The organism is Stenotrophomonas sp. GL_101, assembly GCF_057835675.1.
Window position 1 is genome coordinate 2,553,087 of the sequence record NZ_CM174432.1, and the last position, 57,671, is coordinate 2,610,757.

The 57,671-nt window shown below is 64.4% G+C and carries 45 protein-coding genes and 1 pseudogene (2 of these 46 cut by a window edge); 15 read left to right on the forward strand and 31 right to left on the reverse strand.

The window, feature by feature from the left end; all coding sequences use genetic code 11:
* The 12 genes from AC3IR9_RS11235 to AC3IR9_RS11290 form a co-directional block, all read right to left on the reverse strand.
* Nucleotides 1-590 carry the 5' portion of a hypothetical protein gene (locus tag AC3IR9_RS11235; RefSeq protein WP_489290818.1) on the reverse strand. The gene continues 304 nt to the left of window position 1, outside the view, so only the first 590 of its 894 coding nucleotides appear in the window; it begins with the start codon at nt 588-590; the stop codon falls past the left edge of the window.
* A 70-nt stretch (nt 591-660) separates the two neighbouring features.
* Entirely contained in the window at nt 661-1,449 is a 789-nt protein-coding gene (locus tag AC3IR9_RS11240; RefSeq protein WP_489290820.1) for a CDP-diacylglycerol diphosphatase, read from the reverse strand.
* A gap of 109 nt (nt 1,450-1,558) precedes the next feature.
* Nucleotides 1,559-3,256: a phospholipase effector Tle1 domain-containing protein gene (locus tag AC3IR9_RS11245; RefSeq protein ID WP_489290822.1), complete on the reverse strand. Its 1,698-nt coding sequence runs from the start codon at nt 3,254-3,256 to the stop codon at nt 1,559-1,561.
* 70 nt (nt 3,257-3,326) lie between these two features.
* Nucleotides 3,327-3,836: a DUF3304 domain-containing protein gene (locus AC3IR9_RS11250; RefSeq protein WP_489290824.1), complete on the reverse strand. Its 510-nt coding sequence runs from the start codon at nt 3,834-3,836 to the stop codon at nt 3,327-3,329.
* 46 nt (nt 3,837-3,882) lie between these two features.
* Nucleotides 3,883-4,740, reverse strand: coding sequence for a DUF4123 domain-containing protein (locus AC3IR9_RS11255; protein WP_489290826.1), 858 nt, complete (start codon nt 4,738-4,740; stop codon nt 3,883-3,885).
* 3 nt (nt 4,741-4,743) lie between these two features.
* Nucleotides 4,744-7,551: a type VI secretion system Vgr family protein gene (locus tag AC3IR9_RS11260; protein WP_489290828.1), complete on the reverse strand. Its 2,808-nt coding sequence runs from the start codon at nt 7,549-7,551 to the stop codon at nt 4,744-4,746.
* A 139-nt stretch (nt 7,552-7,690) separates the two neighbouring features.
* Complete coding sequence (locus tag AC3IR9_RS11265; protein WP_489290830.1) at nt 7,691-8,323, reverse strand: decarboxylase; 633 nt, start codon at nt 8,321-8,323, stop codon at nt 7,691-7,693.
* A gap of 104 nt (nt 8,324-8,427) precedes the next feature.
* Entirely contained in the window at nt 8,428-8,922 is a 495-nt protein-coding gene (locus tag AC3IR9_RS11270) for a DUF3304 domain-containing protein (RefSeq protein ID WP_489295800.1), read from the reverse strand.
* A 144-nt stretch (nt 8,923-9,066) separates the two neighbouring features.
* Nucleotides 9,067-10,899, reverse strand: a complete 1,833-nt coding sequence (locus tag AC3IR9_RS11275; protein ID WP_489290831.1) for a T6SS phospholipase effector Tle1-like catalytic domain-containing protein — start codon at nt 10,897-10,899, stop codon at nt 9,067-9,069.
* A gap of 90 nt (nt 10,900-10,989) precedes the next feature.
* On the reverse strand, nt 10,990-11,427 hold the full coding sequence (locus AC3IR9_RS11280; protein WP_489290833.1) for a DUF3304 domain-containing protein: 438 nt from the start codon (nt 11,425-11,427) through the stop codon (nt 10,990-10,992).
* A gap of 80 nt (nt 11,428-11,507) precedes the next feature.
* The gene (locus tag AC3IR9_RS11285; RefSeq protein ID WP_489290835.1) at nt 11,508-12,404 is read right to left on the reverse strand and encodes a DUF4123 domain-containing protein; all 897 of its coding nucleotides are present in this window, start codon (nt 12,402-12,404) and stop codon (nt 11,508-11,510) included.
* The gene (locus AC3IR9_RS11290) at nt 12,401-15,196 is read right to left on the reverse strand and encodes a type VI secretion system Vgr family protein (RefSeq protein WP_489290837.1); all 2,796 of its coding nucleotides are present in this window, start codon (nt 15,194-15,196) and stop codon (nt 12,401-12,403) included. The genes AC3IR9_RS11285 and AC3IR9_RS11290 overlap by 4 nt, the downstream gene beginning before the upstream one ends.
* Before the next feature lie 237 nt (nt 15,197-15,433).
* On the opposite strand from AC3IR9_RS11290, the gene tssA reads away from it, so the two are divergent.
* Nucleotides 15,434-16,495: a type VI secretion system protein TssA gene (gene tssA / locus AC3IR9_RS11295; RefSeq protein WP_489290838.1), complete on the forward strand. Its 1,062-nt coding sequence runs from the start codon at nt 15,434-15,436 to the stop codon at nt 16,493-16,495.
* A gap of 20 nt (nt 16,496-16,515) precedes the next feature.
* Here the strand turns inward: tssA and AC3IR9_RS11300 are convergent, their stop codons facing one another.
* From AC3IR9_RS11300 to AC3IR9_RS11325, 6 genes are all read right to left on the reverse strand, one after another.
* Nucleotides 16,516-17,301 carry an OmpA family protein gene (locus AC3IR9_RS11300; protein ID WP_489290840.1) on the reverse strand — a complete coding sequence of 262 codons (786 nt, stop codon included), beginning with the start codon at nt 17,299-17,301 and terminating at the stop codon, nt 16,516-16,518.
* On the reverse strand, nt 17,298-18,281 hold the full coding sequence (gene tagF / locus AC3IR9_RS11305; RefSeq protein ID WP_489290842.1) for a type VI secretion system-associated protein TagF: 984 nt from the start codon (nt 18,279-18,281) through the stop codon (nt 17,298-17,300). Before tagF ends, AC3IR9_RS11300 begins: the two co-directional genes overlap by 4 nt.
* Nucleotides 18,278-22,024 (reverse strand): type VI secretion system membrane subunit TssM, encoded by a 3,747-nt coding sequence (gene tssM, locus AC3IR9_RS11310; protein WP_489290844.1) that lies wholly within the window; start codon nt 22,022-22,024, stop codon nt 18,278-18,280. Before tssM ends, tagF begins: the two co-directional genes overlap by 4 nt.
* Before the next feature lie 14 nt (nt 22,025-22,038).
* Nucleotides 22,039-23,466 (reverse strand): hypothetical protein, encoded by a 1,428-nt coding sequence (locus AC3IR9_RS11315; protein WP_489290846.1) that lies wholly within the window; start codon nt 23,464-23,466, stop codon nt 22,039-22,041.
* 59 nt (nt 23,467-23,525) lie between these two features.
* On the reverse strand, nt 23,526-23,786 hold the full coding sequence (locus AC3IR9_RS11320; protein WP_489290848.1) for a PAAR domain-containing protein: 261 nt from the start codon (nt 23,784-23,786) through the stop codon (nt 23,526-23,528).
* Nucleotides 23,787-23,890: 104 nt separating this feature from the next.
* On the reverse strand, nt 23,891-24,745 hold the full coding sequence (locus tag AC3IR9_RS11325) for a M15 family metallopeptidase (RefSeq protein ID WP_489290850.1): 855 nt from the start codon (nt 24,743-24,745) through the stop codon (nt 23,891-23,893).
* 119 nt (nt 24,746-24,864) lie between these two features.
* Here AC3IR9_RS11325 and AC3IR9_RS11330 point away from each other — a divergent pair, with 119 nt between their 5' ends.
* The 4 genes and pseudogenes from AC3IR9_RS11330 to AC3IR9_RS11345 all read left to right on the forward strand — a co-directional run bounded on the left by AC3IR9_RS11330 (nt 24,865) and on the right by AC3IR9_RS11345 (nt 27,327).
* Nucleotides 24,865-25,716: a hypothetical protein gene (locus tag AC3IR9_RS11330; protein WP_489290852.1), complete on the forward strand. Its 852-nt coding sequence runs from the start codon at nt 24,865-24,867 to the stop codon at nt 25,714-25,716.
* Nucleotides 25,717-25,721: 5 nt separating this feature from the next.
* Entirely contained in the window at nt 25,722-26,690 is a 969-nt protein-coding gene (locus tag AC3IR9_RS11335) for a formylglycine-generating enzyme family protein (protein WP_489290853.1), read from the forward strand.
* A 232-nt stretch (nt 26,691-26,922) separates the two neighbouring features.
* Nucleotides 26,923-27,078: pseudogene (locus AC3IR9_RS11340) on the forward strand (IS630 family transposase); the annotation flags it as partial.
* Between the two features lie 51 nt (nt 27,079-27,129).
* Nucleotides 27,130-27,327 (forward strand): hypothetical protein, encoded by a 198-nt coding sequence (locus AC3IR9_RS11345; protein ID WP_489290855.1) that lies wholly within the window; start codon nt 27,130-27,132, stop codon nt 27,325-27,327.
* Nucleotides 27,328-27,459: 132 nt separating this feature from the next.
* On the opposite strand, the gene AC3IR9_RS11350 is transcribed toward AC3IR9_RS11345, so the two are convergent.
* Together AC3IR9_RS11350 and AC3IR9_RS11355 are read right to left on the reverse strand one after the other, a co-directional pair.
* Nucleotides 27,460-28,515 carry a DUF6708 domain-containing protein gene (locus AC3IR9_RS11350; RefSeq protein WP_489290856.1) on the reverse strand — a complete coding sequence of 352 codons (1,056 nt, stop codon included), beginning with the start codon at nt 28,513-28,515 and terminating at the stop codon, nt 27,460-27,462.
* A 133-nt stretch (nt 28,516-28,648) separates the two neighbouring features.
* The gene (locus AC3IR9_RS11355; RefSeq protein WP_489290858.1) at nt 28,649-29,680 is read right to left on the reverse strand and encodes a DUF6708 domain-containing protein; all 1,032 of its coding nucleotides are present in this window, start codon (nt 29,678-29,680) and stop codon (nt 28,649-28,651) included.
* Nucleotides 29,681-29,921: 241 nt separating this feature from the next.
* Here AC3IR9_RS11355 and AC3IR9_RS11360 point away from each other — a divergent pair, with 241 nt between their 5' ends.
* Nucleotides 29,922-30,887, forward strand: a complete 966-nt coding sequence (locus AC3IR9_RS11360) for a formylglycine-generating enzyme family protein (protein ID WP_489290859.1) — start codon at nt 29,922-29,924, stop codon at nt 30,885-30,887.
* A 21-nt stretch (nt 30,888-30,908) separates the two neighbouring features.
* Here AC3IR9_RS11360 and AC3IR9_RS11365 read toward each other — a convergent pair whose 3' ends face one another.
* The 11 genes from AC3IR9_RS11365 to AC3IR9_RS11415 all read right to left on the reverse strand — a co-directional run bounded on the left by AC3IR9_RS11365 (nt 30,909) and on the right by AC3IR9_RS11415 (nt 47,004).
* A complete protein-coding gene (locus AC3IR9_RS11365; protein ID WP_489290861.1) occupies nt 30,909-33,830 on the reverse strand; it encodes a DNA repair protein in 2,922 nt (973 codons plus the stop codon).
* 43 nt (nt 33,831-33,873) lie between these two features.
* Nucleotides 33,874-36,765, reverse strand: a complete 2,892-nt coding sequence (locus AC3IR9_RS11370) for a type VI secretion system Vgr family protein (RefSeq protein WP_489290862.1) — start codon at nt 36,763-36,765, stop codon at nt 33,874-33,876.
* 225 nt (nt 36,766-36,990) lie between these two features.
* Nucleotides 36,991-37,344, reverse strand: a complete 354-nt coding sequence (locus AC3IR9_RS11375) for a hypothetical protein (protein WP_489290864.1) — start codon at nt 37,342-37,344, stop codon at nt 36,991-36,993.
* 26 nt (nt 37,345-37,370) lie between these two features.
* The gene (gene tssH / locus AC3IR9_RS11380) at nt 37,371-40,121 is read right to left on the reverse strand and encodes a type VI secretion system ATPase TssH (RefSeq protein WP_489290865.1); all 2,751 of its coding nucleotides are present in this window, start codon (nt 40,119-40,121) and stop codon (nt 37,371-37,373) included.
* A gap of 71 nt (nt 40,122-40,192) precedes the next feature.
* On the reverse strand, nt 40,193-41,284 hold the full coding sequence (tssG, locus tag AC3IR9_RS11385) for a type VI secretion system baseplate subunit TssG (protein ID WP_489290867.1): 1,092 nt from the start codon (nt 41,282-41,284) through the stop codon (nt 40,193-40,195).
* Nucleotides 41,248-43,083 carry a type VI secretion system baseplate subunit TssF gene (gene tssF / locus AC3IR9_RS11390; protein ID WP_489290869.1) on the reverse strand — a complete coding sequence of 612 codons (1,836 nt, stop codon included), beginning with the start codon at nt 43,081-43,083 and terminating at the stop codon, nt 41,248-41,250. The genes tssG and tssF overlap by 37 nt, the downstream gene beginning before the upstream one ends.
* A 1-nt stretch (nt 43,084) precedes the next feature.
* Nucleotides 43,085-43,576, reverse strand: a complete 492-nt coding sequence (gene tssE / locus AC3IR9_RS11395) for a type VI secretion system baseplate subunit TssE (protein WP_489290870.1) — start codon at nt 43,574-43,576, stop codon at nt 43,085-43,087.
* A 140-nt stretch (nt 43,577-43,716) separates the two neighbouring features.
* Complete coding sequence (locus AC3IR9_RS11400) at nt 43,717-44,214, reverse strand: Hcp family type VI secretion system effector (RefSeq protein ID WP_489290871.1); 498 nt, start codon at nt 44,212-44,214, stop codon at nt 43,717-43,719.
* 141 nt (nt 44,215-44,355) lie between these two features.
* The gene (gene tssC, locus AC3IR9_RS11405; RefSeq protein WP_489290872.1) at nt 44,356-45,849 is read right to left on the reverse strand and encodes a type VI secretion system contractile sheath large subunit; all 1,494 of its coding nucleotides are present in this window, start codon (nt 45,847-45,849) and stop codon (nt 44,356-44,358) included.
* 3 nt (nt 45,850-45,852) lie between these two features.
* Nucleotides 45,853-46,353, reverse strand: coding sequence for a type VI secretion system contractile sheath small subunit (tssB, locus tag AC3IR9_RS11410; protein ID WP_489290873.1), 501 nt, complete (start codon nt 46,351-46,353; stop codon nt 45,853-45,855).
* A gap of 36 nt (nt 46,354-46,389) precedes the next feature.
* Entirely contained in the window at nt 46,390-47,004 is a 615-nt protein-coding gene (locus AC3IR9_RS11415) for a tetratricopeptide repeat protein (protein ID WP_489290874.1), read from the reverse strand.
* 246 nt (nt 47,005-47,250) lie between these two features.
* Between AC3IR9_RS11415 and tssJ the strand changes: the two genes are divergently transcribed.
* The 9 genes from tssJ to tssI all read left to right on the forward strand — a co-directional run.
* Nucleotides 47,251-47,865: a type VI secretion system lipoprotein TssJ gene (tssJ, locus tag AC3IR9_RS11420; protein WP_489290875.1), complete on the forward strand. Its 615-nt coding sequence runs from the start codon at nt 47,251-47,253 to the stop codon at nt 47,863-47,865.
* A gap of 186 nt (nt 47,866-48,051) precedes the next feature.
* Nucleotides 48,052-49,386, forward strand: coding sequence for a type VI secretion system baseplate subunit TssK (gene tssK, locus AC3IR9_RS11425; protein WP_489290876.1), 1,335 nt, complete (start codon nt 48,052-48,054; stop codon nt 49,384-49,386).
* On the forward strand, nt 49,386-50,177 hold the full coding sequence (icmH, locus tag AC3IR9_RS11430) for a type IVB secretion system protein IcmH/DotU (RefSeq protein ID WP_489290877.1): 792 nt from the start codon (nt 49,386-49,388) through the stop codon (nt 50,175-50,177). Before tssK ends, icmH begins: the two co-directional genes overlap by 1 nt.
* 156 nt (nt 50,178-50,333) lie before the next feature.
* Nucleotides 50,334-53,066, forward strand: a complete 2,733-nt coding sequence (locus tag AC3IR9_RS11435; RefSeq protein WP_489290878.1) for a type VI secretion system Vgr family protein — start codon at nt 50,334-50,336, stop codon at nt 53,064-53,066.
* Nucleotides 53,067-53,108: 42 nt separating this feature from the next.
* Nucleotides 53,109-53,468 (forward strand): hypothetical protein, encoded by a 360-nt coding sequence (locus tag AC3IR9_RS11440; RefSeq protein WP_489290879.1) that lies wholly within the window; start codon nt 53,109-53,111, stop codon nt 53,466-53,468.
* 21 nt (nt 53,469-53,489) lie between these two features.
* Nucleotides 53,490-54,812, forward strand: coding sequence for a hypothetical protein (locus tag AC3IR9_RS11445; protein WP_489290880.1), 1,323 nt, complete (start codon nt 53,490-53,492; stop codon nt 54,810-54,812).
* Nucleotides 54,809-55,636, forward strand: coding sequence for a hypothetical protein (locus AC3IR9_RS11450; protein ID WP_489290881.1), 828 nt, complete (start codon nt 54,809-54,811; stop codon nt 55,634-55,636). Before AC3IR9_RS11445 ends, AC3IR9_RS11450 begins: the two co-directional genes overlap by 4 nt.
* A 204-nt stretch (nt 55,637-55,840) precedes the next feature.
* Complete coding sequence (locus AC3IR9_RS11455; protein WP_489290882.1) at nt 55,841-56,962, forward strand: hypothetical protein; 1,122 nt, start codon at nt 55,841-55,843, stop codon at nt 56,960-56,962.
* Nucleotides 56,963-57,369: 407 nt separating this feature from the next.
* Nucleotides 57,370-57,671, forward strand: partial view of a type VI secretion system tip protein TssI/VgrG gene (gene tssI, locus AC3IR9_RS11460; protein WP_489290883.1) — the 5' end (the start) only. The gene runs 2,614 nt beyond the window's last position; only the first 302 of its 2,916 coding nucleotides appear in the window; it begins with the start codon at nt 57,370-57,372; its stop codon lies off the right edge, out of view.

Consider the following 57,671-nt stretch of genomic DNA (forward strand, 5'->3'; position numbering starts at 1 on the left):
AAGCAGGCGCGGATCATCGCACTGCCTGCGGCAGGCAGCACCAGCACCTCCGGGTCGATCTGGATGCCGTCGTCCTGGTGGTAGACGCGGCTCAGCGTGAGGGTCGACGCGCTCGCGCCACCGCCGGAATAGTCCGTGGTCCAGCCCCGTGTCACGCCCACCAGCACATTCTCCAGGGCGGCCTGCCGCGGATCCGCCGGGGCCTGCGGTGCCCCCGTGCTGCGCGCCATGCGCACGATGAATGGCCACGGCGTCACCGCGGCATCCTCCGCCACCGGGGGCAACGGAATGAAGCGATGCCGCGCGCCGCTCTCGCCGGGAACGCGTTGCGCTACCTCCAGCACCGCGGCCTGGTCTTCAGCGCTGTGCGTCGTCCGCACGCACCAGTGCTGGTCGGCGGTGCAGTAAAACGACGAGTCGCGCTCGCCTGCAGGCTGTGCCGTGGCCTGCGCCGGCTGCTCGATCAGCGCCTCCATGCGGTTGCCGGCCCGGTCCTGCACCGGTCCAGCGGCGTGTGCGCTGCCGACCATGGCCAGCAGTGCAAGACCGATACGGGTGGCGAACGGCGTCCATCGAGGGTGTGCTGGCATTGTCTGCGTCCTGCTCGCCATGCGGCGTTGCCTTGTCGAACCTCGCATCTTAGACCAGCGACGGCAGCGTTCAGCGCACGCCCTCCAATGGCCCGCCTGCACCGGTCACTGCCACGCAGGCATGGTCCTGCAGTTCCTCACCGCTGGCCTCGTTGCCGGTGGCTGCATCCAGGCGGGTGGCCAGCAGCACGAATCCCGGCGCGCCATCGTGCGCCCGGGTACCGGCGACCACCAGCGACCAATGGCCGATGTCCTCAGCGCCGGCCAGCTCGTTGGCCAGCAGCTTGATCGGGTTGTCCTGCAGGGTATCGCCCGCCAGGCGACGGGCCTGGTAGCGGTGCCCACGCAACAGCTCGGGCAACGGCTGCCAGCGCGTGTCGATGCCGGGCGCCATCCGCTGCAGCTGCGCCAGCACGTCCGCACGCAGGCAATCCACATGGATGTGCAGTTGGTGTTGTGAGCGCCCGTGCGGCGAATTCAACGCCAGGCTGGCCACCTCGCGCGGCAGGCGCTGGCCCAACGCGCGTTCGGTCCGCGCGCGCGCCTCCCAGGCAGCGGCAAAGTAATTGGGCGCATCGGCGCGCAGCAGCGCCGGGCTTTCAATCCCGCTTACCCGGTCCAGCGGCAACAGCAGGAACTGGTAGTGGCCATGCGAATCCTTCAGTACCACGTCGCGATGGGCGGCCTGCGGGCGCACCGCCAGGCAGCTGCCCTGCAGTGCGCGATCGGGGCGGCAGTCGCGCTGGATGATGCCCCACAGTGCATCCGGGTTGGGCGGCGGTTTGGCCGTGGGCAGCGGTGCGGTGGTACAGGCGGCCAACAACAGCAGCACGCCGGGCAGGAGCAATCGGTGGATCACGGCAGGACTCGGCAACGGGCACAGGAACGGCCCGGGCAGCGGGCCGGCGCCAGTTTACCCGTTGCAGCTTTACCGCCGGGCGACAGCAGCGTGCCCAGGCGATCCGGGCTCAGGCCGGCACGGTCTGCTGCTGCGACGCGGTGGCAGCGGCCTCCACCTCGCTGGGGGTGTACTTGGTGTCACCGAAGTACAGCACACGCCACTGCGCGAGGTTGCCGATGAACCAGTGCGAGATCGAATCGTGGCCATAGCCGTCGAAGAACGTCTCCACGGCCGCGGGCAGCAGTTGCTTGTTGTCCCAGGCCTCCAGCATGGTGCGCTCGGCCAGGGTCAGGCGCTTGCCACGCTCGCGCTTCCTGCGCAGGCTGACCATCTTGCCCAGCAGCGTATCGGTCTCGCTGGCCAGTCCCTTGCGCTGCTTCTTGACCTCGGCCAGTTCATCGCCGCGGGCGGTCAGCGCATCGGACACCCGGTTCCACTCGGCCATCTGTTCGCTGCTCATGTCGCCCGCCCCCCCCTGGGTGCCATACGGGTCGCCCAGTTGTCCGCGGCGCCGCCGCAGGGTTTTCACCTCCGCCTCCAGTGCGTCCTGGCGCTGCTGCAGCCGCTGCATCGAGGGCAGATTGTCGCCACGCGCCACCCGCACCTTGAGCCAGCGGTGCAACAGTTCCATGTGGGCCGCCTGCACGTCCTCCATGCGCCCGCGTTTGATCCGGATCGCCTGCAGGTAGGCGTTGTAGACCGCCTGCAGTTCAGGGTCGGACTTGTCGAAATCGGCGCGTACCGATGGATCCAGCCGCGTCATCGGGTGCAGCAGCACGCCGCCGGCCAGGGCGATGTCGTACATCTCGTTCAGGGCGAACCGGGCGATGCTGTTCTGGCGCCCCTGGTGCTGCGGATCGTAGCCGCCGCCCACGTCCGAGTGCCCCCCCGGATACCAGATTTCCTGGGTATTGTCGGGATAGCGCGCATCATCGCGGGTGGAATCCAGCGGGAACTGGCTGCGCAGTTCGTGCGCGGCGGTCATGTGCACCGACTGCACCACCATCGGCGGGATGCGCATGCCCTCGCCCCAGCCGTTATGACCATTGCCGGCGTTGACCGCCGCATGCGCCAGGGTGGGCCAGACCGACACCACCGTGTCGTACAGGCCGACGAAGCCGATACGCATCGGCACCTTTTCCCTGTACATCCAGCTGCCGTCGCTCTGGCGCTTGCACAGCGCTACAAGGTCGCGGATGAAGCCACGCGCCTGCGCGGCGCCCCGCGAGAAGCCGAACACCGAAACATTCACCACCACGATGCGCATCTGCGCGGCCTGCTGGGAGAGGTGGGTATCCAGTTCCTCCAGCGCATGGTCGATGCGCTCGCGCCCGCCCTTGCCGATCGCCAGGCCCAGCATGCCGCCGCTGTCGCCCACCTCCGGGCACGCGGTGCCTACCCCGGCCAGATAGGTGGACAGCACATTGCGGTGGCCATCGACACGGGCGTTGTACAGCCGGGCGATGTTGGACAGCGCGCGCTGATCTTCCTGCTTGCCCATTTCGGCATCGCGGTTGTTGCCGGTGCCGTCGAAATACACCGTGACCTGCAGCGACTGGCTGCAGCCGGTGGTGGCCTCTTCCTTTTCGGGCAGGGTGCAGCTCTGCGCGGCTTGCCGCTGCTGGCGCTCGGCATCGGTCATCGGCCGCGTGCCCCTGGCCAGCCGCGCGGTACGCGCGGTGGCATCGGCGTCGGCCACCGGCTCGGGCGAGCCGGGTTCCAGGTCAACCTGGCCGGGGATGGCGGTGGGGTCAGTGGCGGTCATGGGCAATGCACTCCTTCATCTACCGGTGCCAGGCACCGGGCGGTTTCCTTGGAGAACGGGCGACGCATGCTTACCGCCCTTCGTTGGCGATGTGGCCCTTGGGGATTTTTTCCCGGCGCAGATCCCAGTAATCCTTGCCTCGCTCCACCAGCTCCGCTTCCACCCGCCCGTCCTGGTAGAAATGCAGCAGCAACGTGCGCGGATCAGCCGGATAGGGCTGCCTGACCGTCACCTGCGCGGACTTCGGCTCGCGCGGGCCGACCTCTTGGTAGGTGTTGGTCTTCAGGTCATAGCGACCGGACAGTTCCCAGTCCACCTTGAGTGTGATCGGCCCGGCATTCGCGCGCGGCGCCAGCGGCCCCATCACCGAGCCCCCGTTGGTGTAGGCAGACACGCCCCCCATCCATTTGCCGTCCACGCGCACGTCACGCAGGTAGCGGTCGCTGTAGTTGAACGCAAACAATGTCAGGTAGGGCGAGGTCGGCTTGCTCTTGGCCATCGCGCGCGAACACCCGGCGCCGATCAGCACGATGGCCAATGCCGCCAGTACTATCCAGAGAATCGATTTGAGGCTCAGCATGCAGGCTCCAGGGCAGGATCATCGATAGCGCAGGGCGCGGTGTACATCACCAGGTTTCCTCCATCGGCCAGACCTCGTCCCCGATCTGTCTGGCGCTGCGGCGCCCGGCGGCGAAGTCCTGCAATCGACGCTGCCAGGCGGGGGTGTCGATGACCTCGGCGCCGGCCAGAAGCGACCAGGTGCAGACCATCAGCACGCGAGCGCTGTCATGGATACCCAAGCGTGCCGCCACGTCCACGGCATCGCGCAGGAAGGCGTACCAGTTCGATGCTGGCAGCCGGTCCAGCAGCTCCGGATCGGTCAACTGGTAGTGTTCGATCAAGGTGTACGGATACGCCGAATCGATCAATACGCGGCGCTGTTCACTCTCCAGCGTCCACGCCAGCGAATGGGGATCGTGCTGCGGGCAGGTCAACTCCAGGCTGTCCCAGCGGTGATCATGGGTCACGAAATGCCAGCGTTCGCCGATCGCAAGGAATGCCTCGCGCTGGATCGGCTCCAGCGCGTCCACCCACCACGGCAGCACGCGCCCGTCATAGAACCGCGCAATGAACGCCTTGCCGTTCGGATAACGCGCGTCCAGCCGCCGCATCAGGCGCTGCAGCAGGACCTCCTGGGCCAACGACGACTCCACCACCGTGGCCGCGCCAAGTGCCTTGGCATGCGCGTCCAACCGCAGCAGCAGCGCCTGCGCCGGCAGCTCGGCCGGCAACCGCGCCAGGTACACCGAGGCATCGGCGCTGCCATCGGCGAGCAGGCCATCGAACAACCGCGATGCCGCGCCGGGCAGGAACTGCAACACGGCCTGCGGCGCATCGCATTGCGCGCCATCGAGCACGAGGTAGCGATGCTGTTCCGGCGCCAACGGCTGCCACTGGGTGTCCGGGAATCGAATCCTCGTCATCGGTCAGCCTTTGGGTGTCAGCGGTGCTGCACGTTGCGCCGCCAGCAGCAGGCACTCCTTGCACACCGATTGCGGAAACACCGGCAAGGGGTAGTTGCCACTGCCACCGGGCTGGAACGATTTGCGCGCCGCGTGCACGGTGATGTTGCCCGGCGCGGTGAAGGTGATGTTGCCCGCTTCGATGGTCATGCTGGCACCACCGGCGGTGGCCACATGCACGGTGCGCCCGGCTGCCATTTCCAGCGCGGCCTGGGCACTGGCACCGCGCAATGGTGCCTGCGACTGCACGAAAATCTGGTCGCTCTGTGCCAGCAGCTCTAGGGTGCCGGTACCACTGACCACACTCAGCGTGTTGGCCTGCGCGCCCTGCCCGGTCCGCGCGGCGGCAAGCACGCCGATGGCCTGGCGGCTGTGCCAGCGCGCCTGCCCCATCACCACCGATTCACTGGCATTCCCACTGCCCAGGGTCAGTGTTTCGCCCAGTGCCCAGTGCAGGGCCTGCCCGGACACCTGCACCACCCCGGCCGGTGCCGCCATGCCCAGCAGCGGATCGCCGGTATGTGGCACGCGTGCCGGGCCGGCCCCGGCATTGCGGTCGGTCGCATCGCCACGCGCATTGTCATAGCCATCGCCACTCACCGCCGTGCGCGCACTGCGCAGCATCGCGGCCAACGGCGCGGCATCCTCGACCAGCCGTGAGCGGCCCGGACGTGCGACGCCTTCGCTATCGGCCAGGCGCACCGTCTTGTGCGTCGTGGCGGCCTCGGCAAAGGTGCTGCCCAGCGTCTGCAGTTGGCTCAGCAGTGCCACCGGCCCGGCCGTGCTGCCAGCCGGAGCGGCCCCCTGGCCGGCATAGGCACTGAGCCACAGCCCGGCATGCCCGCGCACGCTGCCCCATGCATCACTGCGCAGTTCAAAGCCCTCGCCGCGCAGGCTGCCGCGGAAATTGTCGGCCTGGTGGATCAGATGGCCCAGGCTCAAGCCGGTCGCCGCCTGGGTAGTGGCCAACTGCAGTCGCAACTGGGCGTCGCTGTCGTCGAACAACAAACGGCTATGGCCCTGCCCGCCCCACTCGCGCGACTGCATGCCCCAGATCGCGCCAGCGTGCCGATGCGCCTGCTCGCCGCTGCCGGCGGCGTGCCAGGCCGGGGAGTGCCCCCCGCTGAGATTGCCCTGCGCGCTGGCCATGGCATCGCCGGCCTGCGCGTACCCGCGGGTATCGGCATCGGCACGGCGCCCGCCCGGTGTCGGCACACTGCCGGCTTCGCCCTGGCCGTTGTAAAGGCTGCCCAGCACCACCGGGCGGTCGATGTCGCCCTCCAGGAAACCCACCAGCACTTCCTGGCCGAGCCGCGGCAGGAACTGGCTGCCAACACCCGGGCCCGCATAGCGCTGGGTGACCCGCAGCCAGGTGCTGTCGCTGCGGGTCCCTGCGCCGGTCGCTGCGCCCTGGAAATGAAAGCGCACGCGGATCCGGCCCAGGCTGTCGGCATGCACCTCGCGGCCCCCATCCGACGCTGCGCCCGGCGCCGCCACGACCACGGCGGTCTGGTAACCCGGTGCGAGCGGTCGCGGATTGAGCCGCATGCCGCTGTCGTCCTGCAATACCGGGCGCCATGCCTGCGCGCGCGGCAGCGCGGTAAACCGGTTGGCATAGCCATGGGCCTGCGCCCGCGCCAGCAGGCGGGGATCGACGACGTGCGGGTTTTCGCTGCGGGCGTCCCAGGCCGCCAGGGCCTCGCGCAGGTCCACTGGAAGATTGTTGATGCCCAGGTGCTGCACCCCGGTCAGCAGCAGCTCGGCCGGTACACCGGCCGGCAGCGCGGTGAGCTGCAGCCATTGGCCCGCCGTGCTGCTGCGCAGGGAGCTGTTGCCCTGCCAATGCTGTGACTGCGCTTCGGCGGCCTGCGCCATCAGCCCGGCGTATCGATCCGCGTCGACGCTGTCGGCATAACTGTAGGCCCCGGACGGGTCGTACACCTCGCGGGTTTCGCCGCTGCCACCGCCCGCCAGCGGCACACCGACGGCCACCGAACGGCTGGCCTTGTACTCATCGCTGTGCAGCGTCAGCCGCTGCGCACCCAGCCGGCGGTGGCGCCCCAGCGCCTGCACGGCGTCCTCGGCTTCGGTGGCCTCGGCACGATGGAAGCGGACCCCGCCGCGTGCCTGCGACACCACGTCCTGCGCCTGCACGGCCGCGTCGGCAAACAGCACCAGCAGGTGGCCGGCAGTCTCCTCGGCGCTGTCCTGCACACGCCAGCCGAGGCCTTCTTCGGCCAGCAGGCGCTGGATGAAATCCAGATCGGTTTCGCGATACTGCACGCAGTAGCTGCGCGCTCGCGCGGCGTCGAGAAAGTCGGCGGTTTCCTCGCTCCAGCGCCAGTGCAGTTGCCCGGCATGGGCGGTGAACACCGCATCGACGATCTGTTGCACGCCCATATCCTGGAACACACGACTGTGCCGGCCCTGTTCAAGCAGGCAACTGGCATCGCGCAGCACCACCCGGTAGCGCGCCAAACCACCGTCATCGCCCAGCAGGTGGGCTTCGGTGATCAGGCCATGGCGTGGCAGCCATTGGCCATCGGCCAAACGGGTCTGCAGGCAGGCACCCTGCCCCAGCCAGTGTTCCAACGGCAGGTCCGGATCAAGCGCCAGCAGCTGCACGTCGTACTGGAATCCGCGCGAGAGGCTTTCCTCCCCCATCCAGCGTTCCACCACCACCGGCGGCGCATCCGGCAGGTCCAGCCGGTACAGACGATCCCCGTCCAACAACCGGGCCGCCTGTGTCATCAGGTTCCGCATTGCTTCCATGGCTCACCTTGGCTTGCACGTCCCGGCCCCCGCCGGTGACGCTTCCATCCCCTGTACGGGCGAAGGTAGCAGATGCAAAACCAACACGCACCCCGCACGGGGCGGCACGGGTCAGCGCCATGTCAAGCGGGTAACGGTGTCAGTACGTGGCGTACGGTACTTCCACGATCACCGGCACACCCGGCTTGCCCACCGGGCGCAGCGTGAAACGATCCAGCGTGCCGTCTTCATCGGCAAACGTCGTGGACTGGACCTGCAGCCGGTAGCTTGTCGCCCCGGCCTTCACCAGGCCCGTGGCATCGATGCTGGCATTGGCCGGCAGCAGCAGCCCACCCAGATCGCTGTAGGCTTCATCGGACTCGTGGAAGGCGTAGGCCTGCAGCGGACCTTCCCGCTTCATCTCGTACACGCGCGGCTCATACGGCGGCGCGGTGTCGGTGCCCTCGTTGAGGACGTTGGAAATCCAGACACCGGGCAGCTTGTACTGCGCCTCCAGCGTGTTGGCATCCAGGCGGTCGCTACTGACCACCATGCAGCAGACCACGCGATTGGCTTCCCGATCCAGGATCGAGAAACGCGTGCCCTTGGCCACCGCGACCGGCAGCATCGCGAAGGCAAGGTCGTCCTGCGCCGGCTCGATACCATTGGCCGAATGCAGGTTGCGCCAGCCACCGAACACCGGCGCCGCCGCTGCGGCCTGCGCCGCGGCATCCAGGCCGACCGCCAATCCCAGCGCCAGCAGCAGCGCCTGCGTGATGTTCCTGCCCTGCATTGGTTTCGGTCCCTTCTGACGATAGTGACTGTGCCCGGCACCGGCATCCACTGCCGTGCCATCTTCACGAAGCGTCGACACTATGCGTCAACCGGGGATGCCAATCAATTGGCGGGCTGAATGGCCGCTTCTCCGATTCCGCCATTACTCCCGAATGGGATCCTCTCCTCGTTCAAGCCTGCCTCCGGGCCAGTCAGCGGGTAGTCCGGATGGCCCAAGGAGAGCGACGTGACAAAAATCTTCACTTCACCACTGCGCAGGAAATGCACGGCCATCCGTGCTGCCTTCGCGTCATACGTCGGAACAGCCACTACCTGGCGTTTGTACGTCTTCAGATCGCTGGACCACTCCACCTGCACTTCCAGACCAGGCTGCCATGTGTCGGGAATCAGCACGCAACAAACCGTCGACCCTCCACCGCTGTGGGCAAAAACGGAGCCACCGCCACTTCCGTTGAGAAGGACCTCATAGATATCGGTATCGGTATGGTTGTAGCCAACCACCCCCACTGAGCTCGTCTTGGCACGGACCTGGCAGGCGCCCAGCGTCAAGCTCAGGACAAACAACAGCCCCAGCAGCCAGATGGGTTTCAGGTGCATGGTCACTCGCTTTTCCCTCTGCCGCTTCGAACTGGCAAGCGTGCACTGTACCCCAGCGCGTTGGCATCGCGCGCACGGTACACCCAGCGTCCACCCGCGGCGGTTTACATGCGCCCGGCCATTGACTGTGGCCCCGCTGGTAAGTCAGCCGCCCATCGCCATGCCGAGCTGCTGGAACGCGCCACCGATGGAGGGGACATTGGCCGGCGGCAGGGTGGCCGGATCGCGGCATTCCTGCGGCCTGATCCCAGCGACGCTGAAAACTTCGCGGTAACGCAGGTAGCCGTAGGTGTTGAGCTTTGGAATGTTCAGCTCCGTATACGTGCCAATGTAGAAGCCGGCGAGCGAATCATGTACGTAGTTGTCAAACAGCACGGTGCTGGCATCAGGTACCGGCGTACGATCCAATACCACGTTCAACAGGCTGCTGCTCTCAGCCGGCAGGGCCGCGTAGTTGTATGCCGGCTGCGAGGCGCGGGGAGATGGCTCGAACCCAGGGCGGCCGGTCCTGCGCGCATCTTCCATACGCTTCTGCGCATCTTCCATCTGTTTGCGGTGCGCCGCCATGTCCTTCCGGCCTTGCCCAAGATTGGCTACCAGGTTGCCAAAATCGCGCTGCGCCTTGGCAAGATCATCGCGATCCTCGGCATCGGACTGCTTGTAGAAGGGTTGCTCGAACAGGCTCTCGGCGCCATTCCAGAAACGCTTGCCCTTCCAGGCCACATACTGCATGGAATGTCCACGTATTTGCTGTGCATGCGCACCTGTGCCGATACCGTGGCCGCTCAGCCAACCGTTGTAGTCCCGAATCAGCTGTGGATGGCACCCGAAATGCATGGCCGATAGCGAGGTCTGCCTGACTTCCTCCATCGTTCTCAGCAGCACACCAGCCTTGATCGCCTCATGATGCATGTCAATCAACGTGATCTGCGACAACTTGGCCGTACCATCAGCCTTGCCTCCGACGAAATCCTTGCCCTGTCCGCCCGGCGAATAGCCCCCACCGACATCCGAATGCATGCCCGGATACAGCACCTCCAACCCACTGTTGGCCAGGTCCACCGGGAAGTTGATGCGTTGCTCATGCAGGGCAGCAAAGTGAACGCACTGCTTTGCTTCCGGGTGGATACTCATCATCTCACCGGACGCCCAGTCCCATTTGCCTTTCGATAGTCGGCTCATTGCAGCAATACCGACGGAGGCCACGGTGTCGAAAATTCCCATGAAATTCAGATGCAGCGGAATCCCGGCGACGTTGTAGCCACAGCCACTGCCCCACACCTCCGAAACTTCGTACAGCCGATGGACGAACGCCCGTGCCTGTGCCGCACCCCGCGAAAAGCCGAACACCGATACATGCACCGATTTCACTCGACGCTGGTGGCCCTTAACGACACCTTCGAGCCGTGTGGCAACCGCACCGAGGATGGATCGGCGCAAGACGCCCTCCAGTAGACGGGTCTCGCTCAAGGAAGCCACCAGCGGCTTCAACTGATCCGGTGGAATCAGATCCGCCGCGTTCAGGTATTGATGGACCGCATTGAATATCTGCAGGATGGCCCAATGAATCCGGTCAGCCCCGTATTTGGCGGCGCCGCCACCCAGCATGTCGCCATCCCGGTTGGTGTCACCCACATCGGCAAAGGGCGTGCCTACACCGGGAACATAGAAGTTGAAGAAGCCATTCTGGCGCTCCTGCAAGCTGATATCGTAGAGACGTGCAACGTTGCTGTGCCCGTTGCGCACCAGCTGTGTCTGCACACTGCGTGTCTTGCCGGAAACAAAGGTCCCCTCCCATTCCCGGTTGTTGCCGGTACCGTCGAAGTAGATGTTTACGTGAACCTGGCCCTGGCACTCCGAGCCCGTTTCACGCAGGCAGGCCAACGCCCTGGCCCTGAGTTGCGCCTCGGCACCGCTCAACTTCCGTTGTCCATCCGCTGGCATCGGTTGCGCGCCGGTGGCTGTGCTACCGCTCATGACTCTCTCTCCTTGTTCGGCACTCGCCCCCTACAGGGCCCGGACACTTGCTCGAACCCACTTGCGGGTCCCACCCGACATCATCGTGACTCAGTTACCTGGCTCACCACGCAGGTGCCTCCATACAGGGTCCTCCCCTTCGCGCAAGCCAGCTTCCGGCCCCGTCAATGGGTAATCTGGATGCCCCAGGACAAAATTGGTGACAAAAACCTTGACCTCGCCGTTGCGAAGAAAATGCACCGCCAAGTTTCCTACCCGATCGTATCGGGGCACCGGTACGGTCGCTTTCTGAAATGTTTTCAGATCATGGGTCCAGCTCACCTGCACTTCCAGCCCCGGCTTCCATTGATCCGGCACGATCGCGCAGCAGACGGTCCCGCCTTCGCCATGACGGGTTGCCGACCCGCCGCTGCCTCCATTGATGGTGAACTGGGGCACATCGAGATCGGTATGGTTGTAACCGAGGATTCCCACCTCAGTGCTCGCCTCACGGCCGCGGCAGGCGGCCAGCAACGGCACCAGCAACACGACCAGCCCCAACAGCCATAGTGATCTTAGACGCATGGTCGTTCCTTTTGATCTCACGCACCTCGACCGGTGCAACACGCTCATGTCCATTGCGGGACCTGCACTTCGTCCGCGCCGGCAGGTGCGGCACTCGTTACTGTTTCCCACAATGGCCTGCCACATTCCCAGATGTCTTCGGGCAGGCCGAGCGCCCAGTCCGAGAACGGAATTTCGGAGGCAACCCTGCTGTGGGCAAAACGGTCCTGCACGGCGGCGTGGTTCCGGCACCCGCCGGAGGTGTACAGCGCCAGCAGCAGGTACTGCACGTGGTCGTCCACCTGGTCCACGCCATGTGCGACGGTGTCCTGCATATGCGCCACCACGAACGGGTGCAGCACGCGATACGGAAGCCGGCGCATCTCATCGGGGATCACCCGGCGCAACTGCGCGATGGCAACATCGGGTTCACAGACATCGAGCAGCCGCGCGTACTGGGCATCATCCAGCTGCAGCGGTGGCAGCGCCGGCAAGCCTTCCTCAGGCTCGCCCGCCAACAGCCATTCCTGGCGCTCGCCGAAACGATCGTAGTAGTGAAGCTGCTGCACATCGGCCAGGAAAGCGGCCTGTTGCGCAGGCGTCATCAGCGACAGCAGCTCGGGGAGGATGCGGGTGTCGTACCAGCGCAGCAGCATCTCGCTACCGCCTTTTTCCGGCACCTTGACCAGGTGGAACGCATGAAAATGCCGGGCGAGCGCCTGCAGGTCCAACGTACTCCACCACAGGCTGACCGCCGGTTTGGCCGCCGCCAGCTGCTGGATCTCCAGATCCAGTGCGGGCAATGCCGCCTCGGGGTACTCGACCAGCAGCGGCGCGATCTCGACCAGGCTGGCCTCAGCATGCCCATCGAACAACGAGCGGTAGTGCACGCCGAGCCGGGACAGCCGCTCATGGAAATGCGGCCGCTGCGCGCTGTCGATGACGGCATAGCGTTGGGTCACACCAGTACCCCCGGTGTACCTTGGCGCATGGCATCCAGGATGCAGCTCTTGCAACTGCTGCGCGGGAACTGCGGCAGCGCGAAGCCTTGTTGCGCCGGACCGACGAACGACTTCCTGCCAGCGTGCACGACAATGTTGCCCGGCGCGGTAAAGGTGATGTTGCCGCCCTCGATGGTCAGGCTGGCGCCCCCCGCGGTGGCTACGTGCAGGATCTTGCCGGCGGCCAGATCGATCTGCGCCTGCGCGCTGGCCATCTTCAAGGCACCCTGCGACTGTATCCGCACGTCATCGCGCTGCGCGGCCACCTCAAGCTGTCCTTCGCCAGCCACCGCACTCAGCGCTACCGCATCGGTACCCTTGCCCTGCACCGCCGTGGCCAGCACGCCCACGCTCTGCGCGGCATGCAGGCGCAACTGACCCATGACGGCTGTTTCGCTGGCCTGGCCACTGGCCAGGGTCAGGGTTTCGCCCACCGACCAGCCCAAGGCCTGGCCGGCGACCTGCACCACCCCCGCCGGGGCCGCCAGGCCCAACAAGGCATCGCCCACGTGCGGCACGCGCGTGGCGCCCGCATTGCCCTCGCGTTCGCCGGCCTGGCCCTGCGCTGGCGCGTACTCACCGCCCTCCACCGTGGTGCGGGCGCTGGCCAGCATCGCCGCGAGCGGTGCTTTGTCCTGCACCAGAACAGAGCTGCTGGGCTGCCGGGCACCTTCGTGGGCCGCCAGCCGGGTGGTCAAATGGGTGGTCGCCGCCGTGGCGAAAGTCTGGCCCAGCGTCTGCAGCTGGGTCAGCAGGGCGACCGGCTGCGCCGCATCGCCGGCCTTGCCCTGCGCCCCGCGAGCGTAACCACTGAGCCACAGGCCCGAGCGGGCGCGCAGCGCACCCCAGGCGTCGCTGCGCAGTTCGAAGCCCTCTCCCCGCAAGCTGCCGCGGAAGTTGTCGGCCTGATGGATCAGGTGGCCCAGGGCGAGGCCGGTGACCGACTGGGTGGTCAACAGTTGTGCACGCAGCTGCGCGTCGCTGTCATCGAACAGCAGCGCGTTGTAGCCGCTGCCGCCCCATTCTTTTGAACGCACGCCCCACAGCGCACCCGGATGTCGATGGGCATCATCGCCGGCGGCCGCGGCGTGCCAGGCGGGCGCGTGGCCACCGGCCATGTTGCCCTGCGCGCTGGCACGCGCATCGGCGGCCTGGGCAAAGGCCGAAGTATCGCTGTTGCCTGCCTGCCCGGCCGGCGTCGGTGCCACGCCGGCTTCGCCGCGCCCGTTGTACAGCGCGCCCAGCACCAGCGGGCGGTCGATGTCGCCATCAAGGAAGCCGACCAGCACTTCCTGGCCGATACGCGGCAGGAACTGGCTGCCGACACCCGGCCCGGCATAGCGTTGGGCCACCCGCAGCCACGCGCTGTCGCGCGCCGCGCCCTGCTGATCGGACTGGAAGTGGAACTTGACCCGGATGCGCCCGGCCATATCGGCGTGCACCTCCTGGTCGCCCGCCGCCATGCTGCCTTGCGCGCCCACCACGATCGCGGTCTGGTAGCCAGGCGCCAGTGGACGTGGATTCAAACGCGCGCCGGTCTGGTCATGCAGCACCGGACGCCAGGGCACGTTGCGCGCGATCGCCGAGAAGCCATTTGCATAGCCAACCGCCTCTGCGCGCTCGAGCACCGCCGGCTGCGCGGCGTGCGGCAAGGCCTGCGCGCCCAGGGCATGGTCGAGCGAGGTGCGCAGGTCCACCGGAAGATTGTTGATGCCCACATGCAGAATGCCGGTCAGCAGCACTTCGGACGGCGCCGATGCCGGCACCTGCGCGATCCGCAACCACTGCCCGCTGCGCAACGAACGCACGCTGCCGCGCCCGTGCCATGCCTGGTTGCGCGCTTCATGCGCTTCGGCCTGCAGGCCGGCCAGGCGATCGCCATCGCTGCTGTCGGCGAATGCGTAGGCGCCCACCGGGTCATAGGATTCACGCAGGGACTGGTCGCCGCCACCGTTCACCGGGACCTGCGCGCCCTGACCGCTGCTGCGCTTGTAGTCGCCGCTGTGCAGCGTAAGACGGTTGCTGCCCAGGCGCCGCGACTGCCCCAGCGCCTGCACCGTGTCTTCGCCTTCGGTGGCCGCGCTGCGGTGAAACCGCACCCCGCTGCCCGAAGAAGTTGGATCTTCCGGCTGCACACCGCTGTCGGAGAAGATCACCATGCTGTGGCCGGCCGGCGCCTCGGCATCTATCTCCACGCGCCAGCCCAGGCCTTCTTCGGCCAGCAGGCGCTGCACGAATGCGGCGTCGCTTTCACGGTACTGCACGCAATAGCTGCGCGGACGGCTGCTGGCCAGGAAACCGGCGACCTCCTCGCTCCACTGCCAGCGCGCAATGTTCTCGTAGCCGGCCAACACCAACGCCAGGATCTCCTGCACGCTGCGTTCCTGGAACACGCGACTGTGGCGGCCATGCTCAAGCCACCAGGTCCATGGACGCAGCGTGATGCGGTAGCGGGACACGCCGCCGTCGCTGCCGAGCAGTGCGGCCTCGCTGACCAGGCCACAGCGTTCGATATCGGTGCCATTGGCGGCACGCGTGGACAACGTGGCGGGTTGGCCCAGCCAGCCCTCCAGATCAAGCCCAGCATCCAGTGAAAGAAAATCGATGACGTACTCGAAATGCGCCGACAGCGATTCCTCGCCGCTCCAGCGCTCGACCACCAGCTCGGCCGCGCCCGGCAATGCCAGCCGGTGCAACCGCGGCGCACCAGAAAGTGCAGCCACCTGTGCGAACAGATTGTTCAACGCGTCCATTGCCATCTCTACACAGCTTTCATCCCGAGGCTCGGGACGTCCTTTCCCAGCCTCAAAATGTACCAGAAGCGCCAGAATCCCAACACCGTCGCGTGATGATTGCGAATTAAAGCGATATACGTCACACATTCACGCAGCCATCACGCCCAAAATCCGTCACGACATTCACGTCGCACGCATCCGCGCAACCCACGTGCACCACGCTAGAATCTGCGTGTTCCCATTTCGAGATTTGCCATGCTGGATCAGGATGCCCTGCTGGCCCCGATTGCCGACCACGCCCCTGCGGGCGACGACCTGTCCTTCTCGCCGGAATTCGACCGTATCCAGGAGAGCCGGCGCGCCGATGACCCGACTCTGGACCAGGGCGAGTGGCAGACCGACATCAAATACGCCGACTGGAGCAGCGTGGCGCGTGAATGTGCCGACCTGCTGCAGACCCGCACCAAGGACCTGCGCCTTGCCGGTTGGCTGACCGAGGCGGCCACCCAGGTCGACGGCTTTCGTGGCCTGACCACCGGCTATCGGGTGGTGGCCGGCCTGTGTGACGAGTACTGGGAGGTGGTGCATCCGGTCGCCGTGGACGATGACCAGGAGGAGCGCATCGGCAACCTCAGCTGGCTGCTCAGCAACTCGCTGCAGTGGCTGCGCAATGTGCCGATCGTATCGGCACCGCAGGGCCGTTTCAGCCTGGCCGATTTCGAAGTGGCCCACGCGCGCGCCAGCAACGGCGGCGACTACCACGACGATCGCCCCGGCCTGGAGCAGCTGGAAGCGGCGCGTCGCGATACCCAGCACGAGTTCTACCAGCAGTTGGTGGAGATCCTGCCCGAGTGCGCCAATGCGTTGTCCACCCTGCAGGCGGCGGTAGACAGCCGCCTGGGCCTGGACGGCCCCAGCTTCAGCGCGGTGCGCGAACAGATCGAGCACCTGCAACGCACGGTACTGCGTTTCGCCCGCGATGCCGGTGTGTTGCTGGACGGGGATGTAGCGGACGAGATCGCCGACGACGACAGCTTCACGGCCGCCACAGGCAGTACCGACAACGCCGCCGCCACGCCCCGCGGTCCGGGCGGTGCGCCCACCAGCCGCAAGGAAGCACTGCAGCAGTTGCGCCAGGTGGCCGAGTTCTTCCGCCGCACCGAACCACACAGTCCCGTGGCCTATCTGGCCGAGAAGGCGGCGCGCTGGGGCGAAATGCCGCTGCACGTGTGGCTCAAGCGGGTCATCAAGGATCCCGGCGTGCTCGACCAGATGGAAGAGATGCTGGACATCAACCAGAACCCCGACGGGCAGTAAGCCCGTCGGGCGTTACCGCGTTACTGGATCTTGAACTCGATACGACGGTTGCGCGCGCGACCGTCATTGCTGGTGTTGTCGGCCACCGGCTCATCCGGGCCCTTGCCGAGCACATCCAGATGCGCGCCTGCGATGCCCTTCTGCATCATGTAGGCCTTGACCGCCTGGGCACGCGCATGGCTCAGCGTCAGGTTGCTCTCACGCTGGCCCACGTTGTCGGTGTGGCCGATGATGACGAAGTTCGCGTCGCCCATCAGCGCCATCCTGGCGACCATCTCATCGAGGATGCTCATGCCCAGCGGGGTCAGCTTGGCGCTGCCGCTCTGGAACTCGATGATGCGGTTGGCCAGGGTCTGGTCCAGCAGCTTCTGTTGCGAACCGACCTTGAGCGAGTTGGTCACCGTATAGGAGGTATTGCTGGCCAGGCTCAGGTCGCTGGCGACCTGCTGGCGCAGCGCCTCGTTGCCGACTTCGCCACTGACCCGCACGGCCTGGCCATTGACCTCCAGCTTGCCCGGCGACACCCGCTTCAAGCCGGGGTTGATCATCCCGGCAACGTAGTCGCCCCAGTTCGGCGGGGTGGCGATCGATTCGACCTGGATGCGGTCAACCACACGCTCGGCGCCATACACCTCGCGCAGGTTCTTCAGCAGCCGTGCCTTGGTGGCCTGATCCGGCACCACCCCTTCGATCACGACCGGGCGCTCGGTCGCGGCGGCAGATGCCTGGGCCTGCGCGAACGCGGGGCCGGCAACGGCGAGCGCGGCCAGGGCAACGATGAAAGTAGAGCGAAGGCGCATGGTCATGTTCCCAGGAAAGTCTCGCCGAACAGGCTGCGCGCCGTGCTCAACGCCAGATCATCACGATCCAGATAGCTGGCAAGACGGTTGAGGTTGTAGTCGCTCTGCAGGTAGTCATCGACCCACTGGGCCTCCTGCACGCGGATCAGGAAATCGCCTGCTTCGGCCGGATCCAGCACGGCCCGCAGCGCATGCCGGTCGGCACCGTTGAAGCCCACCACCATGGACGGCGCGGCATCGTTGCGGATCAGCACCGCCAGTTCGAAATCGCCGCGGGACACGAAACTGGCCACGATATCCAGCCAGAACGCGGCCACCAGCGGCCGGTACAGCGGATCACGCACCAGCGGGAACACCAGGGCCCGATCGACATTCACATCGCCGCCGCCCAGCACCGGCTGCAGCAACAGCCCCAGCCCGAGCAGCGCCTGACGCAGCGAAACTTCGGGGTGGCCCGCCTCGCGCAGCAGGCGTTCCATCGAACCGATGGTCTGCCCGTCCAGGAAGTCCTGGAAGGTTGCGTTGTAGGCGCTTGGATCGGTGCTGATGCTGAAGCGCGCTTCAGCCATCTCGTTCAGCGCATTGCCGGCATCTTCATCGCTGAAGGCCTGCCGCGCCATCCGCGACAGCCCGGACCAGGCATTGGACATGGCCAAGGGGCTGCGACCGATGAACGGCAACGGATCGGCCGCTTCCAGGCGCACCGCCGACAACAGCGGGAAGCGCCGCTGCGACGCATCGCGGCTGGCCAGGAAATGCCCGCACAAGACCATCTTGCTGCGCGAGCCGAGGAAAGCGTAATGGATCTCTGGCGAGCCGTCATAGACCCGTTTCCAGTCCGGATTCTGGCTCAGCAGCTCCACGCTCTCCCCCGCCCAGCGGTCCAGCCAACCCAGCAACTGGTGGTTGTCGGCGGCGCGGACGAAATCGCCACGCGACGGCACCTTGCCGAAGTAGGACACACCTGCACTGGCCACACGGCTCATCGCGAACCTCCGTTCTGCTGGGCTGGGGCGGCCGGCGCGGTGGCCGGTGCAGCGCCCGGCGCGGCCGGTGCCGCAGGAAGCGGCGGTGCGCCGCCGGCCACCCGTTCGGGCAGCTGTGCACCGCGCTGCCAATCGCCGCTGTCATCCCCGTCGGCGGCCGCGCCTGCACGGCGTACCACGCGCATTTCCACGGTGACTTCCACGTTGTCCGCCTTCCAGGTCACCCGGCTGCTGCCCCCTTCCAGGCGTTCGTAGGTACCTTCGCTCATCAGGCGGTTGAAGCCATTGGTGCCCGGCGCGTTGAACACCTCCACGTTGCGGCCGTCCGAGGCCACTGCGGTGATCTTCACCCCCGGCACCTGGCCCACGTTGGGGTATTGCATGGTGATCCACTGCGGCGGCGTATTGCGGTAGCGCAGGGTCTGGCCATCGATCTCGATCGTGTACTCCACCGCGCCGGTGGCCGGCGACGGCAGCAGCTCGAAGATCGTGGTGTCCTGCGCCGCTGCGCCAGCGGCACTGCCACTGACCCAGTTGCCGTAGTTGGCCACCAGCACGCCGGACAGGTTGATGCCCAGCCCGGCCCAGCGGCGCGCCTCGAGCAGGTTGCCGCGCTGGATCACCAGGGTACCCAGCTGGTCCTTGTTGAACGCGGCAATGCTGCCGCTGGCGCCAAAGATCGCCGCGATGTCGCTCGGTGCCGCATCCACGTCGGAGTTCAAATTGAACGGATACTGCTGACCGATCCGATCCTTGAACGGCTTGTAGACCTGGGCGCCCCAGCTCTTGTTGACCTCTTCTTCGGTGGGTTCCACCAGCGCGGTGAAGGTCTGGGTCAACGGACGCAACAGCAACGGACGCAGCGCCTCGCGCTGGGTGGCATCGAGCCCGGTCAGCACCTGCTCGTCGACCAGTGCCACGGCGATGCTGAGCTCGGAGCCTTCATTGCTGAAGGTGTCCTGCATCAACTTGCGGGTGCCCACGCCCAGTTCGAGATCGCCCTGCCCCTTGATCGCGTTGAGCCGCGCGCGCAGCTTGGCCAAGGTCTCGAAGTACGCGTCGATCACTGCCGGCTGGTCGGCGCGCTTCATCGTCAGCTTGGCAATGCCTTCGAATGCCTTGCCGATCGGGCCCACCGGCTGTTGCTGGGCCACCGCTTCGGGGTCCTTGCGCAGGATGGTTTTCTGGAACCAGGCCACGAAGCCCCCCTTGGCCTTCTTCGACCGCGCCTCGGCGGTCGGGTTGTCCCAGATGGTCTGTTCGTTGATCCCTTCCAGCAACAGGCGCAGCGGCGAATTGCCGGCGTCGCCCAAGGCATTCATGCGCGCGGCGGCTTCATCGAAGTTGTCGAACTGGGCCACGCTCAGGCCCTGCACGAACTTGGTCCACTCCTTGGCGTATTCCTGTTTGTACAGGGTGGCCAGCTCCCGCGAAATGTGCTCCGGGCTGCCGGCCAGCGACAGATCGCTCTGCTCGGTGGTGCCCAGCACCCAGTCGGTGGTGCTGAGCTGGGTATTGGCCGCTTCGGTGACGGCATCCTTGACGTAGTCCTCCCACGCCTTGCGCGAGAACGCACCGGAAATGACGTAGCTGCCGGTGATCAGGCTGTTGTTGCGCGACTCACCGATGAGCCCGTTGGCGGTGACGGTCGGGAACCGCGCAGCGGCGCGTGCCTTGATCTGCGCGAACACCCGCTGCATGGCCGGCTGGCCCTTCATCACCCGGGTCAGGGCCTGGCGGCTGTCGCTGACCAGGGTGACCTTGTTCTGGATCTGCGGCCAGGCCGGATCGGCAGACTGGGCCACGTAGAAGTTCATCAGCTTCTCGGCGGCACGCACCATCTCCTCGCGGGTCATCTGGCCGCGGTTGCCATCCAGCCAGTTGCGCCAGAACATGGTCAGCTGCTGCGACAGATGCGCACTCTCCACCTGCTTGCGGTTACCCAGCATCAGATAGGTCTTGAGCGCGTTGTAGGCGTCATTGGTGTTGGTCGGCGAGGCATTCTGGTACAGCACCTCGCTCTCGGCAGCCACGGCGCCGCCCTGCCCCAGCTTCTCGCGGTCGTTCACCACCTGGCCCAGGTAGCCTTCCAGGCTGGCCACGGCCGGATCCAGCATCACCTGCTGCATGCCGTGGTAGTACTCCTTCATCAGCTTGGCGCGGATGTTGTCGCCCTGGTACAAGCCCAGGCTGGTGGTGATGCCCCCTTCCTTCTTGTACCGGTCCAGCTGCTCCATGCGGTCCTGCAGCAGCAGCAGCGCATCGATGCGCGACTTCAGGTCGACGCGGTCGTTCTGCACGCGTACCGCCTGTTCCAGGTCCTTGGTCGCGTTGTTCACCAACTGCACGTTGGTGGTGTAGGACCAGGTCCACAGGCCCAGTGCCAGCGCCAGCACGCCTACCGCGCCGAGGAACACCCCATAGCGCAGGCGGTTCTGGTGCGGGCTGGAATACTGCCGCACCAGCTCCCTGTCGGAGAAGATCACCTTGCGGAACAGGTCCTTGAGGAAGAACGCGGTCTGTCCGGTCGGTGCCTCGTCGCTGTTGTGGCCACGCGAGGACAGCGAGAACTGGCGACCCACGCGATCGGAGGCGTGGTGCACCGAATGGCCTTCCTGCAGCGCACTGCTGAAGTAGAAGCCACGGAACACCGGCTTGAACTGGAACGGGTTGTCTTCAAACAGCGTGGCGATGAACGTCCGCAGTGCCGGCTTGATGCCGACAAACTCCAACGGCAGCGTCAGCAGGCCCGGCGAGACTTCCCGGCCGCGCTGCATGGCCATGTGCGAGAGGCTCATCTCCTTGATGCCTTCGGACAATTCGTCGAAGTGCGCGTCGAAGGCCGTCAACGCATCGCCCTGCGCATGCACGTCGAAGGGCAGCGTGGCGCCCCACACGTTCTCGCGCTCGCCGGGGTCGAGGTTGCGGAAGAACTCGCTGAACCCGGCGATCAGGTCGGCCTTGGTAAACAGCACGTAGACCGGCGCGAAGACTTCCAGCCGCTCGGTGATTTCCTGCACGCGCTGGCGCAGGTTCTTGGCCAGCTCGATGGCGAACTCGGGCTTGCTGCCCGACAGTTCGGCAATGCTTACCGCGATGATCACGCCGTTGATCGGCGCCCGCGGACGGTTCTTCTTCAGCAGGCCCAGGAAAGTCAGCCATTCCATCCGGTCTTCAACACTGACCGAGTAACGGCCGGCGGTGTCGAGCACGATCCCGGTGGTGGTGAAATACCAGTCGCAGTTGCGGGTACCGCCAATGCCCTGGATGACATTGCTGCGGTTGTCCTCGAACGGGAACTGCAACCCCGAGTTGAGGATCGCAGTGCTCTTGCCGGCCGCCGGATTGCCGATGATCACGTACCACGGCAGCTCGTACAGCGCGGCCTTGCCTTTCAGCACGCCCAGCCGTGAGGACTTGATCTGCTTGACCGCATCCATCATCCGCGTGCGCAGGGCCTCGGTATCGGCACGCTGGGCCGATGGCGCGGCCGCGACTGCCTGATCGGCCTGGGCCTGCACCATCGATTCCACCCGCTTGGCCGCGCGCCGGGCGAGGATCCGCTTGATCACCCACACGATCAGCGCCAACACCAGCAGTGCCGCCAGTGCCACCGCCACCCAGATGCCGATCTGACGGGCTTCGGCAGCGCCGAAATAGGCCAGCGAACCGGCGCCGATCAAACCAATCACCATCCACAGGCGGTAGTCGCCGAGGAAGTACCTGAAATTACTCAACATCATCTAGGCGTCCAGGGTTATGCCGCCGACACGGTGTCGGTCGACGGGTCTTTCGAAACGGGAATATCCATGATCGCCGCCAGCCGCTGTGCCGGCGCCCCCACGCTCAGCACCAGCGCGGCGTTCTGCTCGCCCAGCGTGTGCGCGTGCGCCAGCGCAAGCAGTGCAAGCGGCAGCACCGCGCCCAGCTCACCGGCGCAGACCGGCAACGCCAGGGTCTGGCGATCGATCTCGATGTCGGGGTTGGCACCCACCGCGGCAGCGCAGGCCTCCACGGCTACCTGGCCGCGCTGGTCGGCGTCATGCAGGACGAACCCGAGACGCGCCGGTGCGATGGCCGCGTCAGCCAGCACGGTACACGCCAAGCCCTCGCTCTGACGGCGCGATTCGGCAACGCTGACTCCGTCGGCCAGCTCCATGCGATGGGGTCGCCACAGGTGCGGCGTCTGCGCCGGTGCCAACGATGGCGACGCCAGCAACAGGCCTGCCGCGCCCTCGCCCGGGATCTGGCCATCCTTGTTGCGCCGGTGCAGGATGCGGTTGCTGCTCAACCAGGCGGCAATCACCGACGGATCCACCGCCGAACTGCTCGACACCAGCAGGTACCAGCGCGGCTCGCCCTCGGCCAGCGCATCGGTGATGCGCTGCAGTCGCGTCCACACATCGGCGGCCTGGGCGGCCACCGCGACATTGACCGCAAAACGGCGGGGGTCCAGGCCGCTGTACACCGCACGCCCTTGCAGCCAATCGGCGCAGTAGGTACGCAGCGAGACCGACCAGTCCGCCGGTACCAGCAGTTCAATCGTCAACACCTGGCCAACGCTCTGCTCATCGCGGCGACGCAGGCCGGCGACCACGCGCTCTTCCGCCACTTCCAGCTCGGGCAGGGCAATCAGCGCCTGCCCCATCAGACTGTCGACCACCGGCTCCAGCAGCGCCATCGCGCGGCGCTCGGCGTCACGGGTATCAAAGCCGGGCATCTGCACCTGCAGCACCGAGGTGTCATCCAGGTCCTTGTCTGCACTGACCAACAGCGGCAAGCCGTCATGGTCGTGGAAACGCGCATCCAGTGCGGGGCGCGGCAGCGAATCGGCCATGTGCAGCAGCGCGCTGGCCTCCAGCATCGCGCCCAGCCGCATGTCTGCGCCCAGCACCGCAACCGACGGCACCCGCGCCGTTGCGGGCAGCGCGGTGGTCTGCGCGCCGGGGGTGGCGCTGTCGCTGGGTGCGGTAGCCGCGTCCACGGCTTTGTCCAGCATGCTGCGACCCGCGTTGCGCAGCATGAAGCCGGCGCCGCTCAGGCCCACCGGCACCAGGCCCAGGTAAGCCAGCATTTCCATGCCCGACGGAACCGTGCCAGTGCTGCGCCAATAGAAAATCGCGCCCCCCCAGGCCACCGCGAATACCGCGATGACCGAGAATGCCTTCCCCAATATCCCGGACATCTAGCGTCCTGCTCCCTGAGTCATCAAGCCTTCCTGCTGATTCGTACCTGAGATGCCGATCAACCGATCCCGGTGGTGACTTGCGAGGCGATCAATGACGCCCCACATGCGGTGCGATCCCCGTCACGCGCCACCGGGTTGCCATCAATCAGCACCGCGGCATCGCCGCTGACGATCGTCGTCGGTCCGTGCGCCATGCAGATGGCCTTGTCGCCGATACGCGCCACGGGCTTGCCTGCGATATCGGTTTGACCCGATCCGCTGACCACGGTCCCGCCGTGACTCAACTTATCCCCGACAACTACGAATGGTCGTGACATCAATCATGCTCCTTGATTGCTTCGGCATCCGGCGACTCCATCGCCCCATCACCCCGGGGTGATCCGGACTGTCCGGCAACGATACCAGTTGACTGGTGAAAGTATCACCCTCCTGCCAATTCAGCTTTCTTCGCCGTACGTGCCGCCCGGCACTTCTGTGCCATTTCCACGTGGACATAATCCTTGATGCTGCGCCAGTTGCCGCCCCACTCGAGCCCGGCCTGTTCGGCCAGCTCGCCGTAGAGGAAGTAGCCACGCCTGGTCCATGGATCCCCCATGTCCCATTGCAGCTTGCCATCCCGGATCGGCGCACTGTCCACGCCCAGCCCGTACTGATGGCAGCTCTGCCAGGCACCGGCCCGCGTGGCCTTGCCCCCGCTCATCAACTCCGCTTGACGCTCGGGGCTTCGATAGCCTTCCACCAGCACCATCTCATAGCCATATTGTCGGCGCATGACCTCATAGATCGCCAGTACGCGCTGCTGAAGATCGGCGTCAATCTGGTTCCATTTTCTGTCGGCCGTCACAATTTCGGGGCGCGTCCGGCGGATTTCTTCCGTCGTGAAGACTTCCGGCGGTGGCGGTGCCGGCGGGGTCAGGCGCTCACCGCGCAGCAGCTGCGCCACCATCGAGCCCGATTCAGACAGGTCATCGCCACGGAATTCATCCAGGACCACATTCTGTCGCGTCAGCAGGATGACCGCCGGCGGTACCAGCAGCAGCAAGCCTGCCGCCGCCAGCACCGGCCAATGCCGACGCAGCGCACCCTGCGCGGCGCCCAGCTCTTCACGCACGCCGCCCTGCAGGCGGTCGGTGCGCCTGGAAACGCGTTGACCGGCCCGCCCTGCAGCCGACCCCACCCGTCCGAACACCCGGCCAAACGCCGCCAGCACCCGCTCGAACGATTCCGGAAACATCAGTACCCAGCCCAGCATGGCCATCACCAGCACCAGCAGCACCGCTCCCCCGATAATGACGACCACCGATCCTCCCTGTATTGTTTGTTATTGACGGCCATGCCCCAGTCACTAGAATGGGGCGGTTCGCTTTCGGCAGATGCCGACCCAACAAGGGCTGGATGCACTTGAATAATGGCGGAATTAATCGACCAAGTCTGCTCTCAGGGGGAGCGCAGGCGAAGAACCCGGCACCGGCAACGGGCCGCATTCTGGCAGACATGGAGGGACGCCCGGTCGCTGGCGCTGCACGCGCTGCACGTGCCGCCGCGCCTGCGGGTGCCCGATCGCGTCGACGACTATGGCTGGCGCTGCTGGCGCTGGCCATCCTCGTACTCGGCGCAGTCGCGGCATGGCGCTTCACCGCCAGCGGCCCATCTGACGAGCCCCTGGGTTACTCGCTGCCGCCGGAAGCCAACGCCGACACCCTGCCCGCCCCTGCTGCCACGCCTGGCGGCGCGATCATCGTCGATGCTCCGCCGGATACCGGGAGCGCGGCCCCGTCGGCAGATCCACTCGCCGGCGTTGCTGACGCCGCCGACGCAGCGGATCCTGCTCCCGCGGCAACGACGGCTACCGCCACGGCACCGGTCGCCACGGCAGCCGGCGCGCGTAAACCGGCGGCTGCCAACGCACGCGCCGGCCGTGACAAGGCCAAGGGTGACGAAAATCTGCTGGGCACCTTGATGGGCATCATCAAGGAAGACGACAAGCCCAAGGCGAAGGCCAAGGCCGCGCCCGATTCAATGGACGCACTGATCGCGCAGATCCAGGCCGACGAACGCAGGCAGGCGGCCGACACCAACAACGTGTTCGACAACATCAGCGGCAAGAATGCGACCGCCTCGACCAAGTCCAACATCCAGGCCAAGCTGCGCAGTTGCCCCAGTGCCACCTCTGCTGCCGGCCTGAATTGTCGCAAGAAGATCTGCGCGGCGGTGGCGGGCAAGGATCCTGCCTGCCCGGCGATGTAAGTGCCATGCTGACGCTCATGCCCTTCAATCGCTCCCTGCGGTTTGCCCTCCTGCCGATGACCCTGATGCTGGCAGCGGCGGCCTGTCATGCTAACGATGGAACGCAGACCGCAAAGGCTCCCGCTAGTTCGGCCACCGCTATCGATGCCCTGAAGGCCAAGACCAGGAAGCAGCTGGTGCAGGTTGCTGGTGGCTCATTCCTGATGGGCGATTTCGGCCCTGTGCACAACGAGGAAAAACTGCCCTATACCGGCGCCTTCGATGACGATGTACTGCGCACGGTTGAGCTTGATGGGTTCCGGATGCAGGCGTGGAAGGTGACGTATGCTGATTTTGATACGTACTCCGATGCGGTTGGTCAGCCGCGGGTGGCACAGTCCAAGGTCGACCAGAACTATCGCCATCTTCCGGACATCGCTGCCGGCGTCAGTTGGCCGCAGGCGGTGGCCTATTGTGAGTGGATCGGCAAACAGATCGGGATCCCCATGACCCTGCCGACCGAGGCGCAGTGGGAGTACGCGGCACGGGCAGGTGGAAAGATGCGCGTCTACGCTACCGACAATGGCGAGCTGGACAATGGCCGTAATGTATCCAGCATTGCGCAATACGATGCGTTCGCGAGCAAGCATGGTCAGCGTACACGCGTAAGCTCACTCGGCGCGTTTCCACCCAACCCACTGGGGTTTTCTGACATGGTCGACCATGGCAGGGAATGGATCAGCGACTGGTACGCGGGCGAATATGACGCCCGTCAAACGCGCAATCCTACCGGACCGACATCGGGCACCGAACGCGTCCAGCGCAGCAGCACCGACCGGGACGCCGACCAGCTTTCCATCACGTCGATGACAATCACACGCAGCCATCAAGTACCCGAGCCGGGCCCGGCCACCTTTGCTGACGGGGAGGTCCTTGAGTCCAATCCCAATCCCAATCGGGGCAACGGCTTCCGCTGCGCCGCCAAGGCGCACTGAGCGACGACAAACTCCGCTCGCTGCTGACGCACTGCAGCTCACTCCGCGGAACACTGCAACTGCCGTGCGGATGGGAAACACAGACAAGACAGGCGAGTCACCGATCACTGCACATAATAGTCAGATCAGACGCCGCAACCCTCATAGAACTGTCCGACATACGCCGGCTCCGGCCACCGATGTGGATCGGCCGTATCGATGAACTCCCATATTTCCCGAATTTTTGCTGTGGATCAAGCGCGGCGCACACAGAAGCGTGGAGGAGCTGGAGCAGTCGATTCGTGAGTACATCGCGCGTCACAATGAAAACCCTACGCCCTTTGTCTGGCACAAAAGTGCGGATTCAATCTTGGCATCTGTAGCCAGAGCTGCCACAAGAATTGTTTAGGCGTACTTGTGTGACACCATACTAGCTCCCCTCTCAAGCTGGATGCATCGAGTGAACTGGACCTGGACTTCCATCGTGTACTTCGTGCTGGTCATGGCGATGTGCTGTGGCTTTGTGCGAACGGTGTACCTCTATCTGGGCCGATTCGCCGGCTGGCAATCACCGGTGAAGCGACTGCTGGCCATCAGCCCCGTCCTGCTCGCCATGCTCTTCGCACTGTCCGGCTTCCTGTTGGTCGCCTTCCGCTGATGACTCAGCCCGCATTGCCGGGGGCGGACATTGCGGCTCGATCAGCGAGACCACTACATCGACAAGCGACCACTGGAGCCGCCAGCCCAAGGGCTGGGCTGGCTGCCGACGTCCTGTTGTCGTCCGACGGCATCACGCGCGCAGTGCCAGTGCCTGCTCGATCACATATAGGATCCAAATGGCAGTCAGTACGCCGACAGCGGTACAGATCATCGGCCACGTTCTATCCACGAACCCCAGCGGCGGATTATCCCGCCAATCGCGGCGATGCTGGTCGTCTTCTCTGACCACGCTGGCGGCCTGGACCTCAGCAGGCCAACGCGGTATCCGACTGGTCGTCATGGCCAACCAGCGCCCCATGGCAATGAAGCCAAAGGGGAGCGAGAAGACAAGGTGCAGCCAGGGCCAGCGAGCGAAGTTCGCAAAAGCCCTGACCACACCGAATACAAATCCCTCTTTCCTGTCGTGTACTGGCATGTAGATCGGCGCCATGGCGCGCAGTCGCGCGACGTCGTCTTCGGAACCTTCCATGTACTGACAGAAGAATTCCCATAGGCCAAGTAAGTCCTGTCGCCCACCCATGTATTCATAGCCAAGCGAGAACGTTTCAATGACGGTCGCGCCATCCTCGGACAGGAAGTGTACTCGCACGTCGTTAGTCCTTCCTATCGGCGGCGTGGTGGACTCGCCGATGAAGAAGAACAGGCTATCCCAGTCCCCCGTCGCGACCGTGCCATTCTGCCGAAAGAAGTGGATCTTGCGATTACGTCTGTCCACACGAATTGGATAGTGCGTCCACCGGAAGCACTCGCTTCTGAACAACCACACAATGCCACCGAGGATGAACAGCGAGATCGGCACGATGAATGCCCAGAAACACCACAGTATCCAACGCTCATCTTCTCGGAAGGGTTCACCCAAAATGATGAGGTTGATGAGCAGATAGAGCGACGTTGGAACAAACGCCAATGCCCCCAGGACAGACAGCCATACATTGAAGCCTTTGACGGGGTACCACCGATCTACGAGCTCAATGTATGTCGAGTTGAACTTGATCAGGGACAACCCGATACGGGGAGGAACACCCGTGGATCGCGTCGAATCCAACTTCTCCATCCTCTCCTGGTCGGTCAAGGGGCGATTGACCGGAAACCTGAGATTTCTTGCATCGATACCCGCGTAATCCATTTCAATCCTTCAAGGCGACTTGGATTTCTTCCATCTGCTTGTCAAAGCTCCTGTGCCGATACGTCTCTGTCAACCAAGCGAAAAGGCGCTTCTCGAAGAAATTCTGCAATTTGTCATCCTTCCGGCAGGCCGCTCAGTGTGCCTCCCGGCCGAACAGTTCGGCCAACGCAGGATCGGCCGCACACGCCTTCGATTCCGCTGCCTGCCAATAGGCCATGAAGGCCGACTCAGCGACCTTTCCGCCAGGCAGGTCACCATAGACTCGCGGTTCGCACAGCACGTTCGAGGACGGCCCCGGCGCACATTCGGCGTCTACCGCTTTCGGCCAGGTCGGGCGCCGGCTGGTGACCAACGCCAGATATCGGGCCATACCAATCAGGATCAGAACGGGCGACAGGATCCATCGCAGTGGACCACTCAGTACTGCGAACGGGATGATCAAGGCGTTCTTCAGCGACACGTACGAAGACGCAAAGATGCCCAGCGGTGGGAAGGGAAGCGCCTCAACGCCTTCATCCATAAAACGACGGATCATTTCCCAATGCGCCAGGACGATGCCGGGGCTTCCGCCGCCGTCCGAGCCAATCGACACCGTGTGGACGACCATGCCCTTGTCAAGGATGTGCATTCGAAGATCATAGGTGCGCGAATTATTGGAACCGGCGCCCCCATCTTCATGAATGAAGAAGAACGCCTCGTCGAACGGCACTTCTAGGTGGGTTCGGTTGCCACCGGTGAAAACGAACACCTTGCGCAAGGTGCGATTGAAGCGCACCGGATAGTGCGTGTAGCGGAAGGCATCCTTCAGCACCAGCATCTTCAACGCCACCAGCGCCGGTGCACCGCACATCACGCCCATCACCACCACGCCCCACAACACGGGTGCCAGCTCGCCGTGGGAACTCTGCAGAAGACCGTTGATGCCGGCAGTTCCAAGAAGGCTGGCAAACAAGAACAGCATGCCGCCCCCCAGGACGCCAAATCCACGAAACAGGAAGTAACGATCCAGGTATTCCAGGCAGGTCGAGTCAAGGCGAATGACACCCTTGCTCAAGGGCTCCAGGCGTGGGACATCCGCAACGCGGAGGTCTGCCCTCGCCTCCTTCGCCGAAATCACCCGTCCAACCTTGAACGGACTGACCAGCCAGCCGGAGAAACTACCCATCCATACACTCCAGTGGTAACGGAAGGAAAAGCCAGCTGCGCCAGCCATGCCGACCCGAGCGGAAAATCTTTTTCAAACCCGACTCAGACATCACGCCCGCATGGAACAGGCAATATAGTCCAACGCGGTCCAGTAGTGCGGAAGAACCGCCTTGCTGGCAGATCCTGCTGAGCCTGCTGCATTCACACTTGAAGCAGGCCGATTGCTACCATTGAGCCCCTAACTGTCAAAGGAACCTGGCATGGCTTTCAAGCGTCCGTTGATGATCGCCCTTCTACCACTGAGCCTGATGCTGAGCACCGTGGTCGCCTGTCATGCTGACAATGGCAAGCAGGTGGCCAAGGACGCATCCCATGCCAGTGCGGCAACGCTACTCGAAGCACTGAAAGCCAAGACTCGCAAGCAGCTTGTATCGGTGCCGGGCGGATCATTCCTCATGGGTGATTTCGGCCCCCTTCACAACGAAGAGAAGCTGCCTTACTCCAGTGCTGTTGACGACGATGAGCTGCGCAAGGTGAAGCTCGACGGCTTCTCCATCCTGGCCAGGAAGGTGACGTATGAGGACTTCGACATCTACTCCGATGCAGTCGACCAGCCTCGCGTGGCGCAGTCGAAAATTGATCGGAACTACCGCAATCTCCCGGACATCGCCGCCGGCGTCAGTTGGCCGCAAGCTGTGGCTTACTGCGAATGGATCGGCAAGCAGGTGGGAACACCCTTGACACTTCCGACCGAGGCCCAGTGGGAGTATGCGGCGCGCGATGGTGGAAAGATGCGGGTGTATGCCACTGACAACGGCGAGCTGGAGGAGGGTCGAAATGTATCCAGCATCGCGCAGTACGACGCATTCGCCCGCAAACACGGACAACGCACCCGTGTCAGTTCACTCGGAGCGTTCCCGCCGATTCCGCTTGGCTTGTACGACATGGTCGACCACGGGCTGGAATGGGTCGGCGATTGGTACTCCCCGCAATACGACGCCAGCCAGACCCATAATCCCCAAGGCCCCGCCTCGGGTACCGAGCGCGTTCAGCGAAGCAGTACCGACCGTGCCGCCGACCAGTTGTCGATCACCTCGATGACGTTCAGCCGCAGCCATGCAGTGCCCTCCCCGGGGCCGGTCACCGACGGGGAGGGGAACGTGCTGGAAGGCAGCCCCAATCCAAACCAGGGCAACGGCTTCCGTTGTGCCACCAAGGGAGGCTGAGCCTCCCATCAGGCCCAAGCCTCAGGCCATCATCGTATCGTCGCGATGCAGCCAGACGTCAGGCGGGTCCATCATGGCGAAGGTGGGGGACTCGCTTCCATCCAATGCGGCCAGCTGCACCGGGTCGTCGATGGAGTTGAGGTAAGCCACTTCATAACCTCGCGGGAATTCATTGAGCAGCGCCACGCGCTTTTCCATGTACTTCTGCAAATAGGAATTACCGACATTCTTGGGCTTGTCCCGCGACAGCACGTTCATCTGCTTGAAGACCGACGGCAGGTCATTGTTCAACGACCAGCCGTAATCCAGGAAGCGCACTACGTCGCCTTCGGCCTTGCCCGAATCAGCGCGACGACTACCGTCGATCGTCATATGCTGCATCACGTTCTCCCATTCCGGGCGCGTGGTGATGGGCAGCATGACATTGAGAATCGCCTGCTTGTGTGCCGGCAACGCGTGCACCTGGACGTCATCCCAACCCACATCCATGGTGGGCGCATTGCGTGTATGCGTTTCAGCGTAATGCCGGGTGATTGCATACAACAACATGCCGCGCGTTTCCGGCGTGGCGTAAATCAGCCATTCCGGCTTCTTGTTGATGCTGTCCACCAGCTTGGAACGTGATTCGGCACGTTCCAGGCGTGCCTGCAGCGTATCGAACATCACGTTGACCGCTGCAATGTTCTTTACCAGGTACTGTCCCGGCGCGCTGTCTTCGGCAATGATCATGAACAGGATCTGCGACAACGCCTGGAAGGCATCCTGGGCGATGTAGGTCAGTGCCTTGAAGCCGGCATGGGCCAACTGGTAGTAGACCCACTTCACGAACTCGGCCATACCGCCGGCATCGACGGCGAAATCGACAGCGCCCTTCGCCCCGATGCCCCAGCACAAACGAGCGGCGGCCTTGATGCGGAACTTGCCGTTGGCGAAATAGATGACCAGCTGAGCCTTTGCCCCTGCGCCGAGACTGCCAGCGAGGTCGACCGATATTTTAGCGAAACTCACCGGTTCACGACGGTCAGGCGGCAACCAGCGCAGATCGCCGGAAGGAATGATCCCCCCCTCTACCCCGGCAAAGACTTCGGCATTGAGCTGCACGCCCGCATTGCTTCCCTTCGGTGCACCTTCATGGGCCCCCATCGGCACTGCCCGCGCCTGGTCCAGATTGGCGCGCGGCAAACCATGCTGGGTATCGAAATTTTCGGCCAACGAATCATTGCGATCGCGGCGTGCCGGCGTCGCCTTGGGTTTGCTGCCGTCATAGGTTATTTCAGCAGAACCGGCCAGCGAGGCTTTGGCACCCAGGAAGCCGTAAAGCTCGCACGCCACGACAAACACAATGGCGCCCAGGTCGATGTTTTGGAACTGCATCTGCCAACCCTTGGCCGATGGCATCGAGTAGGTATGCACCCACTTGGCCTCCAGCAATACCAGTTTGGCCGACGCACTGGCCTGGGCCTTGGCACTGACGGTCTTCTTCTTTGGATCCCAGTTCGCTTCGGCGCTTGCCCCGGCACCGGCAACGAAACGCAGCCACTGCGCAGAACTCTGCACTTCGTAACTGTCACTTTTTTTCACGGTTTCGGCAAATTCGTTGCCCGCAACCTCGATGAGGTCGTAGACGAACGGGTCCATCTTGACCTCTTTGCTGACCTTGGCCGACGTCGTGATCTTCTTCAACGACTCCATGAACTTGGCACGATCAAAGTCTTCCTTGCTGTACGGGTCGTGCTTAGCCTTGTTCGATGCCGTTCCATTGCCGGCCTTTACCTTGCCGCTGACCCCCAGGTCCACTTTGATCGGAATCCCCTTCACCCGTCGGCGCTTGAGATCCTCGTACTTGGCTTTGGGAATGTAACGTCGCCGCAGCCCCATGCGGTCCTTGAGCCCGCCATCACCGGTGGTGCGTCCCTTGTCATAGGTTTCGAACGTCACCAGCTCCTGCAGTTCGGTGAGCTTGTCGAACTTGTCATTGAGCATTTTGGCGACATCGTCTTCGGCAATGCCCAGCGCCTTCTCGGCAGTCTTGACCTCCTCCGGACTGCGCCCCTGCAGGGCGAGCGTAAGCTTGTCGCGAGCCCGATGCAGGCCTGCCATGGTGTTTTCGATATGGCCGCTCAGCGCCTCGAACTCCTCCCACTCCTTGGGACCGAGCAGCAACATCTCCTCAGCCTGCGGGTTGAGCACGGCCGGTGCACTGACTTTGCCCTGCACCTTGGCAGTACGACCGTCCTTGGGCTCGGTGGCGGCGACCTGGCTCTTCAGTCCTAGCACGTACTTGGTGACCTGCTGGCCTTTGATCAACGGCTTGAGCATGTCGGTCGATCGCCCGGATTTGCTGCCCGGCAAGGTGAATTTGAACTTCAGCGGCCCGTTGCACGAAATCCGGGGGGTCATGCCGTTCTTGCCGGTCGCTCCCTTCACCGGTTTGCGCGCTGCGTCCAGCCCAGCGACTTCATCGCCGTCCTTGTTGCGCATGAACGCTTCATAGGGCGCACTGGCAATGGGCGTGTTATTGGCCTGCATCTGGAAGAGTACGCGCACGTAGGGTTGCAGCCGAAGCTCACAGATGATCGGCGCCATGCTTATCACACGCTGCTCGATGCACAGTTCGTTCTTGCCGCCATGTACGGGCTTGGTGGCACTGCGCAGGTCCGGCTCGGCCCACTGTTGCAAATCGTAGTCCCACACCTGCAGCACGAAGCGCAACACCTTTGGCGCGGACATGGGAATGACCGGTGCGATTGGCTTAACGCTGGTCAGGGGGAAATACCCCTGCTTCTGCGTGTCCACATTGACCGTGTAACCCTGGTCGTCGGTTTCGCCTGCAGCGACCTGCTCATGCGCAGGAAGTTGCAGAATCCGGTAACGAACCTTGTTTGCCGTCTGCAATCCGCCGTTGGCGTCTTCGTAGGTAAGCCTGAAATTTCCATTCGCCATGTCATTCTTCCTGGATGTATCCGGAGAGGGCCATCATGGCCACTCAGCCTTCTTCGGGAGCGAGGTAGTAGCCTTCATGCTGCTGCTCATCCTCGCCGACGATGAGATGGATGTTCTCCGGACCGGCCGTCATCACCTGCTCGGTCTCGCCCTCGGCATTGGTCGAGCCCTCTTTGATGCTTCCATCAGGCATCAGCAAGGTGTAAGGCGCGTTGGCCATCGTCTTACCGGTGTAGTCGCGCAGCACATACTTCAACTTGAAAGCGCTGGCTGTGTTGAGTATCACCGGCGCACCGGTGACCGAAGCCGGCCCCGTCCACTCCCGCTGCGTCCCCTTGAACTCCACCTTGCCCGGCGCGCCCAACTCGATGTTGTCGCCTTCAATCCGCAGGTAGGCCCCCGCCGCCGTCGCCAGCAGATGCTTGCTCGGTGCCGACAACTGCACGTCGGCCTGCGTGCTGGCGATCTTCACGCTGGTCTTGGCTGCCAGGATCGCCTGGTTCTTGTGCGCACGCGCGCTCACTTTGCCCTGCGCGGCGTGCAGCGCGATGCCGCGTTCCTGGTTCGGGCTTCCCGGCTTGGGCTCGTTGCCGGCGGTGTACAGCACCAGCCCGCCAGACACGGCCATCGTGATCGAGCCCTGGCTCAGCCAATTGAGCGCGACTCCGCTGGCAAGGGTTGTATGGGTACCACTCACCCAGACCTGGTCGGCCGGGGTCAGGCTCATCACACCGGCTACGCCGCTACCCATCAGCACCGGCTTGTCCCAGCCCGGAGCATCGCCGTCACCCCCATTGATGCTGCCGGCCACGCTGCCACTCTGGGTGGCGCGCAGGCTTTCCTGCAGCTGCTCCAACGCATCGTGTGCCTGCAGCGTGGCAGGTTCGTCGGGTAGCTGCGCATGTTGGTTCACCGCCGACTCGTTGAGCGTCTGTAGCAGCTCCGCGCTGTCCTTCAACTGGCTCAGCGCCTGGTTGGCTGCCAGCTGCGGTTCGCCCGGCTCGGTGCTGAGCAGCAACCCCTGCCCGGCACGCAACGCGCCGAAGGCCTGGGTGGAGAGTTCTGCGCCGAAGCCGCGCTCGGCCTCGCGCACGTTGTCGTCGCCGCCCTTGAGGTGACCCAGGGTCAACGTGGTGGCGTGCTGGGTGGTGGACAGCTGCGCACGGCCTTGGCCGGCGGTGTCGTCCAGCCGCATCTGCTGGTAGCCGCCCTGCCCGCCCTGGCTGTCGGCCAGTGCCTGGCTCTTGAAGCCGGTGTAGACGGCGGCGTGCTCGTTGCCGTCGAACCATGCCGGCGCATTGCCGGTGGCATTGGCACCGCCACTGGCCACCTGGTTGTGGGCCGCATCGGTCTGGCCACGGCCGTTGTAGACCGCCCCGACCACGACCGGACGGTCAATGTCGCCCTCCAGGAACGCCACCAGCACCTCCTGGCCGCGGCGGGGCAACACCACCCCGCCCCAGTTGTCGCCAGCCCACGGGGTCATCACGCGTACCCAGGTCCAGGCGCCACCGTTCGCCGGTGCGTTGTCGTCACCACCGGGATGCACCAGACCCGTGCTGGAACTTCCACCGCGCTGCCACGGAAACTGCACCTTGATCCGGTGGTCACGGTCGGACTGCAGCGGCTCGCCGTCGCTGACCACGATGGCGCTGAGCGTGCCGGTGATCGACGGGCGCGGATGCAGGCGGGTGCCGTGGCCGTCGTCGGTCTGCGGGCGATACACCACGTCGGCCGGGATGGCCACGAAACGGTTGTCGTAGAAGGTGGTGGTGAGGTCCGGCGAGGTGCTGGCCACCGACAAGCCGCTCAATGCCCCGGGGAGGTCCAGCGGCGCCTGCGCGGCCGGACCGAGCTGCTGCTCCAGCGCGTCGAACACATCGGCCTCGAAATTGTTGCGGGCCTGGTGCTGCACTGACAGGCACAGGAACGCGGTGGAAGCGTCGACACCCGGATGCTGGCTGAGCTGGAACTGCGTGCCGGGCGTCAACTGACGCCACCGGCCCTGCCCTTCGAGGGTGTGCGCGCGCACGCGCAGCGCGTCCAGGTGCTGCTGCGCGCGGCGCTGGCCGCGGGCGTTGTCCTGCCAGCCGTATGGGCCGCAGGTGTCGATGTCTTCGCCGGCCGGCTCGTGCGCGGTCTGCGCTTCGGCGCTGGCCTGGCGCAGCTCGAGGGTGCGGTGGTCCCAGGTGGTGCGGGAAACCTTGGTGGTGCACCAGCGGCGCGCGGTTGACCACTGCTGCACGCTGTCGTCGCGCTCGGTGACGTCGCCACGATGAAAACGGATCGGGCCAAGATCCTTGGCGCCGAGGTGGTTGTCGGCCAGGACCAGGGTGTGCGTGCCGAAATCGGCGCTGCCCGGGTCGCCGGCATGTTCGAACCAGTAATAGATGCCCTCTTCGGCCAGCAGGCGTTGCACGAACGCCAGGTCGGTTTCCTGGTACTGCGTGGTCAGGCTGCGCGTGGCGTAGAGACTCCGGTCGGCCAGTTCCCAGCGCCAAGCGGGGACCAGGCCGGGATAGTCGGCGAATACGTTCTCAAGGATGTCCACGACGCTGGCATCGTGGAAGACATAGCTGTCCACGCGCTGGCCCAGGAAGGCCAACCAGGGCTGCAGACGCAGACGATACCGCGCGAGGCCACCATTGCTGCCGATGCGCTCGGCGACGGTGATGCGGCCATGGAACGGGCGCTCGGCGCCGGTGGCCTGCATCTGCAACAGGGCGGGCTGGCCCAGCAGTGCGTCCAGCGAAAGATTGGCATCCACCGACAACGCGAAGACGTCCACTACGAAGCCAACACCATCGATCTGTTCGACGCCGCTCAGCGACTCGGCCACCAGCACATCGCTACCCAACGACGTCCGCAGCTGCAGCAGGCGCTGCGATTGCCCCGGTGCCGCAAGCGCGGCGAGTACCTTGGTTACGGAATCCATGATGCTTCCCCGCATTCATTAGCCCAGTGAACTCGACTGGGGCGATCCATCGTCAGCATAAATCAGCGTAAGTACCCGAACGCCCACCCCGGTCGAAACCCGGGTGGGCATGGCGTCGCACAGGTCTCAAATTGAGATGAAAATCACACCTTCGGCGTCGGTTACCCGACAGTCCTGCGACAACGCCGGCGCAGCGAACCGCAGCCGGCCTTGCCGCCGCCCCGATCAGGCCGACTGCGTGATGCGTTCCAGCTGCAGCGTGGTGCCTTCGTTCAGCTGCAGGCGGTAGTCGCGGCCACCGGCGGTCACCGACACTTCGCGGGCATTGCTGACCAGTTGGTTGGCCTTGCCCTGGGCCGGGGCATGCGTCTGGATGCGCCAGGCGGCGCGGCTGATCTGCGCGGCCAGGTTGCGGGCATCCTGGCGGGCATCGGCCGATGCGCCGTGCAGCAGTTCGACGATGTGCTCCGGGCGCAGGCGGTTCCAGGCGCGGACGTTGTTGGTATCGCGGGCCAGGCCCAGTTCCAGGCTGCCGCAGTTGGCAATGGCCTTGGCGCGGTTGAATCCGTAGAAATCCATGTTCGTATCTCCTTTCCAGTCGACAATCAGGACAACTTGTATTTGAAGGCGCCGTTCTTCCCTGCGGTCACCTTGATGGTGTTGATCCGGGTCCCCTCGGCCATGGCTGCCAGGACGCTTTCCGCGATCTCGGGCAACAGCGTACCGTTGAGGATGTGATCAACATTGCGTGCACCGGAATCCACCTCGGTGCAACGCGACAGCACGGCCTCGACCAGGCTGTCGTCCCACAAGAACGTGGCCTTGTGGTTGCCCACTACACGGTCGCGGATGCGGCCGAGCTTGAGCGCGATGATCTGGGCCAGCACGTCGTCGTTGATCGGGAAGTACGGCACGACTTTCATGCGGCCCAGGAACGCGGGCTTGAAATTCTTCATCAGCACCGGGCGCAGCGAATCACCCAGGGCTTCGGCAGTGGGGATTTCTTCGGCCGGCTTGTTCAGGCAGGCCTGCATGATCTGCGGGGCGCCGATATTGGAGGTGAGGATGATGAGCGTATTGCGGAAGTCGATCTCACGACCTTCGGCATCGTCCATCTGGCCCTTGTCGAATACCTGGAAGAACATCTCCAGCACGTCCGGGTGCGCCTTCTCCACTTCATCCAGCAGCACCACGCTGTAGGGATTACGGCGCACCGCTTCGGTCAGCACGCCGCCTTCGCCGTAGCCGACGTACCCCGGCGGTGAGCCCTTGAGCCCGGACACGCTGTGCGCCTCCTGGTACTCGCTCATGTTGATGGTGATCAGCTTGCGCTCACCCCCATAGAGGATGTCGGCCAGCGCCAGCGCGGTCTCGGTCTTGCCGACGCCGGACGGCCCGACGAACATGAACACGCCACGCGGCTTGTTCGGATCTTCAAGCTTGGCGGTGGCGGTACGCACGCGCTGGGCAATCGCTTCCAGCGCATGGTCCTGGCCGATCACACGTTCAACCAGCAGGCCACCGAGGTTGCGCACGGTGCGGATCTCATCCTTGACCATGCGGCCCAGCGGCACGCCGGTCCAGGCCGAGACAATCTCGGCGACCACGCCACCATCGACCTGCAACGGCACCATCGGGGTATCGCCCTGCAGCTGGCGCAGTTCAGCGAGCAGCCGATCCAGCTCGGTCTGCTGCGGCGAGATGGCGGCAGGCGCGGCCTTTTTGCCACGCGGGGCCGGCTTGTCGGCGACCGCGGTTTCGGCCGGGGCGGCGTCGACGGTGGTGGCGTCAGCGCTGCCGCCTTCCATCTGCTGGCGCAGCTGGCGAACCTGGTCGGCCAGGGCGCGCTCAGTGGACAGACGCGCCTCGTTGGTGGCCAGTACGGCCCGGGCATCGGCCTGCAGCTGATGCAGTTCACCCAGGCGTTCGGCGTGGTGATTGGCACCGCCAGCCGTTTCGCGCTGCAGCGCGGCCAGCTCGGCATCCAGACGCTCCAGGTGCCTGCGGGTGTCTTCGATGATCGCCGGCGTCGCGCTCTGGCCCAGTGCCACCTTGGCGCAGGCGGTGTCGAGCACGCTGACCGCCTTGTCGGGCAACTGGCGGCCGCTGATGTAACGGTGCGACAGCCGCACCGCTTCGGTCACCGCCTCATCCATCACGCGGATGTTGAAGTGCGCTTCCATCAAGCCAACCATGCCGCGCAGCATCGCGGCGGCCAACGCTTCGGTGGGCTCTTCCACCTTGACCACCTGGAAACGACGCGCCAACGCAGCATCTTTCTCGAAGTACTTCTTGTACTCACTCCAGGTGGTGGCGGCGATCGTACGCAGCTCGCCGCGGGCCAGTGCCGGCTTGAGCAGGTTGGCGGCGTCGTTCTGGCCGGCGGTGCCACCGGCGCCGATCATCGTATGTGCTTCATCGATGAACAGGATGATCGGGTGCGGGCTCTTCTTGACCTCGTCGATCACGTTCTTGAGGCGGTTCTCGAACTCGCCCTTGACGCTGGCACCGGCCTGCAGCAGCCCCATGTCCAGCGTATGCAGCTCCACGCCCAGCAGGACGTCGGGGACATCCTTGTCGGCGATCCGTCGCGCCAGGCCTTCGACCACGGCAGTCTTGCCGACGCCGGCTTCGCCGGTGAGGATCGGGTTGTTCTGGCGGCGACGCATCAGGATGTCGATCACCTGGCGGATCTCGCCATCGCGGCCGATGACCGGATCGATACGTCCTTCGCGGGCGCGCTCGGTCAGGTTGGTGGTGAACTGGTCCAGCGCCGGGGTCTTGGACAGCCCGCCCTTGCCGCCGTCCACGGCCGCGGCCGTGTCACCGCCCAACTCGGCCTCGCCCGCCCCGGCATCGGCATTGCGTACGGTCTGGGTGGCTTCCTGCGAGCCTTCGGTGAGCTTGGCGAAGTCATGCTTGAGTTCGTCCAGCTTGAAACGCACGAACAGTTTGGAACCGCGATACGCCAGCTGCGACAGTTCCGGCTCGGTCATCAGCGCCAGCAGCAGGTGGCCGCTGCGGATCCGGCTGGTTTCCGAATCCAGCGAGGCGATCAGCCAGGCGTTCTCGAACAGCTTGGGGATGTGCTGGGAGAACACCGGGGTGCGGCCGTTGCCGGTCTTGAACTGGCTGATCTCATCGGTCAGGTCGCGCTCGAGCGCATCGGGGGAAATGCCGCAGCGACGGGCGATCAACACGAAATCGCTTTGCGGCTGCTCCAGCAGTGCCAGGAACAGATGTTCCAGATCAACCTCGTAATTACCGCGCGACATGCACAGGTTGGCCGCGCGCTCGGCGGCCAGGCGGCAGGCGTCGTCCAGCTTGCTGATCAGGGTCTTGAGATTGATGCTCATGCGGGAAAACGCGCTCCTTGCTGAAACCTGTTGATGAAGGGCAGCGGCCGGTCAGCCGCGCCCCGACCTGTTCATTGCAGTGTATGGATGCCGTAGGTGGTGTCCGAACGCGGGCCGTCGGCGGCCCGCGAGCACATGTAGCTGTCCCAGCCCAGCCGCGCGCCGTTGCCGGCGCCCAGCCCGGAGCCGCGGACGTCCTCCTGGCGCAGGACCAGGCGCACTTCGTATTCCAGCGTGCCACCGGTCAGCAGCGACAGCCATTTGGCCAGTGCCTGCTCGGCGCTGCCGCCGGGCAGGAAATCATCGAACTGTTCGCGCCGCAGCGGGCCGATGCTCAGGCGCATGCGCAGGTCGCGCTGCCAGACCCGGTCACCGGCCAGCGCGCTGGACCCCAGCGTCGCATTGGCCTGGCCCAGGCGCGTGGACTGGCCAGCGGGTACGCGGTACCACGCGCCCACGAACTGCTCCAGCGCCAACGGCACCTGGAAGTAGTCGGCCAGCACCCGCTGCATCAGCGCCGCCGACACCGGTCGCTGGCGCACTGCCCCGGCGTAATAGGCAAAAGCCTGGTCGAACACGTCGCCGTGGCCATCGACCAGGCGGTCGCGCAGTTCGTTCATGCCCATGCCGAACAGCGACATGATCAGCGGCAGAAAACGCTCGCGTCGATCGATTTCGTACTGCAGCGCCAGCCGGTGTTTTTTCCAGGCCGCGTAATGCAGCGATACCGCACGAGTGGAGAAGATGTCCAGGAACGCACGTGCGGTACGGTCGCGCTCATACAGCTCGCGGACCTGCAGGGTTTCGGTGTAGTGCAACGGCAGTGCGCCGGAGGTACCCAGCAAGCCCATGAAATGCGGCGTGAGGTGCACCTCGGCAATGGTCTCGTGCTCCAACGCATGGTCGATCGCAGCGGCATCTTCCAGGCGCTCGCCCTTCAACGAATACACCACGCTTTCCGCGCTCAGCTCGGTGGCCGGGAAGCCAAGCGACAGGGAGTTGCGGAACCGCACCCGCATGGGCACGGCCTGGCCGGCTTTGACGCCTTGGCGCTGGAACACCTGCTCAAGCACCCGCGCCGCCTGGAAGAACTCGAAGCGGTGCGGTTCGGCGAGCAGCTGCTGCGCTACGCCAGGATCGATTCGCCGCTTCGTGCCGGACATTGGACGATCTCCTCACCACTGTCGCTGGATACCAGCACCAGTCGGGTGAAACTGTTGGCATGCACATACAGTGCAAAGAAGTGATCCATCACCTGGGCGAACGCGGCAATGCCGGCGCCCACGAAATGGTTCTCGTTGATGGTCAGGCGGATTTCCAGCCCGCGTACGACCGAGGCAAACTGCTTGCCGGACATCCAGCTGGTCACCGGGTGCTGCTCCAACGCCACGATGCCGTCGATCTGCCGCGCGGAGACGTTGTTGCCGGACAGGTCATACAGCCGCAGCATTTCCTTCAGCGCGGTCAGGCCACTGCCGGTCAGCGACAGCTGGTTGAGCGAGAGGTGCGAGATCAACCGCCATTGCGCATTCTTGCCCTGGCGGAAGCGCAGCGGCCGGGTCGGCTTGCGCAGCAGGCTGATCGCGCGCGCCGGGCTGCCGCCTTCCAGGGTCAGATCGCCACCGGCCACGCCATGCGCCAGATGGCTGGGCAGGTCACGGTTGCTGCAGGTGAGCTCCAGGCTGACGGTGTCGGTCTGCGGCAGCGTCGGATTGAACGCAAGGTCGACAAAGCTGATTTCGGTCTCGAAACCGGGGCTCTGCCGGGCAATGTCCTCGTCACGTCGCGACACCCAGTACTGCCCGGTCCGATCAGGGTCTTCGCCGTGATGCAGCGAATAGAACGGGCGGAAGGCCTGGATCATTTCGCCCTGCGGGGTCTGTCGGATGCGGTGCACCGAATCGATCGAGTGCACTTCAAAGGCGAAGGCGCGCCGTGCGTCGGCGAGGACGGAATAACTGACCGTGCGATGGGTCACCCGGATCGGCTCACCGGCCTGCGAGAACAGATTGACGATCGGCGTGCAGCCCAGCCGCACGTTGGAGGCGCTGAGTTCTTCCAGCACCAGCTGGTTGCTGCGTTCGGGCGCGCTGGCCTGCAGGATCAGGTGCAGGGTGAAACTGCGGCTGGCACCGGCGGTGACCGGCTTGAGCGCAAGATCGACGAAACCGAATTTTTCCGGGTAGGCGAACAGCTCGGTCAACAGGCGGTAGGCCGGATGCGAGCGCGCCGGGAAATCCACCAGGGATTCGTCTTCGCTGAATCCGACCTGGCGCAGCGGCACCGTTTCCAGTCGCCGCCAGCGCCCACTGTTGTCCGCTTCCACGTATGCCACTTTGACCCCCAGCGCGAGCGCATCGCGCAAGGAGGCACGCAACGACGGCTCGCCATCCAGGAACAGGCGCAGCGCATCGGTGCCGAGGGTGTCGAAACTGGCCTGGTCGGAGGTCAGGCGGAAGCTCAATGAAATCTGCGCGCCGCTGCCGGCCGGCAGACTGGTCGCCATGGGCGCCTCGGCCACGCCGCGGTAGACCGCCGACTGCACCGCAATCGGTGCCAGCACCACGTCGAACGCCGTGCGGAAGCGGCACGACACGCCCCGCACCGGGCGCGACTGCAAGGCGGTGCCGCGGGCGATGCTGATCGGCGCGCTCAACTTGGACGACACGCCCTCCATGTCGAAGTGCGCGATGGAGCACGACGGGAACGGGCGCAGGTAGTGCGGATACAGGACGTCCAGCAGGGCGTCGGTGAATTCGGGGTAATCGTCCTCGATACGCTTGGAGACGCGCGCACTGAGCAGCGCGAACGCTTCGATCAAGCGCTCGACATGCGGGTCCTGGCTGCCTTCGGCATTGAGCTGCAGGCGGCCGGCGATCTTGGGGTATCGTTCGGCGAACTCGCGACCATAACGTCGCAGGTAGGCCAACTCGCGTTCGTAGAAGGGCAGCAGGTCCTGCATGTCAGCTGGTCACCTGCTGGCGACGCGTGCGGCTGACCTGGTACTGCAGGGTAGACGGCTGCAGCATGGCATCGAAGCTGACCGGCTCACGGGCCGGCTCCAGGTCGAGCAATGCGTTGATGGTGAAGTGCAGGCCGCCGCCAAACTGCGAACCGGCCTCCAGGCTGACGCCCACATTCTTCAAGCGTCGCTCATGACGGGCCACGGCCTGTTCCAGCGAGCGGCAGATGGCCGCACGGTCATAGGCATTGGCCAGGCTCATCGCGGAAAAATCCGCCAGCCCATAGGTCAGCAGCGACTGCTTGCAGTTCGGAAACTCGGCCATGTCGTCGGCCTGGAACGCTGCGCGCGAATTGAGCAGACCCTCCAGGTCGCGGGCAATCGATTCCTTGTACTGCTCCAGCGATACGGACTTGAACACATGCCCTCCCCCCGTGGATTTGGGGGCATCGTCGAACAATTTCTCGAGCAAGCTGGGTTCGAGTCCCTTCATTGGTCAGTCCGGTCTGTCTGCGTCCCTGCATCTGTGCAGAGGGGCAACACGCTGTGCGGTCGTTCCTGACCGCGCCTGATGTACTGCCTGATGATTTCAGACTGCGATGGCGCGCAAGGCGCCATCGCAGCGACACTACATCAAACGGCGTAGTTCGGAATGTTCTTGGTTGCACTCCACTGCGCCACGGACTTGCCACCCACTCCGCCTTCCGGCTTCTGCTGCTGGTAGGTCCACTTGATCGCGCCAAAGCTCAGCTGGATCACTTCCTGCGGCATACCATCGGAGTCAACCGTGGTGGTGACGCGGTGAACCAGGACGTTCAGCAGCTCGATCAGGTAGTAATTGATCGCGTTGCCGTCCTTGTCAGCGCGCATGAATTCAATGCGCGCCTTCGGGAAGGTGGTGCCATTGCTGGCCGCCTGGTTCAGGGCAGTGGTGGCGAGGTCGATCGACTTGGTGATCTCGATCGGCGACAGATTCACACGAGCTGCGGTGGTGCCACCCGACGTCGACGCGGTGGCCGAGCGCGGCTGCAGCAGATCCTGCGAGAAGGACTGGATCTCGATCCAATCCTTGTGCTTGTCGTCGTGGGACTCGCCCTTGATGGTGTCAATTGAGAGGAAAGCGTGCTGCATATCTGGTCTCCTAAATTCCGGTCTTCCGTGAGATTGGGTGCCGGGATCGCTCCCGGCGGTTCAGGGGGGGGTTAACCCTCTTGGAAAAACGTCACTGCAATCAGGGCATCCGCCCCTTGACGCTACAGCAACATCAAAGCGTTACGACTTTTTTGCAGTCGCCGGCAATTCGGCAACCAGTCGCAACGAAACAGACAGCTCATCGAGCTGGAAATGCGGCCTGATGAAGGCCACAGCGCGGTAGACACCGGGTTTGCCCGGCACTTCCGAAACATTCACAGAGGCTTCGCGCAGCGGGTACTGGGCCTTGGCTTCCTGGGAGGCGTTGTCATCGAGCAGTACGTACTGCGCGATCCAACGGTTGAGGAATTCCTCGACGTTGCCTGCCGAAGCGAAGCTGCCAATCTTCTCGCGCATCATCGCCTTGAGGTAATGGGCGATACGCGAGACGGCGAACATGTACTGCAGCTGGGCAGACAGGATCGCATTGGCATTGGCCGAATCGGTGTTGTACTTCTTCGGCTTCTGTGCCGACTGGGCGCCGAAGAACGCGGCGTAGTCGGTATTCTTGCAGTGGACCAGCGGAATGAAACCGAGGTCACTGAGTTCTTTTTCACGACGGTCGGTGATGGCCACTTCGGTCGGGCACTTCAAGGCCACTTCGCCATCGTCGGTACGGAAGGTGTGGGTGGGCAGATCTTCCACCAGGCCACCGCCTTCCACGCCACGGATCGCCGCACACCAGCCGTAGTCCTCGAACGCATGGGTGAGGCGCGCGGCCATGGCGTAGGCGGTGTTGCACCACAGGAACTTGCTGTGATCGACCGCATCGACGTCTTCGACGAAGTTGAAGCCTTCGACCGTGGTGCCATCCTTCGGGTTGTACGGCAGGCGGCCCAGGAAGCGCGGCAGGGTCAGGCCGACGTAGCGGCTGTCCTCGCTTTCGCGGAACGACTTCCACTTGGCGTACTCGACCGTGTCGAAGATCTTGGCCATGTCGCGCGGCTTGCCCAGATCGGTGAACGTCTCCAGGCCGAACATGCCCTCCGAAGCGGCCGAAATGAACGGTGCGTGCGCGGCGGCGGCCACGTGCGACATCTGTTCGACGAAGTACATGTCTTCGGGCTGGCGGCCGATGAAATAGTCACCGACCAGTGCACCGAACGGCGCACCACCGAAGGTGCCGAACTCTTCTTCGTACACTTTCTTGAACAGTGCGCTCTGGTCGAAATCGATCGCCGACTTGAAGTCCTTGACCAGATCCTTCTTCGGCGCGTTGAAGACCTTGATCTTCATGTTCGGGCCGGTGGAGGTCTGCTGACACAGGTAATGCAGGCCGCGCCAGGTGCTCTCCAGCTGCTGGAACTGCGGGGCGTGCATGACCGCGCTGAGCTGCTCGGAAATGATCCGATCGATCTCGGCGATGCGTGCGTCCAGGGTCAGGTTGAGGTTGTCGGACACCACCACGGTGCCCTCCAACACTTCCTTGGCCAGCTCGGAAATGATGTCCTTTGCACGCTGGTGCTCGGTCGCGGACTTGGCGACCTTGCTTTTCTCGACGATCTGGTCGAGCAGGCCGATTTCCTCGACGGTGGCGGATGCCTGTTCGGCTACACCGGTAGCTTCTGCTGCCATGGCTTACTCCTCCTTCCCCGTGCCCAGCTTCTTGAGCTGCTCGGTGTTGTTCAGGACATCGGTCAGCAGGTCTTCGAGCTTCTCGTTGCCTGCCAGCTTGTTGCGCAGGTCAGCGAGCTTGGTGCGCGATTCCAGCAGTTTGCGCAGCGGTTCGATCTGGTCGACCACCGACTCGGGACGGAAATCGTCGATCGAGTTGAACTTCAACTCGACGCCGAACTCGCCACCGCCATCGCTGATCTTGTTGGCGACGCGGTAGACCGCGCGCGGTGCGACGCCTTCCATCACCTCGTCGAAATTATCCAGATCGACGTTGACGAACTTGCGATCCTTGACCTTGGGCAACGGCTGTTCCGGGTTGCCGCTCAGGTCACCCAGCACGCCAACCACGAATGGCAGCTCCTTCTGTTCGATCGCATCACCCTTCTCCACGTCGTAGGTCAACTGCACGCGCGGGGGGCGGATCTTCTGGAGCCGCTTCTGAATACTGTCCTTCTTGGCCATCGGTGTCTCCTGACTGGGGGCGTTGCTGCGTGCGGATCAGTTGCCGCCGAGGTTCTGGAAGGGATCGCCACCGGTGGCGGCGGGACGTGCAGCAGCCGGCATGGCAGCCGGAGCGGTCGTGCGACGCGCCGGTGCGGTACGGCGCGTGGCCGGACGTGCCTTCGGCTTGGGCGCATCGAGGATGGATTCACCCATGGTGGTGCGCAGGGTGTCGGCCAGGGTCTTGGCTTCCTTGCGTGCGGTTTCCGATGCCAGTGCGCCGCGGCCCTGCAGGCGCGTCAGCGAGGTGTTGGCAATGCGGAAACCGGCCACGGTGATCACACCATCGGCGACCAGATCATCGGGATCGCGCTGCAGCACTTCTTCAGCGGCGACGATCGCACGCGCGTACTGGCCCTGGTCGAACTGCAGCTGCGCAATGCGCACCCACGGTTCCTTACGGGTCGGATCGGCACGCGCCGCATCTTCGAAGCTCTTGATGGCTGCTTCAGCACCCACGCTGGTGACCTGCGACTCGGCCGTGGTCATCGTGGTGTCGAAGGGCGGCAGCACCGCCTTCTTCGACGTCGACGAACATGCCGCCAGACTGGACAGCAATGCCAGTGCCAACATCGGCCGGTAAGCGGCCTTCCCCATTACCTTCACTTTCATGCCAATCCCTCATGGAAACTTCTAAAGGTGAGTCCGGTCCCCGCCGATACAACACACGGGATTCCTTTCCCTTACCGCCGCAAGTGTACAACTGCAAATACGCAGGGGTATAGTGAAGCGCATAGAGTGAATCAATGCAACGTCACAGATTTTCACATTGCCTTCCGCGTTTTGCTGTACGCGTTATGGTTTTGACGTGCCCCCATCACCACTCCCCTACCCGTCCAAGAATGCATGAAGCCGCTTATGAGCCGAAGTTCCTGCGTAGGGCGTCACACTCTTATATGTCTTGTCACGGTGATGTCATTGTCGCTGTCCTCCTGCGCCAGCGGTGGGCTGGGCAAGGCGGTGGACAAGACATTACAGGCCGTGGGCATCCGCGACGCGCAACCGGAGGCACCCCCGGTCGTGCCGCTGCGCCTGCTTGCCGGTACCAACCTCAACGCCGGCAATGACAAGCGGGCCACCGCCGCGGTGGTCAAGGTCTACCACCTGCGCAGTGCACAGCGCTTCGAACAGGCCCCGTTCAATGCATTCCTGGACCAGACCGGGGAACAGGCCGCACTGGGCGCGGACCTGCTGTCGGTCAATGAGATCGTGCTGACCCCGGGCAACCGCCAGGAACTGAAAGAACAGCTGAGCGAAGGCGCTACGGTGCTGGGTGTGGTCGCCCTGTTCCGCGCTCCGGCCAATAATCGCTGGCGGTTCGCGTTCGACACCAAGCACAAGAACCTGGCCAACGAAGGTATTACCGTGGGAATCCATGCCTGCGCACTGACTACTGACAGCCAGGCCCTGATCACACGCGTATCAGGTGAACCGGGTAGCCTCGCTTCCGTGCGTTGCGTCTCTCCTCGATGAAGACGCCCGCATTCTGACGTCAAAATTCCGGCTTACGGTAGTATCGTTATGTAATTGGGCATCGAAATTGTGATGCGTCGCGCACTTTCACATTCCTGTATTGGGAGTGTGTGTGGAAACCTAGTGTGTATCGGGCGGGGTTGGCCTGAAATTTCCAAGGATTGAAATGTGGCATATGTAAGCAGGATGTCCAAAGTTCTATGGGGGGAAGGCCTGTTCCTGAGGCCCCAGCACTTCCAGCGCCAGGATGCCTACCATGAGGCCCGGCTGCAGGACCTGTCACTCACACTGCACCCGTATGCCTGGGGCTGCCGTCGCGTGCGGTTCGATCCGCAGACGCTCGGCAGCGGCACGCTGCGCCCGCTGGATATCTCGGCGGTGTTTGCCGATGGCGAAAGCTATGACGCCCCGGTGCACGACGCGTTGCCCGATGCGCTGTCGCTGAAGGATCTGCCGCCGGGCGTGCAGTCCACGGTGATCCATCTGGGACTGCCGCTGCTGCGCGACGACGGCGACAACTGCGCCGACAGCGAGTCGACCCAGCTGGCGCGCTACCGGCAGATCAACCGCGGCGCCAACGATCTGTTCACCGATGCGGCCGAAGCAGAGCTGGGCTTCCTCGGCAAGGCAGTCAAACTGCTCACCGACGAGAACCCGCGCGATCCGTACTCCACGGTGGCGCTCGCCCGCATCCGCCGCACCTCGACCGGCGGCTTCGAGCTCGATGAGGATTTCATCCCGCCCTGCGCGCACCTGGACGCCTCGCCCACCCTGCATCGGGAACTGCGCGGCATCCTCGATTCGCTGCAGGCCAAGGTAGATGCACTGTACGGGCTACATCGCGAACCGTCGAAGAACATCATCGAGTTCCGCTCCGGCGATATCGCATCGTTCTGGCTGCTGCACACGATCAACTCTTCCTTCAGCGCGCTGGCCCATCTCTATCACCATCCGCAACTGCACCCCGAGCGCCTGCACCAGGAACTGCTGCGGATGGCCGGGGCGATGCTGACCTTCTCCAATGCGTATGCGCTCAATGACCTGCCTCGTTACCTGCACGCGCAGCCCGAGGCCGGCTTCCGCCAGTTGTTCGAGATCATCCGCACCCTGCTGGACACAGTGATTTCGGCGCGTTATTTCAAGATCGCGCTCAACGAAATCAAGCCTTCCTATCACCTGGGCCGGCTGGACTCGCAGCGCATCGACGGCGACGCCTCGTTCTACCTCGCCGTATCGGCAGACATGCAGGCGCAGGAACTGGTGCAGAGCGTGCCGGTGCGCTTCAAGGTGGGTGCCCCGGACGATGTGGAGAAGTGCGTGCTGTCCGCATTGCCCGGCGTCAAGCTCACCCATGCCAACCAGGTGCCGGCGGCCATTCCGGTGCGCCCGGGCAGCCACTACTTCGAGCTGGACACGCGCGGCGCGCTGTATGAGCGCATGCTCAAGTCGCAGTCGTTGATGATCTACGTGCCTGCCGGTATTCCCGACCTCAAAATGGAACTTGTCGCGGTGACCTCATGATGAACTCGCCCCTGCCTCCCACTCCGGGCCCGATGCCCTCGCTGAGCTCGCACGGTGGCCTGGCCGCCCCGGCCCAGCAGGCCGCCAATCCGCAGACGCTGCAGGACCTGATGGCCGATGGGTTCTACCTGTTGCTGCTGCTCAAACGCGGGCAGCTCCCGTCCGACGGCGAAGCGTTCGTATCCACCGTGCAGAAATTCCTGGACGGTGTGGAGCGCAATGCCAACCGCATGGGCATCGCGTCCGAAGACGTGTATGCGTCCAAGTACGCGTTCTGCGCCGCAGTGGACGAAGCGATCCTGTCCCAGCCCTCGTCGCTGCACGACTCGTGGGAACGCAACCCGTTGCAGCTGCGCCTGTTCGGCGAGCACCTGGCCGGTGAGCACTTCTTCGACCGCCTCGAAGAACTGCGTCGCCAGGGCGCGCCGCGCCTGCCGTCGCTGGAGGTGTATCACTTCTGCCTGCTGATGGGGTTTGAAGGCAAGTATCGGCTGGAAGGCACCGAGAAACTCGGCTACCTGACCGCCCGCCTCGGCGATGAGATCGTCTACCTCAAGGGCAAGCGCCACGGCTTCGCACCGCACGCACTGCCGCCGGACAACGTGCGCCACAGTCTGCGCCGGGTGGTGCCGCTGTGGATGCCGGCTGCACTGGTGGCCGGGTTTGGCCTGCTTGGCTTCTTTGGCCTGCGTTTCTATATGGGTCACGAAACGCAGCAGCGGATGGCCGCGTATAACGATGTGGTACAGATGCCACAACGCACGGCCCACATAACCATTACGCTTCCCTGACCCTGACAGGGTCGCCGGCCATTGGCGCCGGCAACCTTGTGCTGCTTCTTCCGGACAGCACGCAGCTTTAAGCGCATGACGGCCCCTGCCGGCGTCATGCGGATGCGCACAGGAACGCGCGCATCGCCGCCCTTCATCAACGAGTCTGTCGACGATATGGATATCTCCCGCTCAGCGGCCCTTGCCGCCCTCGCCTCTCCGTCGCAACAGGCGCGCCTGATCCAGTTGCAGGGCCCTGCCCCGGGCCTGGTGGTGGAGCGCTTCGACGGCCAGGAATCGGTCTGTGGCACGGTCCGCTTCGAGATCGATTGCCTGTCCACCGATGCCTTCCTGGACATGGACCCCTGGCTGGAGCAGCCCTTCACCCTGCAGCTGCGCCAGGCCGATGGCGGTTTCCGCCAGTGGCACGGCCTGTGCACCGAGGTGGCCCAGCTCGGCAGCGACGGCGGCCTGGCCCGCTACCGCCTCACCCTGGAGCCGTGGACGGCGCTGCTGGCACTGCGCCGTAACGCGGTGATCTTCCAGGACCTGGACACCGGCGCCATCTGCGAGCAGATCTTCGGCGACTACCCGCAGGCGGTGTTCCGCTTCGACGTGCAAGCTGCCCTGCCCGCCCGCGCCATCACCACCCAGTACCGCGAGAGCGACTGGGGCTTTGTCACCCGCCTGTTGGCCGAGGCCGGCCTGGCCTGGCGCATCGAGCAGGCGCAAGGCGATGAGGCCGCCCACACCCTGGTGGTGTTCGACCCGGCTGCCGAGCGCCCGGCGCTGGGCGCGCAGCGCTTCCACCGCGCCGACATGGCCGAGGCCAGCGATGGCATCACCGCCTTTGCCGAGCAGCGCCAGCTGGTGCCCAATGCCAGCAGCGTGGCCAGCTGGCACAGCGAGCAGTTGCAGGCAGTCAGCGGCCAGAGCCAGGCCGAGGCCGGTGAGCTGCCGGCGCTGGAAGTGTATGTGCAGCCGCGCGCCGGTCGCTTCGGCAAGGGCGCCTCGGCCGCCGATGAGGCGCATGCCCGGCTGGATGCCCTGCGCGTGCCGATGACCCTGTTCCAGGGCAGCGGCAGCGTGCGCACGCTCGCTGCCGGCAGCCGCTTCACCCTCAGCCAGCATCCGCAGCATGAAGGCCAGGCCTTCCAGCTGCTGGCGGTGGCGCATGTGGCGGTCAACAACCTGGGCCATGGGATTGTCGAGCTGCTCGGCGAGTCCGCCCTTGAGCAGGGCAGCTACCGCAACCGCTTCCTGGCCGCCCCGCAGGACACCCCGATCCGCGCCTTGCCGCAGGACCGCCCGACCCTGCATGGCCCGCAGACCGCGCGCGTGGTCGGCGTGGCCGATGGTGTAGTCACCCCCAACCGCGAGCACCAGGTGCGCATCCAGTTTGGCTGGCAGCGCGGCACCGCGCCCAACCCGGGCGGGCTGACCGACACCGGCAGCCCCCTCACCGGCCATGCGCCCGGCGACCAGACCAGCGGCAGCTGGGTACCGGTGGCCGAGTGGGTGGCCGGCCCCAACTGGGGCACCCACTTCCTGCCGCGCATCCACAGCGAGGTATTGGTGGAGTTTCTGCACGGGGACATCGACCAGCCACGCATCACCGGTCAGCTCTACAACGGCGAGGTCGCCCCGCCCTTTGGTGGCGGCATCGACGAGAAGGCCCAGCATCCGGGCGTGCTCAGCGGCCTGCATACCCAGTCCCACGATGGCGCCGGCACCCAGCAGTGGGTGATCGATGACACCACCGGCCAGCTGCGCACGCGCCTGCACACCTCGCTGGCCGACAGCCGGCTGGAGCTGGGCTACCTGATCGAGCACGGCGACACCCGTCGCGGCGCGCTGCGCGGCCAGGGCTTCGAGCTGGCCACCCAGGGCTGGGGCAACGTGCACGCGGCCAAGGGGCTGCTGATCTCCACCACCGCGCGCAGCAACGGCGCCTCCACCGTGCTGGACAGCAACGAGGCCGTGGCCCAGCTCAAGGGCGCCGAGCGCAGCCTGGAAGGCATGCACGAGACCCTGCAGCAGCAGAACGTGCCGGCGCTGAAGGCGCTCAAGAGCACCGCGCAGCTGCGCGAGAAGATCGACCCGCAGGTCGAGGGCAAGTACAGCGGCCAGGTCAATGGCCAGTCGGCGATGAAGCCCGATGATGGCCGCAGCCCCGGCAGCAATCCGGTGGAGCGCTTTGCCGCGGCGTTGCTGCTGGCCGAGTCGCCCGAGCAGATCGTGTGGACCACCCCGGCCAGCGCGGTGGCCTATGCCGGGCAGAACCTGCAGATGACCGTGCAGCAGGACCTGCACATCAGCGCCGGGGAGACCGTCTCGACGGTGTCCGGCGAGCACACCGCGCTGTTTGCGCAGAGCGGGCCGATCAAGGTGATCGCCGCCAACGGCCCGGTGAGCCTGCAGGCCAATACCGGCGAGCTGGAACTGCTGGCCGACCAGGCCATCACCATCACCGCCACCGATGATCGCATCGACGTGCTGGCCCAGCAGAAGATCGTGCTGCAGGCCGGCAACAGTGCGATCACGCTGGAGGGCGGGGATATCACCTTCAGTTGCCCGGGGACCTTTACGGTGAAGGCCGGGCAGCATCCGTTTTTGGGTGGGGAGAGTGACGCGGCAGGCCTGGTGGCACTGCCGGCCTTCCTGACACCAAAGATGAAGTATCGCGGCAAGCTACGCGTCGTTGACCGCAAGGACAAACCCAGACCCGACGTCTACTACAAGATCGTCACGAAGGAAGGTGCTGTGCTTGCCCAAGGTGTCACCGACAATACGGGCCGGAGCATCACGGTCGCAACAGAAAGCCCCGTCGCAGTGACGGCATTCATTGGTCAGGGCGGATGGTCGATCGAAGAGGTGATACTCGACGGCGAGCCGGGTTGTGGCTGCTGACAGGCCCGCCTTCCACATGACCTCACCGCAGGACGGAACCTTATGACCGCACACGGCGACACGGCCCACACCGGTACGACCGAGATTTCCTTCACCACGTCACTTGGCACGGTGGTTGAAGGGCTCAACTACCGGCTGAGTGATGGACAGGGAAATAGCCGATCGGCCATCACCGGCACCGGAGGCAAAGGACTCACCCTGCGGGTTGGCGATGGAAAAGACCATTCGTCCACAGCGGGCGGCTGGATGATCGCGGGCTCAGCACGGATCCAGGTCGCGGTACAGCGGGACGACGGCTCATGGAAAGAAATCGGCAGCTTCCAGCATGAGGCTGGCGTGCATAAGCAGGTGAACGTGATTGCAGGCGCCGTCGCCATGCCATTCCAGATGGACCCGGTCTGATCCGCGCCAAGGAGCTACACCATGACCCAACTGCAGGTACCCTCCCACGTCGAAAGTGATGGCGACGGCGTTGCAATGAATGTTTGCCAGGTCGACGTGGTCTACTTTGCAAAGATCAGGCTGCGGATGATCAGCAACGGGGCGACCAACTCCTCCAGCATCCTGCCGTACCTCATCGTGCATGCCACCCCCGAGTCTCCGGACACCTGGACGGTCATCAGCGCGCCGGGAACCAATACTGGAAACGGGGCACGGGCCGGCGTGGTGCACATGGAGGTGGCCGAGCCGGGGCGCTATAGGGTCTACATCAAGGAGCCCACCGAGGCCTTTGCCACCAATGACCCGTTCACGCCCCGGCAGCATGCCCTGGCCGACGGTACCGACAGCGGACGAGGCGTGCAGCCGTTGTTCGAGCTTGAGGTGGAGGAGAACGCAGATTGCACACTCTCGGTGCGCAGGACGCATCCGAACGGGCTGCTGCGCGCCCGTGGCGCGGGCAACGACCAGTTGCCCGCCGATGGCACCCGGCACACCTTTACCCAAGCCCACACCTCCAGCCTGCTTGCCCGTGCACTGGACCTGGGCGACTACGTCATTTCATTCCAGCTCTGGGCCGATGCGTCCCGCACGTATGGAACCCAGCACGCAACCGTCGAGAACAGTCGCTTCCGCGACGCCCTGCGCACCATCTACGGCGAAACGCTGACCGCCGGCACCGGCACTGGTGACGCCGCCCACAATCGCACCCTGACTTCCGGTGACGTGGAGGTAGTGTTCGACCATCAGTCCACCACTGGCGGACGTGGCCGCTTCTCGTTCCGTGAGAACAACAACCGGCCCAACAACCGGATGAGTGCCGATGAGGCGCTGCGCAGAACCCATCCGACAACAATGGAGTTCCTGCTCCAGATGATGGCGGACCTGGACATCAGCTACGCCCGCAGCACCGGCGCGTGGCGCCCGCACGTTGGCTCCACGCGACATCGCTACGCGTCAGCCATTGACCTGACCCACGTGCGGACCACCGTGGCAGGTGCCAACAACCAGCAGCACCAGGTAGCCATCCAGTTCCATCGGGTGCAGTCGCCCAACTCGAATCCGTCCGCCAACGGGCAACCCGAATCCCCCGAGCGCACCCGCATGCGGGAGTTCTCTCGCCGGGTCCACGTGTATATTGCCAATGCCCGGGCGCAGCAGACATTGGGTTGGCTGGGCGGGCCTTGGCGGCTCACCTACAACCAGCTTGGCATTACAACGGCCCCACAGCCGAACACTGAAGCTATCGCGACCGATGACACCCACGTTCACCACGTGCATATCAGCATGGGCACCGATCAACCATGAGTACGCTACTGACGATACTGTTGGCGGCCGCGTCACTGTCGCAGCCGCCCTTTGAAACCCTTCCGGAGGCAATCGGGCCCGTCAACTGCCCAACGCCGCCGCGCACCATCAGCACCATGGAAGGACGCATCTACGAATGTCGCCCCGAGGAAGGCGCGGATCCGTATCACGATGTGACGCCACCCGACGAAAAGACGCATTGGCTTCTTCCATTCGGAAACCCGAACCTGCCACCCAATGGCACGGCCAGCTACCACTCCGCCAAGGACTGGCCGTTCCGCGCCATCCTTTCGTCCGGCAATCCGGTTGCGCCGGGGTTGGAGTATTTCTACGTCTTTGATCGCAATGGCGTGGTTGTCGATTCCAACGAGCCTGGCGCAATCGGTGACCAGATGATGGAAGTGCGCATCTCCGGAATACGGATGTGGCCCACCGCGAATGTCTACTACCGGCTACCTCCCGCCGGCAAAAAGCCGACGAATACCACTGCGATCGCACGCATCGGCCAGACCGGGCGCTATGCCTTCGTCGTGGATGAAGGCAAGCTGTGCCCGGTGCTGGACGAAAGCCATGTCAGCGCCTGGCCGGGGGAAGAGGCATCTACGACAGCAGCGGGAACGTACATCAACGGGCATTGTGCTGAGGCCTACAGGATCCAGCCCTCGAAGGTTGCGAACGACGAGCGCAATCCACGTTACTACGCCTATCCTGGGTTCAGGGCCGGGGGTCTGCCGCTGCTCTGGACATTCCTGCGTCATGACGAGCCCGAGCAGCCCCTGCTCAGCCGCACTGGAAAATGCCTTGCGCTCTGCGGCAAGCCGTAGCTCCGGCGAGACAGGCAGCTTGACGTTGGTTTTTCAATGAATGATGTGGAGCTGCGCCCGCACACCCTGCCCGGCCAGATCACCTAGGGCAACGCCTGATGCTGACAGTCCACCGGGAGCTCAATGCGTGGCATCGGATCGCAGCTCAACGACGTTAGGCTGGGCCGCCCAACCTACCCGGCCAGGTAACAAAGAACTAATCCAATGCCCATCAACTCCCTTGAGCTGAATGCCTGGCACAAACGGCAGGCCACCCTGCTGTACCACTTCGCGTCCATGCCGTACATCCAAGAGTTGGTGGTGCGGATCGACCAGCTCATTGCATTCACCGATGGCTTGCTGGACGAGCGCGCTGGGCTGGACACGGCCGGGCGTGCCTTGGCCAACTGGCGTCCCATCGATACCGCCGGTCACTTTTCTACTTATGCGTATCCGGCCCTGTTGGATTTCAGGGAGAGCGTGGTAAAGAGCATCGCGCTGCGAACATTCGAACAGTACCGCACCGCCGGGCAGGGTCAGTGCTCGCGCATGCTCGACGAGTATGCGCACCAGATGGTCTGGGCCAGCCGCGAGCAGGAGGATGAGTTCAAGCGTCGTGCCGAGGCAGTCTTCCGTTACGCCGGCGTCGTCAGCGACGTTATGTATCGACCCTCGACGCTGGACGATTTTTCCTTCTGGTACCACTGGCAGGAGAAGAGACAGCTCATCCAACGTCTCCCCCGCTTCCGGGTGCGGACAGATGTTGTGGGGGTGAGCGGCCAAGTGCCGCCACGAACCGGCGTCTACGTTCCTCAAGACGACCCCATGGCCGCCCTGCAGTTCGCCTGGACAGGTGGCTATGGTGAGCTGGGCAACACCTACACCCTTAATGACTTCGGCAGGCTAGCGTTGGAACGGGTAGGCAGGGCCGGACTATGGTCTGACGCAGCCGGTCTTCACGCGTTGATCAACGAGCCTCGGCATCATCACCTATCCAGTATCGATAGCGTTGATCGGGAGGAGATTCACCTCGCGCCGTCTGCTGTTTCGCGGGAGGGATTCGAAGGTCGTCCGTGCAAATGGTATTTCGTCGAGATGTTGAACGACGAGTACGAGGATCATGACGGCAGCTACGCCGGCACTGCATCGACCGCCACGTCCACCAAACCCCATCGCGTAGAGGCGGGGCAACACGTGCCGCAGGACGGGTGGTGGTACACACCCGCTCAGATGGGTTCGCGGCGCTATTTCAAAAAGGATGCCACCTTTCCGTCACTGCCCGGGAACGATTTTGGCAACGTGCTCTGGATCTGGTCGCCGGACCAGACCGCGCCAAAGCTGGGCTGAGAGGCAGATGCCGCGGTGAACCCATTGCGTCTCACCTGACCGGGCCCCTCCCGGGGCCTGGACTGCCATGCGAGATCAAACCCGTATCTGATACTGACAGGACCGGCTGGTCGCGCTGCCTTGGATCGCGACATCCCCCACATACAGTGAGCCACGTCTCATTTTCATGCCTGGCTTTTGACGCAATTACCCCGCTCCATGCTGGATGCGCCAGAATCGCCGCATTCCTTACCTGCCCACCCGCAGGTGCACGTCAGGGGGCGTAAGGGATATCTGCCGGTGAAATGACCGGACAACAGGGTTTGCTACTGTTGCCGGAAAGTTGGCGTGATAGTCAGCGTTGATCGCACCCGGTGCATCGTCGGTTTGACTCGCGCTTCACACAACCCTGACATGAGCCTGTCGATATGGATGTCTCCCGCTCCCAGTTGTTGGCTACGCTTGGCATGCCCTCGCAGCAGGCGCGCCTGATCCAGTTGCAGGGGCCTGCCCCGGGCCTGGTGGTCGAGCGCTTCGACGGCCAGGAATCGGTCTGTGGCACGGTCCGCTTCGAGATCGATTGCCTGTCCACCGATGCCTTCCTGGACATGGACCCCTGGCTGGAGCAGCCCTTCACCCTGCAGCTGCGCCAGGCCGATGGCGGTTTCCGCCAGTGGCATGGCCTGTGCACCGAGGTGGCCCAGCTCGGCAGTGATGGCGGCCTGGCCCG

Excerpts from the sequence above, each read along its gene's own strand:
- AC3IR9_RS11245 (WP_489290822.1), bottom strand. The coding sequence starts at position 3,256 with ATGACCGCCACTGACCCCACCGCCATCCCCGGCCAGGTTGACCTGGAA.
- AC3IR9_RS11250 (WP_489290824.1), bottom strand. The coding sequence starts at position 3,836 with ATGCTGAGCCTCAAATCGATTCTCTGGATAGTACTGGCGGCATTGGCC.
- AC3IR9_RS11255 (WP_489290826.1), bottom strand. The coding sequence starts at position 4,740 with ATGACGAGGATTCGATTCCCGGACACCCAGTGGCAGCCGTTGGCGCCG.
- AC3IR9_RS11260 (WP_489290828.1), bottom strand. The coding sequence starts at position 7,551 with ATGGAAGCAATGCGGAACCTGATGACACAGGCGGCCCGGTTGTTGGAC.
- AC3IR9_RS11265 (WP_489290830.1), bottom strand. The coding sequence starts at position 8,323 with ATGCAGGGCAGGAACATCACGCAGGCGCTGCTGCTGGCGCTGGGATTG.
- AC3IR9_RS11270 (WP_489295800.1), bottom strand. The coding sequence starts at position 8,922 with ATGCACCTGAAACCCATCTGGCTGCTGGGGCTGTTGTTTGTCCTGAGC.
- AC3IR9_RS11275 (WP_489290831.1), bottom strand. The coding sequence starts at position 10,899 with ATGAGCGGTAGCACAGCCACCGGCGCGCAACCGATGCCAGCGGATGGA.
- AC3IR9_RS11290 (WP_489290837.1), bottom strand. The coding sequence starts at position 15,196 with ATGGACGCGTTGAACAATCTGTTCGCACAGGTGGCTGCACTTTCTGGT.
- tssA (WP_489290838.1), top strand. The coding sequence starts at position 15,434 with ATGCTGGATCAGGATGCCCTGCTGGCCCCGATTGCCGACCACGCCCCT.
- AC3IR9_RS11300 (WP_489290840.1), bottom strand. The coding sequence starts at position 17,301 with ATGACCATGCGCCTTCGCTCTACTTTCATCGTTGCCCTGGCCGCGCTC.
- tagF (WP_489290842.1), bottom strand. The coding sequence starts at position 18,281 with ATGAGCCGTGTGGCCAGTGCAGGTGTGTCCTACTTCGGCAAGGTGCCG.
- tssM (WP_489290844.1), bottom strand. The coding sequence starts at position 22,024 with ATGATGTTGAGTAATTTCAGGTACTTCCTCGGCGACTACCGCCTGTGG.
- AC3IR9_RS11315 (WP_489290846.1), bottom strand. The coding sequence starts at position 23,466 with ATGTCCGGGATATTGGGGAAGGCATTCTCGGTCATCGCGGTATTCGCG.
- AC3IR9_RS11320 (WP_489290848.1), bottom strand. The coding sequence starts at position 23,786 with ATGTCACGACCATTCGTAGTTGTCGGGGATAAGTTGAGTCACGGCGGG.
- AC3IR9_RS11330 (WP_489290852.1), top strand. The coding sequence starts at position 24,865 with ATGCACTTGAATAATGGCGGAATTAATCGACCAAGTCTGCTCTCAGGG.
- AC3IR9_RS11335 (WP_489290853.1), top strand. The coding sequence starts at position 25,722 with ATGCTGACGCTCATGCCCTTCAATCGCTCCCTGCGGTTTGCCCTCCTG.
- AC3IR9_RS11350 (WP_489290856.1), bottom strand. The coding sequence starts at position 28,515 with ATGGATTACGCGGGTATCGATGCAAGAAATCTCAGGTTTCCGGTCAAT.
- AC3IR9_RS11355 (WP_489290858.1), bottom strand. The coding sequence starts at position 29,680 with ATGGGTAGTTTCTCCGGCTGGCTGGTCAGTCCGTTCAAGGTTGGACGG.
- AC3IR9_RS11360 (WP_489290859.1), top strand. The coding sequence starts at position 29,922 with ATGGCTTTCAAGCGTCCGTTGATGATCGCCCTTCTACCACTGAGCCTG.
- AC3IR9_RS11365 (WP_489290861.1), bottom strand. The coding sequence starts at position 33,830 with ATGGCGAATGGAAATTTCAGGCTTACCTACGAAGACGCCAACGGCGGA.
- AC3IR9_RS11370 (WP_489290862.1), bottom strand. The coding sequence starts at position 36,765 with ATGGATTCCGTAACCAAGGTACTCGCCGCGCTTGCGGCACCGGGGCAA.
- AC3IR9_RS11375 (WP_489290864.1), bottom strand. The coding sequence starts at position 37,344 with ATGGATTTCTACGGATTCAACCGCGCCAAGGCCATTGCCAACTGCGGC.
- tssH (WP_489290865.1), bottom strand. The coding sequence starts at position 40,121 with ATGAGCATCAATCTCAAGACCCTGATCAGCAAGCTGGACGACGCCTGC.
- tssG (WP_489290867.1), bottom strand. The coding sequence starts at position 41,284 with ATGTCCGGCACGAAGCGGCGAATCGATCCTGGCGTAGCGCAGCAGCTG.
- tssF (WP_489290869.1), bottom strand. The coding sequence starts at position 43,083 with ATGCAGGACCTGCTGCCCTTCTACGAACGCGAGTTGGCCTACCTGCGA.
- tssE (WP_489290870.1), bottom strand. The coding sequence starts at position 43,576 with ATGAAGGGACTCGAACCCAGCTTGCTCGAGAAATTGTTCGACGATGCC.
- AC3IR9_RS11400 (WP_489290871.1), bottom strand. The coding sequence starts at position 44,214 with ATGCAGCACGCTTTCCTCTCAATTGACACCATCAAGGGCGAGTCCCAC.
- tssC (WP_489290872.1), bottom strand. The coding sequence starts at position 45,849 with ATGGCAGCAGAAGCTACCGGTGTAGCCGAACAGGCATCCGCCACCGTC.
- tssB (WP_489290873.1), bottom strand. The coding sequence starts at position 46,353 with ATGGCCAAGAAGGACAGTATTCAGAAGCGGCTCCAGAAGATCCGCCCC.
- AC3IR9_RS11415 (WP_489290874.1), bottom strand. The coding sequence starts at position 47,004 with ATGAAAGTGAAGGTAATGGGGAAGGCCGCTTACCGGCCGATGTTGGCA.
- tssJ (WP_489290875.1), top strand. The coding sequence starts at position 47,251 with ATGAGCCGAAGTTCCTGCGTAGGGCGTCACACTCTTATATGTCTTGTC.
- tssK (WP_489290876.1), top strand. The coding sequence starts at position 48,052 with ATGTCCAAAGTTCTATGGGGGGAAGGCCTGTTCCTGAGGCCCCAGCAC.
- icmH (WP_489290877.1), top strand. The coding sequence starts at position 49,386 with ATGAACTCGCCCCTGCCTCCCACTCCGGGCCCGATGCCCTCGCTGAGC.
- AC3IR9_RS11435 (WP_489290878.1), top strand. The coding sequence starts at position 50,334 with ATGGATATCTCCCGCTCAGCGGCCCTTGCCGCCCTCGCCTCTCCGTCG.
- AC3IR9_RS11440 (WP_489290879.1), top strand. The coding sequence starts at position 53,109 with ATGACCGCACACGGCGACACGGCCCACACCGGTACGACCGAGATTTCC.
- AC3IR9_RS11445 (WP_489290880.1), top strand. The coding sequence starts at position 53,490 with ATGACCCAACTGCAGGTACCCTCCCACGTCGAAAGTGATGGCGACGGC.
- AC3IR9_RS11450 (WP_489290881.1), top strand. The coding sequence starts at position 54,809 with ATGAGTACGCTACTGACGATACTGTTGGCGGCCGCGTCACTGTCGCAG.
- AC3IR9_RS11455 (WP_489290882.1), top strand. The coding sequence starts at position 55,841 with ATGCCCATCAACTCCCTTGAGCTGAATGCCTGGCACAAACGGCAGGCC.